This is a genomic window from Hyphomonas sp. UBA4494 (assembly GCF_002388935.1).
Lineage (GTDB): Bacteria > Pseudomonadota > Alphaproteobacteria > Caulobacterales > Hyphomonadaceae > Hyphomonas.
The window spans coordinates 1-56,785 of the sequence record NZ_DGNK01000022.1 but is presented as its reverse complement, the minus strand read 5'-3'; the positions used below and the strand labels follow the sequence as shown (position 1 = coordinate 56,785).

Genomic DNA, 56,785 nt, shown 5'->3' with positions numbered 1-56,785 from the left:
GCTTTTGAGGATCGATGGCCCAAGCGCGGTACGTCGTTGGAGGACATTGCGTGCATCCTCGATCGAAGCAAGCGGATGATAGACTCCGTCCGTACGACCTTCGAGGCCATGCACTACCTGGCCCGACTTCAACCAACGCGGCCCTACGAGGTCACCCGTAAGCGTCATCTCACCACTCTCATATGACATGAGATCATTGGAATAGGGGTCAAAATTCGTAGTAATGCCATAAGCAAGCGCTGCGAGCCGAGTAGGGTGCTGTTGCGGCATGGTGCCAGAGCGGAAACAGCATTCAATATGGCCGTGGGCATCAAACAGGCCCGGCATCAGCGTCTTGCCCTTGATGTCTATCCGGGTCGCGTTCCGGGGTATCTTGACCTTGCTACGCGGGCCAACGGCCGTAATGCGATTGCCTTCAACAATGACGGTGCCATTCTCGATGACTTCGCCCTCAATCGGAATGATCTTGCCGCCTACAAAGGCAATAATGCCTTCAGGCATGTCGGTCTGCATCTCCATTTGTATGGGTGTAGACTGGATCGCAGCTGACTGGGTGGCAGGCGCAACCGACAGGATTTCCGCTCCCATGGTCCAATAGAGTCTGGATGCGTCCGCAGACCAACTCATCTCGTATCCACCGGTCTCGCTGAGGAGGCGGGCTGAGGAGTTGTCTTCCATCGACAGAACAATGGGCTCGTCGCGGATGTCGAACGGCATGACGTAGGGACGATTATGATACTTGAAGCCCAGCCAGGCCTGATCGGGGCTGAGGCTGAGATTGCGTATGTCCGCGGTCTCAGCGATGGCGTGCTCTTGGGGATCGCCGCCGTCCAGGTTGACGCTCATCAGAACGGAGGCTCGTTGGTCGTAGAAGGCAGGTTCGGCAAACAGGAACAAACGGCTGTCATCGGCAGAGAAGCCGACCAAGCCGGAAGATGGTGAAAGGAACCTGGAAGTTCCTCCGGACGCATCTACGATGTAGATGCCTGTTTCCGGACCGGCCGCATTGAATGACGGATCCGGCTCCATAAGGCGATACGCGATCAAGTCTCCAGAGTTGGAAAACCGTGGTTCTCGGATCACGCCTCGGCTTTCAATGATAGTCCTTTCCTCTCCCGTAGCCGCATCGCGGATGACCAACCGACTGCCGGTCTGATCCGTCCAATTCGTATAGACAATCTTCTGTCCGTCCGGAGACCAGGCAGGGTCGGATTCGGCTGCATCGGAAGTGGTGAGGCGCGCCGGTCTTGCTGGCGCGTCCATCTTGATTTTCCATAGCTTGCCGACCGCGCGGAACAGCATGGTTTGTCCGTTCGGCTGAGGTGCCAGCTGCCGCAGCGTGCGGATGGTGACTTGTTCAGGCGCAAGGTCCTGTTTCACGCGAATGGCTGGCTGAAGCTCGTGCCGCGAGGTCAGGTTGAAAGGAATTTCTTCTGCAGAGGCAGAGTGCGTATCAATGCGAACAATCTTTCCCTTTGCCCAGATCGCAATTGTTCGGTTGTCCGGAAACCAGTCGAAAGATGGATAGTAGTGTTCCTGTGGCAGGTAATCTCCGTGCAGGTCTCGCCCGAGTTCGTCGTAGATTGGCTGTTCGTACCCGGTTTCCAGGTCTTTGACGAACAGCACGGTCTTTGCGCCCAGACGGCGAATGAAAGCCACTGAATTGCCATCGGGAGAGACTTGCGGAGTCGATGCACCACCGAAGCCGGAAATGGCACGACGCTTTTTCCCCGTCTCCAGATCCAGCTTGTTGATGGCGAAGTTCTTCAGGCCGGTATTCATGTAGACATAGTGATCACCGCCAATACGTTCCGTATAATAAAGATACCGGCCATCGGGCGAAAAACGTGGCTCCTGAACATCCTTGCCACTCTGCGGGGGAGAAACGATGATCTCATCGGACGTGCCATCGAGGTTGTAGAGGTGTATTTCAGAGTTTCGGACACGAAAGATGTCCGAATAGGTTTTCACTGCTGCAATGGATTTCCCGTCAGCGGCCCAAGCCGGACCAGCTATCATGGCGTGCGATTCCTGCGTGATCTGGCGGGCTTCACTGCCATCGACACGCGATACCCAGACATTGTCGGCACCACTTTCGTCGCTCAGATAAGTCAGAAACTGTCCATCTGCACTGAACTGCGGACTACGTTGCGCCACGGAACCTTGATGGATCGCGACGGCCTTACCTCCCGATGCTGGCATAACGTAAATATCGTTCAGGAGGTCGAACGAAATGAACTTCCCGTCTGGACTGACGTCCAGGCTCATCCATGTTCCTTCCGACAGGTCCAGATTGACGGTTTTAACGCCAGTATGACTGCTGAGGCTGTCTCCGGAGGCGGGGGCCGGGTGCGCCGCAGCGTAAGCAAGAACGAATAAAATCAGTAAGCGGATGTGCATTTTTGTCTCTCCTACTGACGTCAGGTTAGCATCTCCGTCAGTTCAGGGGTGATGCAATCTGTCGGTGACCTGGTGCTCATGATGCACCGATCCTAGCGCAATACGCAGTGCCTGTGCGCTTTGGTTGCAGATACATTCCGTGCTTCACCTCAGGAGATTTTCATGAACCAAACAGTCAATACGGTGTGCGGCGTTGCCATGTTCGGCCTTGCCATCGGCACAACAGGGTGCACCAGCCTGCCGACGTCGGACGTGCACGCAACAGCCCCGCAAATCGAGGCAGAATTGATGGCAGTTGATCGCGCTTATGAAGCCTACAATCTCGCGCATGGCTATGAAGCAGCGTCTCTGAAGTTTGTGGATTTTGAAAAAGGTTTCATGATCGAAGCAGGTGAGGGGTTTCTGACAGGCCAGGCGGCTATCATGGCCGAGCGGCAGTTGGACATGGTTCCGTCGCCCGTTCATTGGCAGCCTGAAGGCGCTATGGGTGCGGCGAGTGGTGATTTGGGAATCACTTGGGGAAGTTTCGTCGTCGATGGCGATCCCGATACGACGGGTGATTATGTAACCGTCTGGCGGAAAGTGAACGGCGAGTGGAAAATCGTAACTGATACGGCAGTCGATGATCCTGACCCAGCTGATTAACCGGGAACGTCGGGCGCAACGCCAATTCATCCTGCTTTTCGTGAATGAACTTCATGACATGAGGCGTGGGATGAGTTGATGTTGTGCCAATAAGCTTACAACTCATCATGTTGGGGCTAGCCTTGGTTTGCTGGCCAGTCTTGCAGCATCGCTTCCATGGTTGGTTCGCGAATTTGGCGATTGTAAACGCCTGAATATATACGCGTTATCCAAGTCCGCATCATGTCCTTGCTGATTGATGTGTCCATTCCGTTCGGATGGTACATCAGATCAAGTGCGGGCGGTGACTCGGAGTTTAGTTGAGGCATCTTGTAGGAAACCGATTCGAACGTAAGGCACCCGAGTCTCTCATAGTAGCGTTTCCGCCTGCGTTGCAGTCTGCGTTCCGCCTCTGGGCCACATTCGGCCTCGACTTCGATCAACAAGGTGCGACCATGCGATAATTCCAGAGCATGTTCGAACAGCGCTTGTCCGATGCCCTGTCCTCGGCACCCTTTTCGTGTCGCGAGATATTCGAGAAGCGAGAAGGTGTTCTGATCAGGGAGAAAGATTACCGAAAAGCCGACCACCTGCTTGCCTCGCCTAGCCGCGATCACTGCGTAGTCATTTCGCTCCAACAGTGTGGCAAGCTCGGCCCTGGTTTTGCGCTCAGCTGCGGGAAGGGCGCTTTCATAGATCCCGAAGACTGCATCGAAATCGTCCGGGGCTGCCAGGGCCCCAGATATACGTGAAAGCTGCATGTATCGCTCCTGACAGGTGCAAAATGGATGTTTTCGATGATGCGCACACGATAGTCTGGTACCATGGCACGGCAGTAATTTGTAATCGGCGTGCAAGCATGAAATCGCGTTCCCGCCCTGGTTCATTCAAATGGCACGTCATGCGAGCGAAGCACTGAAGCACTCCGGTTCGTTAATCGGGGCCGATCAGTGTCGAGGCGACGCCCGTCGCATGATTTACACTGCGGAGATTGAAAGTGTAAATCAGCTGCTCTCTGTACTCGTGGACGATTGTTGCCATGGTCACCCGGAAGTTTGCTTGGCTTTGGCAAGCAAACAGTCAGCGCGTGACTGTCTTAATGTTCGATAAGGGGTGATAATTAGTGACGCCAATTTTTTGAATGCTGAGGGTGATGGCAGGTGTTGCAGGCCTTTGGCGATGCTGTCGGTTCCCGCCTGTGCAACCAATATGATTGGTATGGGTTGATTGTCTTTGAGGAGACAATTGATGACACGCAAGACTTTAGATCATCTGGGCTATCCGCGATCCACCGCCAAAGAAGCTGGCGAGATCCAGCAAGCTGCCGAGAGACGGCGCGAGCAGATGCTGCCCGGGAACGGCCCGTTCGAGCCAATACAGGAAGCGCCGGTGAGTCACTTCAAGGGTGAGGACGATTCAGTTGAACTGGGCCCCGAACCGGAAATCGGTCCCGTCGTTACTGAAAATGCATTGGTTGATGAAGAGTCACGGGACTCGTGATGACGCATTAACCGCGCAACATTGTCTCCAGGTCCGCAATGGACCTGCTCCTTTTCCTGCGGGAACTTGCATTTTTGTCTAGCCGATTCAGGAAGGTTTCAGTCCACCAATAGACGTCGTGCAGAGAAATTTCATCCCACATGGCCTGATGGCGTTCAATTCGTTCGGTCAGGGGCATGGCGACGGCTTTGCGTATCGCGCTAGCAATAGAGGACGGATCGAAGGGATTGATCGTCAGGGCGCCAATGCCCAGCTGCTCTGCCGCCCCCGCAGATTCCGAGAGTATCAGTACACCGGGATCACTGGAATCCTGCGCAGTCACGTATTCTTTCGCCACCAGATTCATTCCATCGATCAGTGGTGTGACGAGACCAATCGCAGCCCGTCGATAGAGGCCTGCCAGATAGTCGCGGGGCACAGCGCGATGGATGTACTGGATAGGCATGTATCCAAGCTCGGCAAACTCTCCATTGACCTCACCGGATAACTGCTCAAGCTGGCGCCGGATATCCTGGTACGCTTCCACATTTTCGCGCGTCGGCGATGCGATTTGCAACAGTGTAAGGCGCTCACTTTCGGAATCCTGATCTTCCAGAAAGCGCTGAAATCCACGGAACTTGTGAGGCAGTCCTTTTGAATAATCCAATCGGTCCACGCCGATCAGAAGTTTCTGGCCAGGGTCAATCCGGGGTGACGTCATTTCCTGCGTCTCGGCTGTCTGCCGGAACGTCTTTGCATCTATCCCAATTGGAAAGCTGGCCGCCCAGATATCCTGACCTTTGCAGCGGATTCTCCCGTCTGACAACAACTGTCCGCCGAAAGTGGCGCGGCAAACCTCGATCAGTGCAGAGACATCGCGTTGGGTTTGCAATCCCACGAGATCGTACGCAGCCAACCAATCCAGCAAGAATTCTTTGTGAGACATCGCGCGTACATTGTTCGAGGATGGGAATGGCGTGTGCAGAAAGAAACCGATCGGATTGTTGACGCCCAATTTGCGCAGTTCCGCAGCGAGAGGAATGAAGTGATAATCATGGATCCAGATCACATCGCCCTCCTGGATCAGGTTGACAGATGCTTCCGCCATCTTCCTGTTGACGCTGCTATAAGCTGCGAGTTGTCCTTCCTCGACATCCAGAAGGTCTGTGCGACCATGGAAAAGCGGCCACAGGACGGAGTTCGAATATCCCAGGTAATAGTCGTTGTATTCGCCTTCCGGCAGATGAAGCGCGTGCCGGTCAAAGCTGGCTCCTTCATATGACTGGAGCGTATGCTGGCCTGTTCCGCTTTTCCCGGGCGTGGCGCCAATCCACACTCCCCCTCGCTGCTCCATCGTTCTTCCCAAGGCAACGACCAGTCCCCCAGACGGCGATGATCCCAATGGCAATCGGTTCGAAAAAACTACGAGTCTGGACACAGCATCCTCATCTTCTGGTTGATCAACGGCATTCCGGCCACAATGATCAACCAACTCGCTAGAGCTGAAAAAGTTGCGCCAAAATGAAGCAAACTGGCAGCTGGTTATTGGCGCGAGGAATTGGAGGAAATCTGTGTAGTGAGCGTTTTGGCGAGCGCTGTACTTGCTGAACTATGAGTGCGCAAACTCTAGTGTTCTGCGTCACCTCCCAACAGGATCGCGCCGATCAGACCGGCATCATCTCCCAAGGCCGGAGTGCAAATGAGGTCTTCGGCAATCGGGTAATCCATTCCGAGATAGCCGTTCATCTGACGAACGAATTCGACGTGTATGCGGCTCAGCAGGTGCGGAGCCAACATAAGCCCCCCGCCCAGAATGATTCGGTTCAGGCGGGCTGTCAGGAACAAGCTGCGGCATGCCTGAGCCAGGTAATCAGCCGTGACGTCCCAAACAGGATGGTCTTGTGGAAGTTCACTAGGGTCCCCGGCCCGGGCGTGCACGGCCGTCGCGGAGGCAAGACCTTCCAGACAATCATCATGATATGGGCAAACGCTATTGAAGCTTGAGTCCAAGGGATGGCGGTTCACAGGTATGTGGCCAAACTCTGGATGGTGGGGGTGTGCCAAGAGCTGATTATTGGCAAAAACTCCTGCGCCAATACCGGTGCCAATAGTGACATAGGCAGCGGAGTCCACATGCTTTGCTGCTCCGTACGCCATCTCTGCCCTCAGAGCGCCGTTCACATCCGTGTCCAGGCCAACAGGTACGCCCATTGCAGAACCGAACGCGGTCTTGAGGTCGGTTAGGGACCAACCGCGCTTTGGTGTTTGTAAAATGGCGCCATAAGTTGAGGACCGCGGATCGATATCGATCGGCCCGAAGCTGGCGATTCCGAACGAAGACAGGCGTTCGGTTTCGAAAACGGGCCGAAAAAAATTGATGCAGCTGGAAATAGTTTCGTCTGGTGTCGAGACTTTGACGCGAAACTTCTGAACGATGTTACCATTATCGTCCATGATGCCACATTTGAACGTGGTGCCGCCGGCATCGATTCCGCCGCGAAAGTTTCTGGTCGACATAACCCGTTCCCCGATCATTTCAGAACTTCGAATATTCATTTGCAATCGATTGTATTTTTGTTATCACAACCGCGGAGGAGACAACAAGATGACAAGAACACAAGTAGGGTCTGGCAGAAAGGGCGTCTCAGTAGCGCTCGTTTCCGCACTCACTTACGCGATGTTCTTTATGTTCGCCATGACAACCGATGCGGTCGGCGAGATCATCAAGATCGCGCGTGTGGACATGAATCTTTCCAATACTGAGGCGAGCGCGTTTCATTGGGCAACAATGATTGCGATTGCCATGAGCGGGATCGGTCTGGGCTTCCTCGCGGATCGCTTCGGACGCAAGAAGACGATCATAGGTGGTTTGGCAATGTATGGCGTCGCCAGCGCACTTTTCATGACAGGCCAGTCTTTTCAGCTCTACTTTACCCTGCTCTTCATTTCTGGCCTCGCCATCGGTGTATTCAAGACCTCCGCATTGGCGTTGGTTGGAGACCTCGCGAATTCCACGGATGATCACACGTCACGCATGAACGCCGTCGAGGGCTTCTTCGGCGTCGGGGCCATCATCGGCCCATTGCTGGTAGTGTGGCTGACGGGCCAGGGCTTGTCCTGGACCTGGCTGTACATGATAGCCGCGTGTTTGTGCGCGCTGATGATCATCGCTGCGCTGGTGACAGAATATCCGCCCATTACTGGTGAGAAGGAGACACCAGCATCGGTACGACACACGCTGTCGCTTTTGGGCAATTCGCACGCGCTTGGTTTTTCGTTGGCTATTGCCCTCTATGTCGCCTGCGAAGTCGCTATCTTTGTTTGGCTGCCAACCTTTCTCGAAGGGTTCACCGGAACTGACACCGCCATGATGTTTGCGGCATATGCGGTAATGATTTTCTTTGTATTGCGTGCTGTCGGACGGTTTCTTGGGGCTTGGATTCTCCGCATCGTTGACTGGAAGTTGGTAATGATGGCGTTCACCGCGATCATTTTTGGCTGTTTCCTCGCAAGTGCGCTGATCGGTAAATCTGCGGCGGTTTTCCTGCTGCCGCTATCGGGCCTGTTCATGTCGATGATCTATCCGACTCTGAACTCCAAGGGCATCAGCTGTTTTCCAAAGAGTGATCATGGCGCAGTCGCAGGACTGATCCTGTTTTTTACGGCCGCGTCGGCGGCTTTTGCGCCTCTGTTGATGGCGGTGGCCAGTGATAGGTTTGGCGGAGGCGACATGCGGATTGGCTTCGTCCTCGCGACAGGCTTTGCAGGCTTATTGTTCGTGATGGGGCTTGTGAACTGGATTGCAAACCCTGCAGCGGCCGCTCTCAAGGCTGCAGACCAGTCGGAATATTCCTGAGGATAGTTTATGAGTCGCCGTACAGCGCCGATCCCTGATCCATGCGATCTATCCTTTTCGGGAGACATTCGTCATCCAGATCTTTGGTTGTGGGACTCTTGGACGATTCAGTCGGGGGAAGGGCACTTGCATCTATACTGTCTGGCGCTCAGTCGGACGGACTTCGATGGATCACCAATCCTGCCGCCGCAGCGCAACGACCATTCCTTTCATATTCGGCATTTCCGTTCAGCCGACAATGGTCTCTCGTGGCGCGATCAAGGTGTGGCGATCCAGCCCGGCGGCGCGGGCGATGGCGCAGATGCGTTCAACGTGTGGAGTGGTTCTGCCATCATGGGAAAAACGGGCCAAACCCTCTTCGGATATACCGGGGTCCGTGACATCTCCCCGGCGCGAACTTTCCTCCAGACTATTTGTGTAGGGGCAGGCCCAACACCGGATGCCATGACCACTGTGCCTGCTGCCGCGATCAGTTGTCCCCTGCGCGACTATGACCAGATCACCCGCCTGGGGTTTTATCTGGGGCCACTGGATAGACTGGGTGACCGGGCTGGAGAAGAGGGCGGTCCCATAATGGCTTGGCGCGATCCGTTCCTGGTGCGGGATCACAATGACGAACTCAATGCCTTCTGGTCTGCCAAGATCGGACCAACGAGGCCTGCCATAGCGCGCGCGCGACTCACGGAAGGGCCGGCTGGTGTCTCGATGACGGAGTTGCTGCCTCCGATCGAACTGCCCGACGCAGCCGAATATACTCAGTCTGAAGTCCCGAAACTCTATCACGACAAAGCATCGAATCTCTGGCTACTCCTCGTGTCAGCTTGCAATCGCCAATTTGAAGGCCAGCCTGATAGCGAAGTTGAGTTTCAGCAAAGACTGTACACATCAGCATCATTGGATGGGCAATGGGAGTCAGCGCTGGTGTCTGGCAGCGTGCTGACGGGCCTTGATGGCATGTTCGGATGTAGTCTTGTGGACCATGATCTTGTGGGGGGTACGTTGAGCGTACTCGGTCCGTTTACTGAGCAAGCCGGCCCGGAGAAGCAGCTGAGTTTTCCGCCAGTGCGAAATATTTCTCTGACTTCGGTGTCTGGTCCAGCAGCATAGCCTAGCGCGATCCACCGCTAGATTCACGAATGATCAGCTGCGTGGGCGTCAACTCCGACTTGGCAGTCTCACCGGCCAGTTGAGCGAGTAGTTTTTCCACCATCAGTTCGCCGCCACGGGCTATGTTCTGGTCAATTGTCGTGAGTGACGGGGTTGCCATACCAGCTTGTGCAATATTGTCGTAACCGACCACAGCTACATCATCTGGCACAGAAATGCCGCGTGCGTTGAGCGCCAGCAAAGCGGACATTGCCAAAACATCCGAGGCGGCAAAGATGGCATCAAATTTCTTGCCCGAATCCAAAAATTGAAGAACTTCCTCGAACGCATTTTTCGCGCCGAATTCAATATCCAGAGTCAACGTATCGTCCCAGCGTACGCCACGTTCGTCATGTGCCTTGAGAAATCCATTGTATCGCAGCTGGACCTCAGGAAGGCGACCCGGCCCCAGGAACAATATACGTTTTCGAGCAATCGAAAGAAGATGGTCACCCGCAAGTCGACCGCCTTCGACATTGTCACTTCCGACAAGTGTGTAATTTAGGTGACCAGCGTTGCCACCCCAGACAACGACTTTGCGACCCAAGGGTCCGAGCTCTTCAAGCCGTTGCGACATGCCTGCCTGGCCGATTACGATCAGGCCGTCGGCTTTACCCGTCTGCAGAAGGCGGCGTTCCGCGATCGTTTCGTCTTCACGTGGAATACTCACGATCAGGTCATAGCCATTTCTTGAAGCGGCCTGACTGACCGCTCCAACCATTTCCAGATAGAAGGGGTCTGAGATAGTCTGGCCAGATTCCGGTCGTAGCGGGATGACTATTCCGATGGCCTCGGACGATTGGCGCCTAAGATTTCGCGCGGAGGCATTGACTGCATAGCCGGTCTCGGCCGCGATATCGAGGATCAGACGCTTGGTCTTTTCCTTCACCAACGGACTATCGTTCAGAGCGCGCGAAACCGTCGAGACATCAACCTCGGCCAACTTGGCAAGCTCTGCCATAGTCATCTTTCGGTGCGACTTGCTTGCGTGCTCGCTCATGTCGCCTGAATTCCTCTCGTCATGACGTCTTGTTGTCTGCGGCCTGAATTGCCGATTAAACGGGCATATAAGGACCGATGTGTCCCGCACACAGGGCGAATTATCCATTATAAATCAAGCTGAGTCACAAAGGGAATAGCGAGACCTCAAAATTGTGTGATCTTGCAGATGTAACTGTGGGCGTGGCTAGCACTTCGTCCTGAAAAGATGGGAGCCTGCCAGTGTGAATGGCAGGCTCCGAAAAGGACTGGCTTTCTCAGCTACAATGCAGGAGGCAATCAGAAGCGGTATCTGAGAGTTGCGGTCGCGGAGGTGCCGTTGATCGAGCGGGCAACGATGACATCTGCAGCACCATCGCCATCGGTGTCGAACACTCGGCCGTTCTCGGCTTCTGTGAACAGGACTTCGTCGAACACGTTGTTCACGCCAACTGACAAGGTAGCCTGTTCGGTGATGTCCCAATCAGCGAAGAAATTTGTAATCGTTGCGCCGGGCATCACATAGACGTTGTCATCATCGACATATGTGTCCGTGGTGCCGGTAAAGTTCACTCCGATGCGCCCCAGGCCGTCGATCGTGTAAGTTGGTGTAAGGGACCAGATCCAATCTGCCTGACGGCGCGGCGTGTTTCCGATATTGGCAGGCGCGGTATCGCTATCGTCTATTTCGGCATCAGTGAAGGTCACCGATCCTGACAGGTCCAGGCCGCCATAACCATATTTGAATTCAGTTTCGATACCCTGCGAGACATAGGTATTGCCCAGCGCCGTCATGGTCGTGATTTCGTAATTATCCTCTTTTGTCTCTGCATTGAAATAGGTGACATAGAGGTCAAGCTGTCCCGGAATGGCGTCACTGGATTCTTGCCATTTCACACCTGCTTCGAATTGTTCCGTCTCATCGACATATGTCTCTTCACCACCAGGGACGAGTCCGCCACCTGCATTTAGCGAATTGAACAATTGCCGCTCGCCATTGAAGGCCGCACCGTCGCTGTAGCGTCCGAATACGGCGAGTGTATCCGAAACCAGATAGTTCGCGCCGAGAGTGAAGGAGGTGTGGTCTACCTCGAAGTTGGCGATGCCACCTTGGCCAGTATTGAGCGATACCATCATTTCCGGGGCGTCAATAATGTCGTCGCCATCTACATCAAATGCGCCGCCAGCGCCTTCGGTGCGTGTCCCGGTTTGCTCTATCGTGTCGAAGCGTACTGAACCGTCAATCGTCAGACCGTTATCAAGTGCCCAACTTCCTGCCACAAAAGGTGCGCGGGCCTGATATTCGAGGTCATAATTGCGGTTGGTGCCCGTCCAACCGAAAGCTTGATTGTAGCCAAGAATTCCATTGTCGGTGAAGCCATTCACGTCGATCAAAGCCGCATTGGTGTCAGTTGATGTCAGGAACCGATTCCAGTGCCAATCCTGAACGAATTTCTGATTCATGAAGAAGTACCCGGCCGTCAGGTCCAATGAAGAGCTTTCAAAGGCCAGCGATTTGGAGGCGCGCAACTCGCTCGCAAAATTGCTCATATCGTCGAGGTCGGTGTTGAAGTAGGCAACTTCCGAAACGTAGGGGTTGCCCGTTGCGGCCGCCAGCGATGCGGAGGTCACCGGATTGCCCGCGCCGGGACCGTTGAAGAAGCTCCCTGACGCGCCGCCATAAGTGGATGCCAGAACAGTATCGGCATCGCCCACTAAGTGCGTGAAAGGAGCGTTGAAATAGCCTGAGATGTCTTGGTAACGGGCCTTGGTGTCCAGATTTATTCCTGCACCAATATCGAAGTTTGCCTCAACACCTAGAGACTTGATTTGTGTGCGGATGCCATCTGCAAGGTCGTAATTGTTGACGGTATTGTTGCCATCAACATCGCGTCCATTCCGAATGTAGGGGCTGTGCAGGCTGTCATTCGTCGCTGAGAAGCCAGCGATGCTGTCGGTGACTTCATCACCAGACAGACCAGCAGCTTGTGGCATGTATGTCGCGTCGGCTTTGTCCAGCCACTTCGAGTTCACGCGTATGAAGCCGTTCTCGAATTCCTTGGTGAGGCTGGCGCGAATTTGACCGCCACTGACCGCATCAAAGCCAAGATCACGATAGTCTCCACCTTGTTGCCAATGGCCTCCAACATGGAAGTAGACAGTGTCAGTCAGCGCGCCCCCATACTCGAATTCTGCCCGGTAATCATCATGATCAAGTCCGGTGCTGAGTGCGATCGAGCCACCTTCTGTGCTTCCAGTTTTGGAAATGAAGTTGATGATGCCGCCAGGGCCGTTTGTGGTCAGCGTGGAGGCCGTACCGCCCCGAACCGACTCAACGCGGTCAAGTGTACCGTCCACTTTGTAGAAGCCATCGGCAGGCGCGAAGTCGAAATCTCCGAACAACAGTATCGGCAACCCGTCTTCCTGAAGGCTCACATACTTTGCCCCACCTGTGGATAGCGGCATTCCTCGGACCGCTATATTGGAGTTACCGCCGCCGGCGGAACTTTCGGCACGAATGCCGGGCAGGGCGCGAAAGATTTCTGCGGTGCTGCGCGGGGCAGCCTTCATCAGCTCGTCTTGATTTAGACTGCTGACAGATATGGAACTGTCGAGTCGGTTTTGACCGCCTGCCTTTACGATGCCGGTCACGATGATGGTTTGTTGTCGAGCCTCTGCCTCAGTTGCACTCAAAGTTTCTTGAGTGAACGCGGTGCCATTCGCTAGGGCAAATGCGCCAGCACTAAGCAAAAGTGTATTGCGAACAATCGACATGACTTTTTCCTCCCTATCACTGCTGGTGTGTGCACCAGTCGATTTCTAGACCGGCACGTCCCGGTTGGCTCTTCATAATATCAAAATACAATCGATTGCAATATATAAATACAATCGATTGTAATGGGTTCACCAAGGGAAGAGTGCGAATTAGACGATAGTTGAAGAGAAACGGCGCACTTCTTGCTCTTTTCAGTTTACAGCAGAATTTCGCATCGGTGCAATTGCCCATCCTTGGAAGTTAGTCATGACAACACGCAAATTCCTGGAGTCCAAACCAAAGATCATGGCACGACTTCCATGGTCCGCGAAACATCGCGAACGCCTTCAAGAGATCTTTGCGCCTGCTGAACTGGTTTTCGTCGAGCGAGAGGATCGGGTCGCCATCGACACAGCTCTCCAGACTTGCGAAGTCGCCCTGATTGATGGCGTGATGGATGATCGCTATCTTGCTGCGCCCCAGCTGAAATGGGTTCATTGCGACCAGTCTGGCCTCGATGGTTATGCACCACAGAGGCTGAGTGACAGCGATCTTGTTGTGACTTCTTCGAAGGGCCGGTCTGGTCCGGTGCTCGCCGAACACGCTGTCTTCTTCATTCTCTCGCTCGTGTACAGGGCATCTACCCTTGCGCGCGCCCAGCGGCGCCGCGTCTGGGGCATCCGGGATCAGGATAGCTTACGCGGGCTAAATGGCCGAAGCATATCCATCATAGGTTACGGGGCGACAGGAGAGTGCCTTGCCCGTCAATGCCAGAGCTTAGATATGAATATCAGGGCATATCGGCGGAAAGATATTCCGGCCAAAGTCCCCGGCGTGCAAATGTATAGCGCTATGCGCGGGGATAGCTTGCTGGATGCCGTGCGGGATTCGGATTTCGTGGTGATGTGTGCGTCGCTCAATGACCACAGTTATCGAATGCTGGGGGCGCGTGAAATTGCTGCGATGACGCCGGGGAGCTATTTGATCAATGTTGCGCGTGCACAGCTTGTCGATGAGGGGGCAATGATCTCGGCATTGGAGTCCGGACACCTGGCAGGCGCGGGACTGGACGTAACAGACCCCTATGAGCCGCTTCCTCCATGGCATCGGCTTTGGTCAGCGCCAAACATAATGATCACGCCGCATTTCACACCGCAAATGCCTGACAGAACTTCCCGCACGCTGGATATGGTCGAGGAAAACTACGCCCGGTACTTGAAGGGAGAAGACCTGCTTCACCGCTTCTCGAAAGAAGACGTGTTCTCGCTAACCCCTGAGTTTAAGCGGTTTCGCGGTCGCCACCGTCTGTTGTCAGCCTGGAACAGAATCGGGCGTTGGATTGGCTAATTGGGGTAGAGGCACAGATGGTGACTGATCCGGTTTGATAAGGCGCCGAGACGCCCAGGCAGAAACAGCCTCACAGACCAAAGCGGTTGCCGTTACGGTTATTCGCCATCCGGCCAGTCTTTGAAGTTTTTTGAACGGGAAAGCGTGACGCTTGTGATCGCGCAAAAAATTCTCTTGCCGCTCGAAGTCATGCGACAGCCCCCATTTATCGTAGAAATATCTCTCGGCGCGCATAACGCGCGCACGACTCCAGCGAACGCAAAAATAGGGTCGATCTCGCCAAGTCAGCTTTTTGCCGACTGCGTAGGCCACGACCGACTCCGGTTCGTAAAAGATCTTCCAGCCTTTTTTGCGCGCCATCAGCGCCATGTCTATTTCATCGGTGAACCCAACAAGGTTCGGATCAAAAGGCCCTATTTCCCGGATCATTTCCGTGCGGGCCAGGACAACATGAAATTCGGTGCAACCTGTTTCCTGCCGAACGAGGTCGTTCTTGGTGGACAGGTAAGACTGGTGTTCGAAACCATGACGACGGTGGATGGTTTTGCCATTCTCACCCTCGTCAATATCGAGAATGCCGCCCGCATGATGAATGCTGAGGTCCGGCATTCTGGCCGCTGGTCCAACCAGAATAGTGGGGGTTACCAGTCCTGCGCCGGTTTCATCTGCACATTGGATCAGAGCGTCCAGCCACCCGGGCTGAAAAACAACATCATTGTCGATGAATGCTATGTACTCGGTGTTAATTAGTGGCAGCGCGGTGTTGCGAGCGTCATTGGGCGTCAGGAACCCGTCCCGCCGGATGTAAGTGTGTCCCCGCGTTTCCACTTCAGTCTTCAGAACATGTGCGATGTCTCGCGGCGAACCACCGTCAATATAGACCATTTGGAATGGCGTATCGGTCATGTCAAAGCAGGAACTCAATGACATCTCAGCCTGTTCGAAACGCTCTCTCGGTGAAACGACAATCGTTACACGGGCAATTTGTGGGGGCGTGATTTCGTTGTTCATTTGTACGAATTTGCTTTCTTTTCGAGAAAAACGAAGTTCAAATACGTTGAGTCATGGGGAAGTGACTGGAAAAACAATAGCATCCCATGCGATTTTCATACCGAAATCTGGAAGAACATCAATTTCTTTGGCTCGAATATTGCGCTGTCCCTATTATCTTCCTCTTGCATGCCATTGAGTTCCAAGCATCCACATGACGTCTGTTGCCCCGCCATCCGTAACCGTAATCCTTCCGACCTTTAATCGGGCTCATCTGATTGCGGAAAGTATCGATAGTTTGTTGGCGCAGACTTGGTCCATTGAAGAAATCATTGTCGTTGACGACGGTTCTACCGACCACACGGATCGTGTGGTGGCAGCGTATGAGCGGCAAGTCAGGTATTTGAAGAAGGCGAATGGCGGGAAACTTTCAGCTCTGAACGTCGGACTCACCTGCGCAAGCGGCGACCTCATCTGGATCATGGATGATGACGATATCGCACCAGCGGATGCGCTAGAGAACCTGATCACACCATTTCTGGAGTGTTCGGACACAAACATCTCGTATGGTGCGTTGCAGAAATTCTCCGTGGACGCGAGCACCGGTCGGACCGAGTATGTAAAGACGTTCCCCTATCCGCCAGAAGATGGACGATCATTCTTTCTACATGTGCTCGAGGATTGTTTCATCACCGGCCAACCATGCTTGCTCGTAAGGAAATCTTGCTACGACGCTATCGGTCCGTTGCCTGAGCATATAACGGTGTCGGAGGATTATGCGGTGCTGATAGAACTCGCGCGCCGTTATGAAGCCCGTCGTGTCGACGCGGTGACTCTGTTCCAGCGGCAACATGAGGGCCCACGCGGCCCGAGCGATATCCGCTATGCCGCCGATACACGATATGCCCGTTGGTGTGCCGCGGACACTGGCTTAATGGAGCGAATATTGCCCACACTTTCGCTAGATGAACTGAGTGGTGGCCAGGGTGATCCATTCAGTGCCCGCCGGGCGCTGTTTCAGAAGGCGGTAATCGCGGCGCGCAAGAAGCTGTGGCCCAGTGCGATAGAGGCACTCCACGGAGCCGTGAAGGCCGACCGAATTACTCCGCTCAATCCATTGGAAGGCCATATCCTGAGCGGCATGCTTGGATGCCGTTATGGTCTTGATGAACTGGTAGAGCATCCGGAATGGATGGACCGGGTCAGGGATGTCCTGGCTCCATTGGAAGACCGAAATGAAGCCTTGTCACGGATTGCGGGGTTGCTCACCTATCGAATTCGCATCCAACTTTCGGAACGTGATTTCAAGCGCGCCCGAGCGTATTGGGGGCTTTTTTGGCGCCTGACAGGTGTGCGATTGGGGGTCCGAACCGGAGTCTCTCGACTAGCCAGCGCAATCTGAAAAACGGCAGATCCTCGTACCGGTTATTTATGCGTGGAAACAACGCTGATCCGGCTTGTCTGTCCTAACGACACCCCGTCTAATTGCCTTGGAAGCATCTGCGGCTCGCCAATCGCAGCAAGACTAAATTTGGAGGATGCGCAACATGCCAGGCACCAACCTTCTGTCGGACATCAAGATTGCGGACATGACCACAGTCATTTTCGGTCCTTATTGCACGCAGACCTTGGCCGACATGGGCGCGGATGTCGTAAAGGTAGAGCCAAAGGGAGGGGATGATTTTCGCAATGTTGGCAAGCCTGCGAACAATCGTAGCATGGGACCATGCCATTTGACGATTAATCGAGGTAAGCGCTCCGTCGTCTGGGACTTGAAATCTGAACCCGGTAAGGCGGCCATAAGGAAGCTGATCCAGCAGAGCGATGTCTTCATCCACAATATTCGCCCAGATGCGGTTACGCGCCTCGGCCTGACTTTCGAAGAGGTCCGTGCAATCAAGCCCGACATTGTCTATGTCCATTGCCTGGGCTTCGGATCGGATGGTCCCTATGCAGGTCGCCCTGCCTATGATGACCTGATTCAGGGCCTGTCCGGCGCAACCATGCTCTTGCCAAAGGTCGACGGAAACGAGCGACCGCGCTTTATTCCCACCGCCTTCGCCGACAAGGTTTCCGGAATGCATGCAATGTATGCAACGCTTGCGGCACTTCACCATCGCGACCGCACGGGCGAGGCAGTTCATGTCGAAGTTCCCATGTTCGAATGCGTGACGCACTTCCTCTTGGAGGAGCATTTCTACGAGGCTGAGTTCGATCCACCGGTCGGACCATTCCTGTATCAGCGTCAGGTCGACCCTTCACGCCAGCCGCTCAAGACGTCGAATGGCTGGATCGTGATTGCACCTTATGTTGACGCGCGCTGGATCAAACTGTTCGACGTCATGGGTGCCCCGGAAGAATTGCAGGACGAACGCATCGCCGATGGCAAGGGGCGGTTTTTCAATCAGGACTACATGATGTCGCGCGTGCAGGAATATTTTGACAAGCAGACGACGGAGTATTGGATTGACGCGTTGGCGAAAGCAGATATTCCGGCGGCCCGTGTGAACGATTTCCCGGATCTGCAATCAGACCCGCATCTTGTGGCGACAGGCTTCTTTCAACGACGCGAGCACCCGACGGAAGGTCATTATTGGGAAACGCAGCCACCCGTCACTTTTCGAGGCACGCAGCAGCGAGAAATCGCTCCGGCGCCAAGAATTGGCGAACATACGGAGCTCGTATTGTCCGAGTTGGGATTGGGGATCGACTAGGTCCCGCCATCTACCGAGATCACGGATCCGGTGGAGAAACTGGCCGCGTCGCTCAATAGATAAAGGGCAGCCGATACGATTTCTTCGGGGCGTCCGGGGCGACGGAGGGCGTTATCCGCTGTTTGGCGGGCTTCGTCGGTCCATGCGTCCGCAATATCGGTCAGGAAAGGGCCTGCGCAGTTACAGTTTACACGAACGTGCGGCGCATACTCCTTGGCCATGCCAATCGTCATCGCGTTGAGACCAGCCTTGGCCGCGCTGTAAGGAACGACTTGGGCCAGTGGCTGGAGGGAGGCAATCGAAGAGATGTTGAGAATGCTGCCAGAGCCCTGCGCTTTCATCTTTTGGCCGATTATGCTCGCCAGACGATAGGGGCCTTTCAGGTTCAAGTTCAGCACACTGTCATACAGACTTTCGGGCACCTCATGGCTCGGCATACGCGGCCCCATGCCGGCATTGTTTATCAAAATGTCGACGTGCCCGAATTCGGCGTATGCCGCTTCGATCAGCTTATCGATCTCGTCCCATTTCCCGCAATGCGCACCTACGGCGAGAGCACGCTGTCCCATTGCCCGAACCTCTTCAGCCACCGCTTCACAGGCATCCACTTTGCGGCTGGCTATGATGATATCTGCGCCGCGTGCAGCAAGCGCTTTTGCCATCTGGTATCCCAGGCCGCGACTGCCGCCGGTAATCAGGGCCACCTTGCCTTCGAAATTCAGTAGTGGATCGTTCATGGCTATCCCTCCAGTATTTTTGGAGAGCTTAGTGCAGTTGCGCCTGCGCGCCAGCACTGTCCTCGGGGCAGTCGATCAGAGAAACGCCTTCAAGTCGCCCATGAATTGTTCGAACTTGTCATGGTGCAACCAATGACCGGCATCCTTGTAGAGTTTGACGGTCGCCGTGTTGAACTTCTCGATCCGGCCATCCTCTGCGGGGTTCGAAGCCCAGCTTTTTTCTCCATAGAGCAGCAAGGTCGGACAAGTGATCTCTCCCCACAACTGCTCCACATCTTCCTGCGCCATGTCGTAGGGCGGGAACGTGCGAAAATAGTTGTCGAATTTCCACGACCATGTGCCATCTTCATTCTGGCTGATCCCGTGCAGGGTCAGGTGTCGCGCCTGCTCGTCATTGAGATAGCTGTTTTCATCCTTCATGCGCGTGTATGCTTCTTCGAGGCTGCCATACTTTTTCGGCGTCCGCCCGGCCATGCCGCGCTTGGAATCGATCCACTCGCGCATGCGCTCGCCGATCGGGCGTCCAAACCGCTCTTTCAGCATTTTGGGGGAGGGGCCCAGACCCTCAATGGCCACCAATTTGCGTACATTGTCTGGATAGATCCCGGAATACCGCAACGCGATGTTGCCGCCGTAGGAGTGGGCAACAATCGTAACCGGTGCGAGTTTTTTTTGATGGATGAGTTGAGCAAAATCGTACAGGCAGGCCCGCGCAGAATATTCGCCATCGGCCGACCAAGCGCTATCACCATGCCCTCGCAAGTCGGGGGCGATAACATGCCAATCCTTGCGAAGTTCCTGGGCAACCCAGTCCCAGCTACGGCAGTGGTCTCGTCCGCCATGCAAGAGAATCAAAGGCGGAGCGGTTTCATTGCCCCAATCCACATAGTGAAGACGAAGGCGTTGCGAAATATAGGTTTGGGAGGTTGGTCCATGTATCATCTGGCTATAGTTTCGGGCCTCGCCAAGCTTGTCCAGTCTCTCCGTAGCGGCATGCGCCTCTGGCGACGGCTAAACGAGTGAAACAGCTTTTTCGCCAAGCAAGGACAGATGTGGTGACAGCAATGCATGGGTGATACACAGGCAAGGCTCGAGAATATTTTTCGCCTAAAGGGAGAATGGTAAGAGCATATTAAAGCTTCCACCATATATTTTTTGGCGTGATTATGGTCAGAATGGATGATCGGAATCTGGGGAGCGCACTGGGAGGGGCAGCGTGAAAGCGGTCGCTAAGCATCTAAGTGAACATGATGTCGCACGCATCAAGCGTGCCGCCAAACTTGGAGCGGCATTGCGCGAAGCCTATGCGGAAGTTCTCGCGGAGCCGTGCCCACAATCCATGTTGGATCTTTTGGATGAGCTGCGTGCTCAGGAATCAAAACAGACTAAGCGCAAGGACTGAAGACGCTTGGCCTCAGCCAAATTGTTGAGGGATATCTTCCTCGAAAATCAGCCTGTCTGCACGATCCAAACGCTGCTTGGCCAAGCACTTGACCGCTTCATAGCGCTTTTGGATATCGTCCGTCGCCAACATTTGTGTTGATGACTGTTCACTCGATTTTTGCAGCGACTTCAAGGTCCTGTTTAAGAGAGGTAGTCTCCAGACCATCACCATCCTCCTGCTTCAAGGTTGTTCGTTCGGAACCGAAATTCCACACAACTACACACCTTTTCCGTCTGAGGCTGGAACGTCTATCGCGTCGCCTTTCGCCAAATCGTGACGGAATAAGCCAAGACTACCCCGAAATCCGCCAAGAGGCGAGTTACTTTTCTATAATTCACTCCACGCGAGATAGAGCGGTCCCTATATGGGCTGCATCTTTTGCTATGGAGCCAAGAGGCCAGTACCCTAACGACGACCGGTCGGATTGTCCGGTGTGGCTTCATTGGTGCGTGGCAGCTGAACCGCCCCGATCGTACCGAAGATCTGCTCCCAGAAGCCAAGCTCTCGGCCGCGAGTTGGCGTTTCACGCGACGCATAATTCACGATCTGGCCAGCATCCTGATCATATTCGACGACTTCTTCTACTTTGTCGTCTTCACCAAAGCGTATGGCGACAACGCTGCGAGTTTTCACCTTCGGGTTCAGATACGCAATGCGCTCCTGAAGTTCGGACATGTAGATCCAGGTGTTCTCGTCAAAGATGCTGGTGGTGGAGGGCGACCCAAGTTGGGCCAACACGCTGGAGCGAGTATCTTCGCCTGGCTTCATTTCGCGCGGCTGAGCTTCGTCCGCCACATAGCCGTGATAATCGCGCGATGGCGTCAAGCAAGCTGTAAGGGGCAGAGCCAGTAGTGACAGTGCCAGTATCGCACATCGCGACATAGGACTACTCCTGTTAATTCGTTCTGAAAGACCTAGCTGTTGGTGGCCGGTCTTGGCAAGCGAAGGAGTGCAGGTGTGGTCGGGTTTCGCAATCTTTGGAGTGGGCGGGGGGGCACGGTCCAGGCCTCAGCCCACATGCTGTACACAGACCTCGCCGCCGCCGCGCTGCAGCCGGTCTTGTACGAGCAAGGGGCGGCGCGGGACACATTCGAGGGCCGTGCTGCGATGATTACGGCAAACGCCACATTGGTCATACGGCGTTTGAAGCACATCGACTCGGCCCGCGCACGAAAGATCGCCGAACATGTGAATCGTCTGGCGCTGGATGGATTTGACGCAGCGTTCCGCGAATTGGGCGTCGGTGATTCGTCTATTGCCCGCAAAGTGCGAAAACTGGCGGAGCTGCACTATGGTCTCGGCAAGGCCTTGATGGAGGCCTTGAGCGTTCCTCATTCAGAGATCCATCAAACCGTGTCTGAATGTGCCAAACGAAACGGGATAAGCGAACCGGGCCGGGAACCCCTGCTTGCGGCCTTTTTGTTACACAACGCGATGTGCTTTGCCGCTGCAGCGGACGACGATGTGCTCGCCGGCAAATTGTCCTGGCAGGTGCCGGGTCAAGATTAGCCATCGTTCACATCCCCGGCGTTGCCAATGACAGAGGCGCGCCGTAAACACCGAAAAGTATCCCGAACGAACTGGTGGAGCACGGAAGCCCAATGGCCCAAGGCCTAATACTGGCAATTGACGCAATGGGGGGCGACCAGGCCCCCGATGTGACGGTCGCGGGCGCAGAGCTCTTTCTTGCAGCGCGGCCGGATGCCTCCGTGCGTCTGCATGGTGACGAAGCTCAGCTGAAGCCGCTCCTGTCCAAACCGTCGGAGCGTATCGCAATCGTTCACACCGATCTTCATGTGACCAGCGACATGAAGCCCAGCCAGGCCCTTCGGCGCGGCAAGGGATCCTCGATGTGGAATGCTATTCATGACGTTAAAGATGGCCGCGCGAGCGCTGCAGTTTCGGCGGGCAATACGGGTGCCTTGATGGCGATCTCCATGCTGGTCCTGCGCAAGATGGATGGCGTGCACCGTCCGGCAATGACAGCGGCGTGGCCGACTCTTCGGGGGCGGAGCGTCGTGTTGGATGTCGGCGCGAACCTTGAAGCGGACGCGGCACAACTCGTTACCTTCGCGATTATGGGCGAAGCTTATGCACGCGCCATTCTTGGCATCGAGAAGCCGACCATAGGTATCCTCAATATCGGCTCCGAGGAGATGAAGGGGCATGACGAGATCCGTGAGGCGCACGAATGGTTGCGCAATTCCGGGCTCGATCTTGCCTATCATGGCTTTATCGAAGGCGATGACATTTCATCGGGTACCGTCGACGTCATCGTGACTGATGGTTTTACCGGAAATGTCGCGCTCAAGGCTGGCGAAGGCGTTGCCCGTATGTTGGGAACACGCGTGCGTGAAGCGCTGACAAGCAGCGTCCTGTCCAAGATCGGCGCATTGCTCGCCATGGGTGGTTTGAAAGGTCTGCGAGAGCAGATGAATCCGAGCAATGTAAATGGCGGTGTGCTATTGGGCTTGGGCGGCGTATCAGTCAAAAGTCATGGCGGCACAGACAGTAGAGGCTTTGCCAGGGCTTGCGAGTTGGCAGCCGATCTCGCGGCAAGTCACTTCAGGGATGAGGTTGCGGCCAATCTCGAGAAAATCAGAACGAAAGGTATGGCGGCCGAATAGGCCGTCCTATTGATAGGCAAGACATGGCGCGGCGCAGTTTTATCCGTGGAACCGGCAGCTATCTGCCAGAGAAGGTCCTGACAAATGAGGACCTTTCGAAAATGGTCGAGACGACCGACGACTGGATCGTGGAGCGCACCGGAATTCGACGTCGACATATTGCNNCGGCGAAGTCACGTCCGACATTGCGGCCGCAGCGGCGAAACGTGCGCTAGAGGCTGCAGGCCTTCAAGCGAGCGATATAGACCTGATCGTGTTGGCCACCACCACGCCCGATCAGACATTCCCCGCGACTGCCACCGCTGTTCAGGCCAAGCTCGGCATGGATCATGGCGCAGCTTTTGACGTTCAGGCGGTATGCTCAGGTTTCCTGTTCGCGCTCGCGACCGCCGATTCCATGCTTAAACAGGGCCTGTTCAATTCCGCGCTCGTGATTGGAGCTGAAACCTTCACGCGCATTCTGGATTGGTCGGATCGGGGAACTTGCGTTCTTTTCGGCGACGGCGGCGGCGCGGTCGTGCTGCAAGCTGAGGAGTGGACTGGCGCTGATGATGCCGGGATAATCACACATCATATACGGACCGATGGTACGAAATCCGATCTGCTCTATGTAGATGGTGGTGTAAGCTCGACGGGAACGATCGGTCACGTGCGTATGGAAGGAAACAGGGTATTCCGCCATGCTGTCGCCAACATCTCCTCGGCGATCCAGGCCGTGCTGGATGAAACTGGTCTGAGCTCTGAGCAGATTGACTGGTTTGTACCTCATCAAGCCAATAAGCGCATTCTCGACGCCGTGGCGAAACGGATGAAAATTGATGATGAAAAAGTCATCATCACGGTCGACCAGCACGCCAACACCTCTGCAGCGTCCATTCCGCTCGCGCTGGATCATGCCGTTCGAACGGGCCGCGCTAAACCGGGCGACTTGATTCTTTCGGAAGCAATGGGCGGTGGATTTTCTTGGGGTGCGAGCCTTTTCCGCCTCTAGCCTGATCCTCAAAAATCAGCATTATCAAAGAACTGACGCAACGGTTTCGCTAGGGATACGTTAACGAAGCGCGTTTAACCATTAACCAGAGCGGGAGAATCCCATGAGCAATCAGACCGTCACCAGGGCAGAAGTCACGGATGCCATCGTCCGCGAAGTCGGTGTGACTCGCCAAGAGTCTTCGGACTTGTTGGACAGAACGCTGGAATTGATCGGGTCGGCTCTGGAAACTCAGGATGAGGTCAAGCTCTCTCGCTTCGGTAATTTTGTGGTGCGATCAAAAGCGCCACGGGAAGGCCGCAACCCGAAAACCGGGCAGGAAGCTGTCATCGCCGCGCGCCGCGTCGTCACCTTCCGCCCTTCACCAATGTTGAAATCATTGGTGGACCACAAATAGTCAGGAAGGATCCCTCATGTCGGCAAACCGAGCCCGCGTCACCAAATCAGCTCAGGCATTCCGTTCGATTGGCGAGGCTGCAGGCGAACTCGGGCTCGAGACACATGTGATCCGATATTGGGAAACCAAATTCACCAAGGATGTCCGTCCGATCAAGCGCGCCGATGGTCGCCGCATGTTCCGTCCGCAGGATCTTGATGCGCTCCGGGCCATCCAGACTCTCGTGCACGAAAAAGGAATGACGCTCAAAGGTGCCAAGGCATTGCTTGCAGAGCAGGGTGTCCCAGCGGTCCTCTCCGGAGCAGCAACGCTCGGCACGAGCCCGGCGCGCGAACTTCAGAAAAGCGTGGCAGACGCGTTCCAGGCTGATGTGGCGGGAGACGTATCAGGCGATCCCAGAGAACGCCTTCAGGATACATTGGTCGAACTGAAAGATCTGAAAGCCCGGCTCGACGCGGTTCGCCAGACTCGCGCAGCCTGAACCCACATAAGACATTGCGGAATATTGGCGGCTTGGGTACAAGCCGCCGGTGTCGGAGCGTGGCGCAGCCCGGTAGCGCACTCGCCTGGGGGGCGAGGGGTCGTAGGTTCGAATCCTATCGCTCCGACCATTCACCGCCTTGTCCAATCCGGAGATTGAATTGGGCGTGAAGTGGCGGCATCCGAGCCGGACTATTATTCTTTAAAATCCGCACCTTCAACTTTGCCCATGGCCGCAAGAGCGAAGGCATAATCGAGTGCAATATCCTTCAGGCCTTCGAAACGACCGGATGCGCCGCCATGGCCGCCTTCCATCTCGATGCGCAGAAAGTAGGGGCCAGCATCAGGCGCATCGTGGCGCAGGCGCGCTGCCCATTTTGTGGGCTCCCAATAGGTGACACGCGGGTCCGACAGGCCGCCAGTGATGAGCATGGGCGGATATGGCTTGTCGGCTACATTGTCATATGGGCTATAGGCCATGATCGTGTCGTAATCTTCGGCGGACGTAAGTGGGTTGCCCCATTCCGGCCATTCCGGCGGCGTCAGCGGCAGGCTTTCGTCAGACATGGTATTCACAACATCGACAAATGGTACGGCTGCGATAATGCCGCCAAACAGTTCCGGGTCCATGTTTGCGACCGCGCCCATGAGAAGTCCTCCGGCAGATCCGCCATAGGCAACGATGTTGCCTTCAGACGTGTAGTTTTGATCGACGAGATAATGTCCGGCCGCGATGAAATCCTTGAACGTGTTTGATTTCTTTTCGAGCTTGCCGTCGAGATACCATTGATACCCCTTGGACATGCTACCGCGAGGATGCACAATCGCATAGATCACGCCGCGGTCGACAAGGCTGAGCCGGCTAGTGCGGAAATCAGCTGGGTAGGTGATTCCGTATGATCCATATCCATACAGCAACATGGGCGCCGAGCCATCAACGGGAGTTGATTTGTGGCGCAGTAGCGTGATCGGCACCTCGACCCCGTCCCATGATGGCGCCATCAATCGCTCGGCAACATAGTCTTCCGGTTTGTGGCCCGATGGCACTTCCTGCGTCTTGCGAAGCGTGCGCTCGTGTGTGTTCAGGTCATAGTCGAATACCTGGTCCGGAGTCGTTGGAGACGAATATTCAAATCGCAGGATTGGTGTCGCAAAATCATATCCGCTATCGAGACCCAACGAATATGCCGCTTCATCGAAATTGATCCTGTGGCTGGAGCCGTCCTCACGCGCCCGAATGACAATCTGTGGCAGGCTGTTCTCGCGCTCCATGATGGCGAGAAAGTCCTTTTGGGGTTGTATTCCCAAGATCAAAGTGCCCGGACGGTGCGGAACCACTTCTTCCCAGGCCTCGCGACTGGTCGACTCCATCGGTGCACGCATCAATTTGAAGTCTACGGCGCCGTCGAGATTGGTATAGATGTAGAACTGACCGTCCCAGTGGACGACATTGTATTCGTTATCGGTCTGGCGCGGTGCGATAATTCGGGGTGTCGGATCTGCCTCGTCGGCGGGGAACCAGTAAACCTCCGATGTCGTGTGACTGGACGCTCCAATGAAAATTACTTCTTCGCTCGCACTCTTGTTGATGCTGAGAAAGAATCCCGGATCACTTTCCTTGTAGACCAGAGTGTCTTCGCCAGTTTCGAGATCTCTCTGCCAAACTGAATCCGGTCTCGCGTTTTCGTCGCGATGGATCCAGTAAATCCGCTTGCCATCGGCGCTCCATTCAAACGGTCCATAGGCGTTTTCAATGCCAACGCCTTGATCTTCGCCTGTGTCGATATTCTTTAGACGAATTGTATAAAACTCACTGCCTTGCGTATCCGTCGCATAAGCGATCAGACTGTGGTCCGGTGAGGTATCAATACCGCCGAATGAGAAATAGTCCTCTTTCTTTCCAAGCGCGTCCCCGTCCAAAAGGATGGTTTCTTCAGCATCAGGGTCAAAGGCCTCGTCGGCTGGCTTTCTGGCTATAATCGGATATTCGCCGCCCTCACGGTAGCGGGTGTAGTATGCGTAAGGGCCGTCAATCTCGGGAACCGAGCTGTCATCTTCCTTGATGCGTCCTCGCATTTCCTTGAAAAGTTCATCGCGCAGGGCGCTGGTGGGAGTCTCAAGTGCTGACTTTGTGAAGGCGTTTTCCGCTTCGAGATAGTCGCGGATATCCTGGCGCAAGACGCTTGGGTCGCGCATGACGTCTTGCCAGTTCTCATCCTTCATCCAGTGATAGGGATCGTTGCGGGTCCGCCCAACCTGCGTGATTTCATGATCAATGCGCGGGGCAACTGGCGATGTGAGGCGCGCCGCCGCTTGCGCATTCGGCGATGAGGTGTCGGCCTGGGTCAGGTCTGGGGAAGGTGTTTCAGTCATGGTGCATCCGGTCGTAAGCGCCATCGCGGCAGCGCTGATCATGAAAAGGGGAAGGAGGCGCATATCAAAGACTCCGAAGCTGTGAGCAAGCCTCGATAGGACCAGCTGCTGCTGATCGTGTCTAGGCCTGTTTGGTCGGATTGAACTCAAGAACGACGCCGTTGATGCACCAACGTTCTCCGGTGGGCGGCGGCCCATCCTTGAAAACGTGTCCCTGATGCATGCCGCAGATTGCACAATGGCATTCAGTGCGCGGCAAGATCATCTTGAAGTCGGTCTTGGTCGCAACCACGCCTTCGCTTGCTGGCTGCCAGAAACTCGGCCATCCCGTTCCAGACTCGAATTTGTGCTCAGACGACCAGAGCGGCGTATCGCACCCCTTGCAGTGAAAGAGTCCCTCGCGGTGTTCGTCATTGTGATTGCCGGGCGTGAAGGCACGCTCGGTACCCTCTTTGATACCGACGCGATATTCCTCTTCAGTCAGTATCTCGCGCCATTCGCGGTCGGACCGCTGAATCCTGGTTTTTGTCATCATGAGCTCCATGAGAGTGTTCGCGTATCATATAGGCGGTTCGGAGCATCACACCATGATAGGTGATGCAATCTGGAGGGAAAGCGGCAAAGAAAAAGGGATCGCCGGAGAGCGATCCCTTGAATGGTTTGGGAATGGGCGTTGAAACTAGCCGTACAGAACCGTAATGAATTCTGCGACCAGCGCGGGGCGCTCCTGGCCTTCGATTTCCACCGTGGCTTCCATCTTCATCTGCTTGCCGCCAGCCTTCGGCTCAACCGACAGGCATTTCTGGCGCAGCCGCACCTTGGAGCCGACCGGCACCATATTCGTGAACCGGACCTTGTCAGAGCCGTAATTGATGCCGCGTGTCGTGCCGGAGACGCGCAGGACTTCAGAGCCCAGCATCGGCAGCAGCGACAGGGTCAGGAAGCCGTGCGCAATGGGGCTGCCGAGTTCCTTCGTGGCGCGTTCGACATCCACATGGATCCACTGATGATCGCCCGTGGCTTCGGCAAACATATTGACGCGATCCTGATCAATTGTGTGCCAATCGGACACGCCGACTTCCTGGCCAGCCAGGGATTCGAGATCGTCATATGCAACTGTGCGTGGGTCCGCCATGTTTTCCTCCAATTAGAAATTTTCCCTGTTTTGGCGTGCGATTGACGTCTCGGCAAGCTTGACCGAGCGGCAAGTGCAGATTGTAGCAGAGCAGGTTCTGGCCGAGCTGCTCAGGATCGGAGGAAATAGGCGAGGCGTTCCACGAGCCGGTTGGTGTCTTTGTCATTCGTGAAGAGGTGCTGAGTGATGCGCAACCGGTCGCCTCGGCGAGACACAAAAATTCCTTCTGCCTTCAGGCGTGCCGTCAGGTCTTCGGGCGCAGAGTCCGGCAGTAAGGGGCAGAGATAATGAGGGCCGCGCTCGGCTTCTGGAGGGCACAAGACGTCAACTGAACTGAGCCTTTGCGACAGGTCGGCATTGCGGGTGCGAAGCGTGCGTTCCACGTTTTCGACGCCCCAGTCCAGAAGTGTGCGAACGGCACTTTCGAAGGCTGGAAGCAGTGCAAAATTCGAACGCTCCCCCATGTCAAACCGCTCGGCCCCGGCTCCGAATTCGTCAGAATAGTCAATCAACCTCGCGAAATCGGAGGCGCCTTTCCGGGTGATCCAATTCTGCTCCAATGGACGGCCCGATCTATGTTTCGGGGCTGCATATAGGAAGCCGGTCGCATAGGGACCGAGCAGCCATTTGTAACCGGCGACTGCCACGAAATCGGGTTGAACATCTTGCGTGTTGAAATCCAGTGCACCGCAGCTCTGGGTCAGGTCCAGCACGAAAGCGGCCCCGAACTCCCGGCATTTTTTGCCAACCGCCGCGACATCGACCAATGCACCGTCGGTCCAGCGAATATGAGCGCAAGCCACAAGTCCGGTATTGGGCCCGATTTCGTTGAGAAGACAGTCGGACAGAGTCGAACTGCCCGTGCGGGTGATGGTTTTCAGCTGGGCGCCGGTAGACTCCGCCAAGGCCCGCCAGACATAAACGTTCGAGGGAAACTGGTCCTCCAGGACAAGAATTTCCTGACCTTTCGTCAAGCTTATATTGGCGGCAGCCGTGGCCAGCGCGTAACTCACAGATGGGACAAAGGCGATGCCGTCGGTGTCAGCATGGATCAATTGGGCCAGTAGGGGACGGAGGCGCGCAGTGTCCGCAAAGAAGTCTGTGTCCTGAATAGACCAGGGCTGCAGCTTCCGGGCCAGTCCGGCTTTACCGGCTTCGACCGAGGCTGTCGTCATCGGTCCCATCGTTGCGGTGTTGAAATAGGCAACATCGTCCGGGATATCGAACAAATGGCGCTGGTTTGGAATGACGCTCATTTTTCTTCCCTAGCGTGAAAGAAAAATGAGGGGAAGCGCCTCCATATTCTGCTCAGCCTAAACGATGCGGCTTTCTTTCTTGCCCCAATAACGGTCTCGGATCAGTCGCTTATACAGTTTTCCGGTCGGATGCCGGGGCAGCTCGAGGTCGAAATCCAGACTTTTCGGGCATTTGATCTTTGATAGCTCGCCTCGGCAGAATTCAAGCAGTTCCGCGGCAAGCTCATCAGATGGGGCTATCCCCGGCATTGGCTGGACGATGGCCTTTACAGATTCTCCGAATTCTTCGTCGGGCACCCCTATGACTGCCACGTCGGCGACCTTGGGGTGAGTGATCAGGACATTCTCCGCTTCTTGCGGATAGATGTTCACGCCGCCCGATATGATCATGAAGGCCTTGCGGTCGGTCAGGTATAGAAAGCCATCTTCGTCGACTTTGCCAACATCCCCGAGAGACGACCAGTCAGGGTGTTTGGGATTAAGTGCCGAGGCATTTTTCTCAGGATCATTATGATAATTTGGTGGGGTGGTGCCGCCGAAGTAGATCTGGCCTTCACTGCCAACCGGCACTTCATCTCCGTTTTCATCGCACACATGAAGTTCGCCGAAAATCGCGCGCCCGACCGTACCTTTGTGCTCGAGCCATTCGGCGCTTTTGGCCCATGTCATGCCGTTGCCTTCCGAACCTGCATAGTACTCGTCGATGATCGGCCCCCACCACTCAATCATCTGCTCTTTTACAGGGATTGGGCACGGCGCGGCTGCGTGAATCACGAATTGCAGGCTTGCGACGTCGTAGGATTTTCGGACGTCCTCCGGAAGTTTCAGAAGCTTTACGAACATGGTTGGGACCATCTGAACATGGGTCGTCTTGTGAGCCTGCACGCAATCGAGAAAGGCTTCTGGATCGAACTTTTCCATAACCACCAGCGTGGCGCCAAGGCGTGTGAACGTCATGCACCAGCGGAGCGGGGCAGCATGATAGAGTGGAGCTGGTGAAAGATAGACGCTGTCTGGTCCTGCAGCTGCCATTCCTCGTGTAATCTGAAGCAGGACATTGTCAGCATCGATAGGCATATCCCGCTCGAGTGGCGGACGAATGCCTTTCGGTCTTCCCGTTGTCCCGGAGGAATACAGCATGTCCGTACCGGCCATCTCGTCCGCGATGGGCGTCACTGGAAAGGCCGATTGATGCGTCTCCAACCGCTGGAAGCCTTCGATGTCACCATCAATGGACCAGAACTGATCAATGGCGACCAGTTGTTTCGCTTGTTTTGCAACGTCGCCTTTTCCGGCGCTGGCGATCAGGAGGGAGCTGCCGGAATCCTCGATAATGTATTTAACTTCGGGCGCCGTCAGGCGTGAAGACACGCACACAAAATACAGGCCTGAGCGTTGAGCGGCCCAGCAAATCTCGAAATAGCGTGCCGAATTCTCTGCGAAAAGCGCAATCGTATCACCGGGTTTCAGGCCGGCGTCGCGAAATGCGTGCGCTATCTGGTTCGACCGCTCATCCAGTTGTTTGAAGGTTACGGTTTCTCCGGAGGCAGCCATGATATAGGCGGCCTTGTCAGGATGGGTCTTCGCGTGGTGGCAGGGATGCATGTTTTCCTCCTGATATCGGCGGCGCTTCTGGTGAGCGCGCTCGACGGTCTGGAGGCGTTTCTAGCGGGACATTCGCATTCGTCCACGGGCAACGTCGCGTCAGCCGGGTTTATTCGGGAAAGCCTGGTGTTCCGCGTTTCTCGGGATTTTCCTGCAGATAGGCCTGTTTGAGTTCAGTCGAGCGATTGTGATTGCCTTCCGGGCACCAGCCGGGTTCGCTTACCAGGCGTCCGATCCAGCGATGAGGGCGAAGCCCGTCGGAGGCGCAATCCTTCAGGATCGCGAAGAATTCGTGAAACGCGATGACGAAAGGATTGTAGTTGTTCAGGGGCTTCACAACGCCATAGATTGGCTTTTCGTTCTCCAATTCCGGCACGAAAGTCCCGAACATCTTGTCCCAGATGATGAACACCCCGGCAAAATTTGTGTCGAGATACCTGGCATTGGTCGCGTGGTGAACCCGGTGGTGACTGGGCGTATTGAACACTGCTTCAAACCAGCGTGGCATCCGGTCGATCGCTTCAGTATGAATCCAGAACTGGTAGAGCAGGTTCAGGCCACCCACGAAGAATATGACATAAGGATGAAAGCCGATGACGACCATGGGGAGGCCGATCCAGATAAGTCCGGTCAGTGGGCCAAACCAGGGCTGACGTAGTGCGGTGGTCAAATTGTAGTGCGTAGAGGAATGGTGCGTTACATGCTCCATCCACCACCATCGGGCACGATGTGCGAAGCGGTGCTTCCAGTAATAGATGAAGTCATAAAGGACCAAGCCGATAACGGCTGACACGACCGTGAACGGGAGCGTGAAAATACGGAATGGCCAGGCGATCAGCATCATCCAGACGGCGAGTGTCCCAGTGAGTGTATTGATGACGACATTGCCCAGCCCCATTGTGAGGGAAGCGAGTGCATCCTTGGTGTCATATCTCCCTGCAGCACGCCCGGACTTTACCGCCCACCATTCCAGCGCGACCGATAAAATGAATATTGGCGCGGCGAAGGTCGTTACGGCGGGCAGGGGATTGAATTCCATCTTGTGGGGGTACCGTCCTACAAAGTATCAGTTGGGCTGCGCCTTGGATGGCGCTCTCGTCACCCGTCTGTGACCTAGCTTGTTTGTAGACGAGTCAGTTGGTTTCATAAACGGGGTTGGGTCAGTAGACGCCAGCCTGAGGTTTGCCGTCGCGCTTGTAGACCGTGCCGTCCTTCATGACGAAATCCACGTCCTCCAATGCGGAAATATCGGCAAGCGGATCGGAGTCCACGGCGACAAAGTCAGCACGACAACCGACGTTGCTGCATCCGAGTTCTCCTGTTTTGCCGAGTGCTTCGGCCGACAGGCTGGTCGCAGCCTGGATGGCCTGCATCGGCGTCATGCCGAGATTGACCATGCGGGAGAACTGATTGCCATTGTCCCCGTGCGGATAGACGCCCGAATCCGAGCCGAACACGACCTTGACCCCGGCTTTCACCGCCGCGGTGAAGCTGTCTCTCTGAATTTTCGAGATCGCCCGTTCTTTCGCGAGAGATTCTTCCAGCACGCCGTTCTTCTCGCCTTCAGCGAGTGTGTATTCGGTGTTGTAGATGTCCATGGACAGATAGGTGCCATTTTCCTTGGCGAGACGGATCGTGTCTTCGTCGAGGATGCTGGCATGCTCGATTGTGTCGATGCCCGCGAGGATCGCGTTCTTGATACCGATCGTGCCATGCGCATGGGAGGCGACCTTGATCCCGCGTGCATGGGCTTCTTCGGCGATGGCCGTCAGTTCTTCCAGCGTGCCCTGAGCGGCGCCAAGGCTGGTGCCTTTCGAAAACACGCCGCCCGTGGAGCAGGTCTTGATCAGGTCAACGCCGTATTTGATATTCCGGCGAACTTTTTCCCGCATTTCCCAAGGGCCTGTGGCAACATTCTCGCCTGTGAGATCATACTCGGATGGCAAGAGATTGGTGTCCGAGCAATGTCCGCCCAAAATGCCAACCGGAGGCCCGGAGACGTACATGCGTGGGCCGGGGACATCGCCTTCATTGATTGCGTCCCGAAGCGCAACGTCGCTATAGCTGGAAGCGCCGACATTCCGCACGGTGGTGAACCCTGCGAGCAAGGTCTTGCGAGCATTCTTGACGCCCGTAATGGCTTGGCGCTCATCTGAAAAGCTCAGCGAGAAATAGGCCGGATCTTCGGGATCCGAGGTTAGGTGGGTGTGCATGTCGATGAAGCCGGGCACCAATGTCGCCTTCTTCAGATCAATAGATGTGGAACCTGACGGTTTGCGTAGTTTGTTCGCCGTCCCGCGCGCCGTGATGACGCCATCTTCAATCACGAAGACTGGCCGGTTCACAGTTTCCGCGGTCACTGGATCTACAAACTTGCCAGCCGTGAGATAAAGGGTCTCAGCTTCGGCAGGCAGCGAAAGCAGCGCGATGGATGCACCGGTTAGCAGGGCTGTCAGTTTCATCGTGAAGATCCTTTGAATGTGAGGACTGGCTTTATCGAGCCGCGCCTGCGGCAAGGTCAAGCGTTGGGCTGAATGCCGCTGGGTAAGACTTGACGAATGCTGAGGCACAGGCAGCTTGGGCCCGGAAAATCATCACAAGGGAGGCCAGCCGTGGCGCAGCCAAAAGAATTTGAACAGATCACCCTCGATATCGAAGAAGGTATCGCGACCCTGACGCTGAATCGCCCAGCCAAGATGAATGCCTTCACCGGCAAGATGATGTACGAAATGATTGAGGCGTTTGATATTACGGATGCCGACGACAATGTGCGTGTCGTCATCGTGACCGGCTCAGGTGATCGGGCGTTCTGCGCCGGGGCAGATCTGTCCGAAGGTGCCAAAACGTTCGACTATGACAAGCGTGCCGAAGGTGGCGAAGTTGGCCGGACCGACGATGTGGACATCCAGCGCGATGGCGGTGGCCGTGTGACACTGCGTATCTTCGACAGCTTGAAGCCTGTGATCGGCGCGATCAATGGCGCAGCCGTGGGTATTGGCGTGACGATGCAGCTGCCAATGGATATTCGCATCGCATCAGACAATGCGCGATTTGGATTTGTGTTTAATCGGCGGGGTATCAATCCGGAAGCGGCCTCCAGCTGGTTCCTGCCGCGTCTGGTCGGCATCTCGCAGGCATTGGAATGGTGCTATTCCGGCCGCGTTTTCCCGGCACAAGAAGCAAAGGATGGCGGGCTCGTGCGGTCAGTCCATCCGCAATCTGAACTGATGGATGTGGCGCGCGCCATGGCGAGAGAGATCGCTGACAATACGGCCGCAGTATCAACCAGCCTGACTCGCCAGATGATGTGGCGCATGCTGGGCGCAAGCCATCCGATGGAGGCGCACATCGTGGATTCTGCGGCGATCTACTCCCGCGGCAAAACGCAAGACGCCAAGGAAGGCGTGATGAGCTTCCTGGAGAAGCGCAAGCCGGTCTATCCGGTTAAGGTCTCGGATGGCATGCCAAACTTTTATCCGTGGTGGGACGAGCCCGAGTTCAAATGGATTGGCGGCAAGGACTGATCCGGCAATGACCCCTGAATTGAGGATGATCGAAACGAACGGACTCCGCTTGCGCGTGGCGCTGGCGGGGGAAGGGCCGTTGGTCGTCCTCGTGCATGGGTTTCCTGAGAGCTGGTATTCTTGGCGACACCAGATCAAGGCATTGTCCGAGGCAGGTTACAGCGTGGCCGCGCCGGATGTGCGCGGTTATGGTGGGTCCGATCGGCCTCACGCGGTCGAAGCTTACGATATGGAAAGCCTGACCGCAGATATTGCCGGGCTTGCCGAGGCCTTGTCTCCGGCTGCGCCGGCGGTTGTGGTCGGGCACGATTGGGGCGCACCGATCGCTTGGAATACGGCGCGGCTCCATGCCGACCGGTTCCGGGCAGTCGCCGGGCTGTCGGTGCCCTATGTGCCGCCGGGCGATGTGGTTTTCATCGATGCGGCCCGCACCTTCTTCACAGAGCGTGGCCTGTTTTTCTATCAGGTCTATTTTCAGGATGAAGGTCCACCTGAGGCAGAGCTAGAAGCCGACCCCGCAGAAACGATCCGAAAGTTCTATTACGCGATTTCAGGTGACGCGCCCGAGGGGACCTGGCCGGTCGACAAGAAGCATGGTGACACGCTGCTTCACCGACTGCCGGAGCCGGACATGCCGCTGCCCTGGCTCAGTGATGAAGACGTTGCCTATTATGATGCCCAGTTCCGTCAATCCGGGTTTCGTGGCCCGCTGAACCGGTACCGCAACTGGCATCGCGATCATGCTTACCTGAAGAGGCACCGTTCTTCCGCTGTGATCGCTCAACCTTCTCTCTACATCGGGGGCACCAAGGACCTGGTTCTGAAGATGTACCCCGGTGACATGGTCGCAGCGATGAAAAAGAGCCTTGGCGATCTGCGCGGCGCTGAACTGCTTGAGGGGTGCGGGCACTGGACTCAGCAGGAACGGCCTGAAGAGGTGAATCGCCTGCTGCTGGACTGGCTGGGCCAGCTTTAGTCGCTATTCGTCGAAATCGCTTCCATAGCCTTGCTGGTCGCGGGAGAGATCTCCGAAGCGGGTGATGTTCGAGTCAAACGCCAGTTCTACGCGGCCAATCGGACCGTGACGTTGCTTGCCGATGATGACCTCGGCCTTGCCATAGACCTGGTCCATGCGCTCGCGCCATTGGCTCCATTTTTCGTTCGAGGAGGGATCGCTCGGATCGGCGCCGGGCTCGGTTCGCGACAGGTAGTATTCTTCGCGATAGACGAACATGACGACGTCAGCATCCTGCTCAATCGATCCGGATTCCCGCAAGTCAGACAATTGGGGGCGCTTGTCGTCGCGTTGTTCTACGGCACGTGAAAGCTGCGACAGCGCGATGATCGGTACGTTGAGGTCTTTCGCAAGCGCCTTCAGGGAAGTCGTGATTTGCGTAATCTCCTGGACCCGGTTTGCATTTGCGTTGCCACTGGTGACTGTAATCAGCTGCAGATAGTCGATTACGATCATGTCGAGCCCTACAGAGCGCTGCAGACGTCGGGCGCGGGCGGCCAGTTGGCTGATCGAGATACCGCCTGTATCGTCGATATAGAGCGGCAGGTTTTGAAGCTCTTCGGTCGCTTCACGCAGTCGTTCAAAGTCGCTCTTGTCGAGATCGCCCTGACGAATCCGATGGGTAGTGATGCCAGTCCGCTCGGCGATGATCCTTGTTGCGAGCTGTTCGTTCGACATTTCCAGCGAGAAGAAGCCGACAATTGCGCCGTCTACAGTCTTCTTCGAGCCGTCATCTTGCACTTCTGCGCGATAGGCCGCTGCGGCATTGTAGGCAATGTTGGTTGCAAGAGAGGTTTTCCCCATTGAGGGGCGCCCGGCAAGGATGATCAAATCAGATCGGTGCAGTCCGCCCAGCTTCTCATCGAGATCGCGCAGCACGGTCGGGATGCCGGCAATCTTGCCTTCGCGCTTGAACGCAGCTTCAGCGTTCTTGAGAGATTCTGTCAGGGCTTCGGAGAAGGTCGTGAAACCGCGGCCCGACGAGCCGCGCTCTGCGAGGTCGAAGAGCTGCCGTTCAGCCAGTTCGATCTGGCGTTCGCCATTTTCTTCCGGAGTCGGGTTCAAGGCGCGACCCGTCAGTTCGCTGCCGATGCCGACCAGCGACCGTCGCATGGCAAGGTCGCGGATCATCCGTGCATAGTCGCCGACTTCCGGGCCAAAGGCAGCTGAGTCGAGCAATTGCTCCAAATACCGGGCGCCACCAATTTCAGTGAGTTTTTCAGCCTTTTCGAAATGCTCGCGCAGCGTGACGCCGTCTGCAATGCGGCCCTGCTGAATCATCGTTGCCGACACGTCGAACAACTCCTGATGCGCTGGCGCATAGAAATCTGAGGGCCGCAGGATATCTGCCACGCGCTGGTAGGCGTTGTTGTCGAACAGGATGGCACCCAGCACTGCGGCTTCCGCCGACAGATTGTGGGGCGGCGCGATTGTGGCGGCGGGGGCATCATCTAGAGGCATGCGATTCTTTTACCTTACCTGCGACGCGAATTCATCGCCTTGATGCGGATTGAGCTGCGCAATTCACCGTCACTTCACAAAAAAATGGCCGCGGCTGTGGATAGCCGCGGCCCTCAATTCGAATTTGCAGAAGACTATTCTTCGTCTTCGCCGCCGGCTTCGGCGCGCTCAGCAGCAGCTTCGGCGAGTTCGCCAGCCTGCTCTTCAGCGAGTTCCTGGTTTGCAGCCTGGAGCGAAGCAACGATGTCCTCGCCTTTCTCCTGGCGTTCAGCCTCTTCAGCGGAGCGGGCGATGTTCGCCTGAACCGTGACGGTGACTTCTGCGTGCAGGCGAATTGCAACGTCGTACAGGCCGATGGCCTTGATCGGACGGTTCAGGCGTACACCCGAGCGTGGTACGGCGTGACCTGCCGCTTCAGCCGCATCAGCAACGTCGCGAGCAGTAACCGACCCATAAAGTTGCCCCGTATCGCCAGCCTGGCGAATGAGCGTGAAGACGGTGCCGTTCAGCTTTTCAGCTTCGGACTCGGCATTTGCGCGAGCTTCTGCGTTACGAGCTTCAATGGCTTCGCGCTCAGACTCGAAGCGAGCCCGGTTACGATCATTGGCGAGCAGGGCTTTGCCCTGAGGGATCAGGAAGTTCCGGGCGAACCCGTTCTTCACATTCACTTCTTCGCCGATTTTGCCGAGGCGTTCGATGCGTTCAAGAAGGATGACTTGCATGTTCGTGTCTCCTTACTTCACTTCGAACGGAAGCAGGGCCAGCATGCGGGCGCGTTTGATCGCCTGAGCAAGCTTGCGCTGGTTCTTGAGGTTTACGGCCGTGATGCGGCTGGGCACGATTTTCCCTTTTTCAGAGATATAGCGCTGCAGCAGTTTCACGTCCTTGTAATCGATTTCCTGTGCGTTCTGACCGGTGAACGGGTCGACCTTGCGGCGACGTCCGAACGGACGGCGAGCAGGAATGTTCGTGATGTTCAGTTTCTGAGCCATTTCGAGTGTCCTTCCCTAGTCGCGACGACGGTCTTTGCGAGAGAGAACCGGCGACGGCTCATCACTCAGGGCTTCAACGCGGATCGTCATGTAGCGCATGACGTCGTCGGAGATGCGAAGGCGGCGTTCAAGTTCCTGAACTGCGTCGGCGGGGCCGTCGATGTTCAGAAGCGAGTAGTGCCCCTTGCGTTGTTTCTTGATTGGATAGGCCAGGTTGCGAAGACCCCAGTATTCGGTCTTGCCAACAGATGCGCCTTTTTCCTTGAGAAAGCCGCTCAATTCTTCGACAAAAGTCTCGACTTGAGCAGGCGAAATGTCAGGTCGTGTGATCACGACATGCTCATATAGTGCCATGTTTTCAGTCCCATAGTAGAGCCATGCGGCGCCAGACAGCGGGAAACTGCCGGGCGATGGCCCCTCTTCATCTGGCTCATTCCAAACTAACGAGGGCCGCATGCCTGCGAGTGAATGCGGGTGTAAAGCGCATTTGGGCCTGTTTTTCAAGCGCTTGCTTACATTCGCGGTCACCTTTAACCACGGGCGCAATTTGGAGAAACCAGACATGAAAAAATTCGCGCTGATCTTTCCTGGTCAAGGGAGCCAGGAAATCGGAATGGGCAAGTCGCTTGCGGAGGCCTTTCAGTCCGCACGCGATGTCTTTGCCGAGATTGATGAAGCCCTTGGACAGAATCTGTCTGGCCTCATGTGGGCCGGCGATATTGCCGAGTTGACCCTGACGGCAAATACTCAGCCTGCGCTCATGGCGCATAGTGTTGCCGCCGCCCGCGCTCTGGAAGCTGAGTTTGGCTTGTCGGCCAAAGACGCGGCCTATGTGGCGGGTCACTCCCTGGGCGAGTATTCTGCGCTTGCTGCTGCAGGCGCGCTTGGTGTGGCGGATACGGCGCGCCTCCTGCGCATTCGCGGCAATGCCATGCAGGCCGCCGTGCAGCCGGGAGAGGGTGCAATGGCAGCCTTGTTGGGAGCCGACATAAATCAGGCGGAAGCCGCCTGTGCAGCTGGACGCGAAACCGGCGGCGCCTGTGATATCGCGAACGACAATGCGCCGGGTCAGCTTGTCATATCTGGCCGCAAGGATGCGGTTGAAGCCGCCTGCGCGCAGGCGAAGGATAGCGGCGTCAAGAAAGCCATGCTTCTGAATGTTTCCGCACCGTTCCATTGCTCCCTGATGCAGTCAGCCGCTGATGCGATGGCCGAGGCGCTGGCCGAGGTGTCGATTGCGCAGCCGGTGAGTGAACTGGTCGCGAACGTGTCTGCAAGTGCTGTCACCGACCCGGACACGATCCGGAAGAACCTCGTCGCACAGGTCACAGGCCGTGTGCGCTGGACCGAGAGTGTGCAATTCATGGTCGCTCAGGGAGTTGAAGCGACGGGCGAAGCAGGCAATGGCAAGGTGCTGACGGTGATGCAACGCCGAATCGACAAGTCACTCAACGGTTTTACGCTCGGGACTCCCGAGGATCTCGAAGCCTTTGCAGAAGCAATGAAGGGATAGACAAGATGTTTGATCTTACGGGCCGTACGGCCCTCGTGACGGGTGCTTCCGGCGGAATTGGCCGCGCCATCGCACAAGCCTTGTCCGAAGCGGGCGCCAAAGTGGCTCTCTCCGGGACACGTGAGAACGTGCTGGAAGAAGTTGCCGGCACACTGAAAGGCGAGAGCGCCATCGTGCCCTGCAACCTGTCTGACGCGGAATCAGTCGATGGCCTTGTGGGCCGGGCTGAGGAAGCAATCGGCCCGCTCGACATTCTCGTCGCCAATGCCGGTATCACGCGCGACAAGCTGCTGATGCAGATGAAGGATGAAGACTGGAACGATGTTCTGTCGGTCAATCTGGGCAGTTATTTCCGCCTCACCAAGAGCTGTGTGCGAGGCATGATGAAGCGCCGCCACGGCCGGATTATCGGAATTACATCCATTGTCGGTGTTACCGGAAATCCGGGCCAAGCCAATTATAGCGCCTCCAAGGCTGGCATGATCGGATTTACCAAATCATTGGCCCAGGAAGTCGCCAGCCGCGGTATTACCGCCAATACGATTGCGCCCGGATTCATCGAATCACCCATGACGGAAGTGTTGCCGGAAATGCAGAAAGACGCCCTTTTGGGACAGATTCCTGCAGGTCGTCTCGGCCAGGGTGCAGACATTGCCGCTGCAGCCATTTATCTTGCTTCAGACCAGGCTGCATATGTCACGGGACAGACAATCCACGTGAATGGCGGCATGGCAATGATCTGATTTCACAACAGCAAGCCCCACTCATAGGACTTGGCGCTCGTCCCCAGTGTATGCTAGGCGCAACACAATGGTTCGAATCTGGGCCAGTCCTCAGGCATTTTCAGAGAGGTACTCATGTCTGACGTTCTAGAACGCGTTAAAAAAATTGTTGTCGATAATCTCGACGTGGATGGTGACAAAGTTGTTGAGAGCGCAAGCTTCATCGACGACCTCGGCGCTGACTCTCTTGACCTCGTCGAGCTGGTCATGGCTTTCGAGGAAGAGTTCAACATTGAGATCCCGGATGATGTGCAGGAATCTATCCGCACAGTTGGTGATGCGGTAACGCACATCAAAGCCCACATCTAAGATTTCCAGGATTTCTATGTCAGATCGCCGCGTTGTTATTACCGGAATCGGGATTGTTTCACCCTTGGCCGCTGGCCGTGAGGCAACCTGGGAGCGCCTGCTTGAAGGCAAATCTGGGGCTGGACGTATTGATACGTTCGATCCCGAAGATATGCCGTGCAAGATTGCGTTTCAGGTTCCGTGGGTAACAGGCCGCGGCGGCGGCGAAGGAGATCCCCATGCGTTTGATCCGGCCAAATTCGTCTCCCCAAAGGAGATGCGTCGGATCGACGAATTCATTCTTTATGCGATCGCTGCAGCAGACGAAGCTGTAGAGGATGCCGGATGGAAGCCCGAGGATGACGAAGGTCAGGAGCGCACTGGCGTTCTCATCGGGTCCGGTATCGGTGGTCTTGAGTCGATCTACAAGACTGCGATCACGCTTCATGAGAGCGGGCCGCGCAAGGTGAGCCCGTTCTTCATCCCTGCTGCTTTGATCAATCTGGCCTCTGGCCAGGTATCGATCCGGCACAAGTTCAAAGGCCCGAACCATTCCGTGGTTACGGCCTGCGCAACCGGCGCGCATGCAATCGGCGATTCAGCGCGTCTCATCAAATATGGTGATGCGGACGTAATGGTTGCCGGCGGTGCCGAGGCAGTCATCGGTCGTATAGGCATTGCGGGATTTTGCGCCGCCAAGGCCATGTCGACGAATTTCAATGATACGCCCGAGAAAGCCTCGCGCCCTTATGACAAGGATCGCGACGGATTCGTCATGGGTGAAGGCGCCGCCATCGTCGTGCTCGAAGAGTACGAGCATGCAAAGGCACGCGGTGCGAAGATCTACGCGGAAGTCGCAGGCTACGGCCTGACGGGTGACGCCTATCACATCACGGCCCCTGCTGAAGGCGCGGAGGGTGGATACCGTGCCATGAAGATGGCGCTCAAGCATTCCGGCATGGACCTGTCAGAGATCGACTACGTCAACGCCCACGGCACATCGACCCCGAAGGGGGATGAAGGTGAAGCCGGTGCCGTAGAGCGGGCCTTCGGCGAGCATGCCAAGAACATGTCCATGTCGTCGACCAAGTCGGCCGTAGGACACTTGCTCGGCGCTGCCGGAGCCATCGAGAGTGCGTTCTGCGCACTCGCGATCCGCGACCAGGTGATGCCGCCGACCTTGAACCTCGACAATCCGAGCTTCGAGACTGTTCTGGACCTGATCCCGCACAAGGCCAAGAAGGGCCGGGTGCGTGCGGCCATGTCCAACAGCTTCGGCTTTGGCGGCACGAACGCATCGCTGGTTCTCAAGGAAGTTCAGTAAGCCTGTTTCTCCGGGCTGGGGTTGGCATGTAGGCTGGCACAGTCAGGATTCGCGAGGCGTTCATGAAGTTCATCAAAGGCTTGCTCTCACTGCTGGTGCTCGTTCTCTTCTTGGGAGGCGTAGTGCTTGGCGGCAGTTGGCTCTGGTTCCAGAACGAAGTCTCAAAACCCGGCCCCTCCACAGAGCAGCATGTCTTCACGGTTGAGCCGGGGGAAACTCTGACACGGGTAGCCTTGCGGTTGGAGCAGGACGGTATTGTGCAGGACGACCGCCTGGTTCGCCTGAAGGCACGGCTCGATCGCACTGAACTTGCCATCAAGACCGGAGAATTCATTCTCGAGCCACGAGCGAGTGTGACAGACGTGATGGATGTCCTGATTGAGGGCAAATCGGTCCTCCACAAGATAACGCTGCCGGAAGGCCGGACCACGTCACAATTACTGAAAATCGTTGAAGCTGACCCGATCCTTACTGGCGAGATGCCGGAGACGGAAATCGGTGAAGGCACACTGCTCCCGGACACATACCTCTTTCAGCGCGGCACCACCCGCGCAGCACTGGTCGAGCGAATGCGTAAGGCCCAAGCTGATGTGTTGGCAGATCTATGGCCGAAACGCGCTGAAGGTCTGCCCATTTCAACGCCGGAAGAGGCGGTAATCCTTGCCTCCCTAGTCGAGAAGGAAACCGGTATCGCCGGAGAACGTCCGCAGATTGCCGGCCTGTTCGTTACACGCCTCAAGCGCGGCATGCGCCTTGAGAGCGACCCGACGATCATCTACGGAATTTCCAAGGGGAAGCCCCTGTATAATCGCCGGGGAGAGCGTCGAACGCTCTATCGATCCGAGATCGACCGGAAGACGGACTGGAATACGTATCAGATTGATGGTCTGCCAAAGACGCCGATCTGCAATCCGGGCCGGGAGGCAATTGCGGCCGTCCTGAACCCCGACGAGACAGGCCACATCTTTTTCGTGGCAGACGGCAAGGGCGGCCATTTGTTCGCGAAGACGCTGGCCGAGCACAATCGAAATGTCGCGGCCTATCGCAAATATGAACGCGAAGAAATCCAGAGGGAGCGGGCAGGGAAATGAATAACCTATCCGGCATGACCGGCTTTGCCCGCGTCACAGGGGAAGCGGAATGGGGCGCTTGGGCCTGGGAGGCCAAGAGCGTGAATGGGCGAGGACTGGATGTAAGGGTGAACACCCCTCCCGGGTTCGATGCGTTGGAACGTGTGGTCAAAGCCGCGGCTTCGAAACGGTTCAATCGCGGATCCCTTCAGGTCTCGCTCAGGATCGAGCTGAGCGAACAGGCGGGAGGCGCCACGATCGATCAGGCCTTGCTGGACACATTGCTGGCGGCGGCGGAACAAGCGCACGGCGTTGGCATTTCCAGCGAAGCCATCGCCACCCTGATGACCGTAAAAGGCGTTGTGGAAATCGGATCCACAAACATACGGGACGTTGCGGCGAATTCGGACGCGATGGCTGAACTTGAATCTGCTGCGGGCGCGGCGCTTGCGGAGTTGGACGAGGCACGTCAGGCTGAGGGGCGCGCGCTGAAAGCGATGCTGTCAGACTTGGTCGACGAACTGGTATCGGCGACGGACACCGCTATCTCGCTCGCAGGGGACCAGCCTGCATTGCTCAAGGCACGGCTTACGAAGCAATTGGAAGAATTGGGGGCAGACCAGCAGGTGGACCCGGAACGGCTGGCAGCCGAACTCGCGCTGACCGCTGCGAAGGCCGATGTCCGCGAGGAGCTGGACCGTTTGCTCGCACACTTCGACTCTGCGCGAAAACTGCTTTCCGGTGGCTCACCAGTGGGCCGGAAGCTTGATTTTCTCGCCCAGGAACTCAACCGTGAAGCCAATACGCTCTGCTCGAAATCTGTTAGCCTGGATTTGACGAATGCCGGACTCAGCCTCAAAGGAACCATAGACCAGTTCAAGGAGCAGGCAGCCAATGTCGAATAGTGGACATCCAAAGGATCATGGGCACCGCAGGGGACTCATGCTGGTTCTGTCGAGCCCCTCAGGTGCTGGCAAGACAACGCTCGCGAAAAAATTGATCGAAGAGTTCGACGATGTGAATCTGTCCGTGTCGGCGACCACGCGTCCACCACGTCCCGGCGAAAAGGACGGAAAAGACTATCACTTCCGGTCTGTCGACGAGTTTCATCACATGATCGAACGGCGGGAATTCCTGGAATGGGCGCACGTTTTCGACAAGTATTATGGGACGCCAAAGGCCGACACGGTCGCCAAGCTGGATGCGGGCGAGGATGTCTTGTTCGATGTGGACTGGCAGGGCGCAGATGCGCTGCACGACCAGATGCCAAACGATGTGGTTTCGGTATTCATTCTCCCACCCAGCATCAACGCGCTGGAACAACGTCTCGCGGCCCGACCCGGCTCGACCCCGGAGATTGTTGCCCGCCGCATGGACGATGCCAAACGGGAGATCATGCATTGGCGCCGCTATGACTATGTGATTGTGAACGATGATCTGGAAGTGGCCTATCAAAGGCTACGACGCATATTGCTGACCGAACGATTGAAACGGTTGCGTCAAATTGATCTTGAAGACCATGTGCGCACGCTTCTGGGAGAGGCGTGATGGAGCCGGAGGAGAAGCTTGGGAACGTAAAGGCTCGCCCAATTTGGTTGGTGGCGCTGATCCCGTTGCTCGGGATCGTCTGGGGCGCATGGTTTGTCGCCAAATACATCGCCTGAACAAATAAGCCCCGCAGCCAGGCTGCGGGGCTTTGTTCTGTAAGGCCTGAGATTATCAGGATTTCGACATGGCTTCCTGGAAGTTCTTGTCGACCGCTTCGATAAAGCCTTCAGTCGTCAGCCATTCCTGATCCGGACCGACGAGCAAGGCGAGGTCTTTCGTCATCTGGCCATTCTCGACCGTCTTGATGATGGTCTCTTCCAGCTTCTGGGCGAAGGCGCGTACGTCAGGCGTGTCATCCATACGACCGCGATGGTCGAGGCCGCGAGTCCAGGCAAAGATCGACGCAATGGAGTTCGTCGACGTTGCTTCGCCCTTCTGGTGGTTGCGGTAGTGACGTGTCACCGTGCCGTGTGCGGCTTCAGCTTCGACCGTGTTGCCATCTGGCGTCATCAGAACGGATGTCATCAGACCGAGCGAGCCGTAACCCTGGGCGACCGTGTCGGACTGGACATCGCCGTCATAGTTCTTACAAGCCCAGACATAGCCGCCGGACCATTTCATGGCCGCTGCGACCATGTCGTCGATCAGGCGATGTTCGTAAGTGCCGCCAAACTCGGCGAACTTGTCTGCGAATTCAGCATCGAACACTTCCTGGAAGATGTCTTTGAAGCGGCCATCATAGGCTTTCAGGATCGTGTTCTTGGTCGACAGGTAGACCGGCCATTTGCGCTGCAGGCCGTAGTTCAGGCTGGCGCGCGCGAAGTCACGGATGGACTCGTCGAGATTGTACATGCCCATGGCGATACCGGAGGAAGGGAAGTCGAAGACTTCGAATTCCTTAGAATCGGATCCGTCGGATGCTTCCCATTTCATGGTCAGCTTGCCCTTGCCGGGAACGAGGAAGTCCGTGGCTTTGTATTGGTCACCAAAGGCGTGACGACCAACCACAACCGGCTTCGTCCAGCCTGGCACCAAACGTGGGACGTTGGAGATCACGATTGGCTCGCGGAAGACTACGCCGCCGAGAATGTTACGGATCGTGCCATTTGGCGAACGCCACATCTTCTTCAGGCCAAACTCTTCAACGCGGGCTTCATCCGGTGTGATCGTGGCGCATTTGACAGCGACACCGTATTGTTTGGTTGCATTGGCTGCGTCGATGGTGATCTGGTCGTCCGTCTCATCACGCTTCTGGACCGACAGGTCGTAATATTTGAGGTCGATGTCGAGATAAGGATGGATCAGCCGGTCCTTGATCATCTGCCAGATGATGCGGGTCATTTCGTCCCCGTCCATCTCGACGATTGGATTTTTGACCTTGATTTTCGCCATGTTTGTATTCCCTGCGGTTGCACTATTCTCGCAGGGCTATAGCAGAGCCCACAGCCGCGTCAAAACAGGGAAAACCATGTCAGATCAGCGCAACCCCGCAATTATCCTTCATAGCCCCCAATTGGGCGAGAATATCGGCGCTGCGGCCCGTGTGATGCGCAATTTCGGACTGACCGACCTTCGTCTGGTTGCGCCGCGGGATGGCTGGCCGAATCCTGCAGCAGATACAATGTCTGCCGGGGCGTTCGAGTCGGGTGTAGTAGCGCGCGTCTTCGAGACTTTGCCAGAGGCGCTGGAGGGCATCACCTGGCTCGCAGCAGCTACGGCGCGCCTACGCGGCATCGAAAAGCGCGTCGGGGATGCGGGCGCAGCTGCGGATACGGCGTTCGAGCGATTGGGGGGCGGTCAGTCGGCCATCATGTTCGGCGCTGAGAAATCAGGCCTGCCGAACGATGCCGTGGCTGTTGCAGACTTCCTGATGACCTATCCGGTCGATCCGGAGTTCAAGAGCCTCAACCTTGCTCAAGCTGTCTGTGTGTTCTGCGCAGAGTGGGGAAAGCGCCGTGAGCAATCGGATCTGGTGATCTCTCAGGACAAGGCGAAACTGGGCGAGCCAGCCCCGCGAGATGAGCTCTTCCGCATGTTCGAGCATTTCGAAGAGGAGTTGGAACGCGCCGGCTATTTCTTCCCGCCGGAAAAGACACCGCTCATGAAAGACAATTTGCGTGCAGCTCTGGTCCGGGCTGACTGGACGCGGCAGGAAGTGCAGACTTTCCGAGGCGCGATCAAGGCGCTCGCGCTTGGCCGGGGCAAGGCGCGCGTCAATCGCGATGACTGAGCACTCGCCGAATGTTGCCATTATCGGCGCAGGACCCGCTGGCCTGATGGCAGCAGAAATCCTGTCAGACGCCGGGTATGCCGTTTCACTCTATGAAGCCATGCCCAGCCCGGCACGGAAATTCCTGATGGCTGGCAAGAGCGGCCTTAACATTACCAATATGCGCGAGGGGGAAGCATTTACCTCGCGGTTTCCAAGTGTGGCACCCATGCTGAAAACTGCCCTTGGCGAATTTGGGCCAGCAGCCATTGCGGAATGGATGCGGGCTCTCGGTGTCGAGGCGACAATTGGGCCAACGGGCCGGGTGTTCCCGGTACAAATGAAAGCATCGCCGCTCCTGAGGGCGTGGCTCGCACGGCTGCAGTCGCACGGCGTCCAGCTACATACACGGCATCGATGGGCGGGATGGAGCGACGATTTTAACATGATCTTTGACACTCCAGAGGGGCCAATATCTGTACAATCAGACGCACAGATATTTGCTCTGGGTGGAGGAAGCTGGAAGCGGCTCGGCTCGGATGGGAGTTGGCCATCTGTGTTCGCCGAGAGGGGCATACACACAGAGCCTTTCCGACAGTCCAATTGCGGCTTCATCGTCGACTGGTCAGACCGTGTCAGGACGGAATTTGTCGGAACGCCCGTGAAGAATGTTGCTGTTCGTTTCGGGGACCAGACCAGCCGGGAAGAATTCGTTGTGACCGACCGGGGCGTGGAAAGTGGTGCGATCTTCACGCTGTCACTCGCCGTACGCGACGGGCTGGAGAATAACGGGAAGGCGACTTTGGAGATTGATCTTGCGCCCGACCTCTCGGAGGAAGCTCTGGTCAGCCGTCTGAAACAAGACCGGGGAAAACAGTCACTTTCAAACCATCTCCGCAAAGCAGCAAACCTGAAAGGCGTGAAGCGCGCATTGTTGCTCGAGTTTGGTGGGTCGGATGTCTCCAATGAGCCGGAACGTCTGGCCCGACTGATCAAATGTCTGCCGATCCCGCTTGCAAAGCCTTTCCCGCTGGATGAAGCGATCTCCACGGCGGGCGGCGTCTCTTTCGATGTGCTGGACGATCAATTCATGGTGAAGGAACAGCCTGGCATGTTCTGCGCGGGCGAGATGCTGGACTGGGACGCGCCCACAGGCGGTTATCTGCTGACGGCCTGCATGGCCACCGGACGCGCGGCCGGAATGGGCGCGGTCCGGTGGCTCAGATCACAGGTATAGTCGTTAGCGGCCCTTCCAGACGGGCGCACGTTTTTCGATGAACGCTTTCGGGCCTTCCTTGAAGTCTTCCGTCCCGACGATGCCGGCAAATGCCTTGCCGCTGTCTTTCCAGAGCTCGTCATCCGTCTTGCTGGTCGCATCCATCGCCACGGCGCGGCTGGCGGCGACAGCGAGCGGTGCGTTGGCGGTGATCCTTGCGGCAAGCGCTTCGGCTTCGCCCATCACTTCGGATTCTGGCACAACCTTGTTGACCATACCGAGTTCATAGGCCCGCTGTGACGGAAGTGGGTCACCTGTCAGGATGGCTTCAAGCGCGACTGCGCGCCCGACAGCGCGGGGCAAGCGGAACAGGCCGCCAGCTCCGGCGACGAGGGAGCGTTTTACTTCCGGAAGACCGAAATTCGTGTTGTCCGCGCAAATGATCATGTCACACGAAAGGGCGATCTCGGTGCCGCCTGCGAGGGCAGATCCTGTAATGGCCGCGATCAGTGGCTTGGTCCGTTCGCGACGTGCGATTCCTGCAAACCCGCCTTTCTTCGTGGACAGGCCAGCACCATTCCCTGCGGAGATCTCCTTGAGGTCTGCGCCGGCACAAAATGCCTTGCCGACGGCAGTGAGAATGCCGACCCAGACTTCCGGATCAGATTCCATTTGGTCGATCGCGGCTTCCATAGTGCTTGCCATTTCGGCGTTGATGGCGTTGCGTGCCTCGGGTCGGTTCATGGTGATGATCGCGACATTGCCTTGTTTCTTGTACTCGACGGGCATGAGTGTCCTCCTTTGACGAAAGCCAGCGCTAACAGGCTTTCCCCAACGTTCTGCAAGACAGACTTCGATTTCATATTGCCAGCCCTTGGGGAAGCCGTTCGAGAGTTGGCTTATGGATTTGACATTGAGCCCCGAATACGCCGCGTTTCGTGACCAGGTCGCAGAAACGCTGAAAGCCAACGCCCATCTTGCGCCGGGCCCTGACGACAAGGGCCTGAAGCATCCGAAACGTCTCGCCTGGCAGGAGTTCCTGATCCGGGAAGGCCTGACGGCGCGTACCATTCCCACCGAATACGGCGGGTATGGCGCCGAGCCCGATATCCTGAAATCCCGGATCATTGCCGAAGAGTTCGCGCGTTCCGGGGTGCCACGGCCGCTCGCCGGTCAGGGCATTTCGATGCTGGTGCCGACATTGCTTGAACTCGGAACACCGGAACAGAAAGAGGCGTACATTGAGCGGACGCTCAAGGGAGAGCTGATCTGGTGCCAAGGGTATTCGGAGCCGGGCGCGGGATCTGATCTTGCGGCGCTGCGCACGCGCGCAGTCGAGGATGGCGATGACTTCGTCATCAATGGTCAGAAGATCTGGACCTCCACGGCGCGCCAGGCCGACATGATGTTCTGTCTCGTCCGAACTGATCCGGATGCCAAGAAGCATCATGGCATCACCTATATCCTGTTCCCGATGGATACGCCCGGCATCGAAGTCCGCCCACTTGTCGATATGACCGGTTCGGCAAACTTCAACGAGGTCTTCTTCACCGATGTACGAGTGCCGAAAAGCGGCGTCGTGTTCGAGGTGAACAAGGGCTGGCAAGTCGCTAACGCAACGCTCACTCACGAGCGGGGCATGCTGGGGGACCCTAGTGCCACCAAGTCCCGGTTCATCGAGCTGGTCGAGCTGATGAAGGTTGAAACCGTAAACGGGCAACGCCTGATCGAAAATCCGGTGCTCCGTGATCGGCTCATGACGCTGCAGGCCGAAGTCTACGCCATGCAGGCCAATGGGCTGCGGATCACGACAAACAGGCTCAAGGGTGAGGCGGCTGGCTTGGCGGGATTGGTCGTAAAGCTGCAGGGCTGCGAACTCAATCACCAGATCGCGGCCTTGGCCATCGATGCGCTGGGCGAACTTGGCATCCTCTATGAGGAGGGCGAGCATTTGAGGTCCGGCGGGACCTGGCAGTGGCGCTACATGTATGATCTCGGACTGATCATCGGTGGCGGTACGGCTCAGATTCAGAAGAACATTATTGCGGAACGCGGGCTTGGCATGCCGCGCGAACCGCGGCTGGCAAGGAGTTAAGACAATGGAATTCGGACTCTCAGAAGACCAGGTGATGTTGCAGGAAACTGTTCGCCGTTTCGTCGCGGAAGAGGTGTCGCTCGATCTTGTTCGCCAGATTGCAGAGGGCGAAATCCAAGTCGCTGAAACGCTTGCTGAGAAACTTACCGCGCTCGGTCTTGATGGGCTACTTGTGCCCGAGAAAGATGGAGGGTCGGGGCTCGGTGTGCTCGACGCGGCCCTTGTCCAGGAGTGCTTCGGATACGGTATTGTTCCCGCACGTTTTTTATCGAACTCTGTCGCAGCCTATGCGTTGCGTTACTCTGGTTCCAGCATTCTGAACGACATCGCGAACAACGATGCGCGCTTCGGCATAGCCCTTAACGATTTTCTTTCGAGACGAGATGGTTCTGACCTGTCGATTCGTGCTGAGGCCGTCTCCGGGGCATCACTCATGGCCATGGACGTCGCGAGTTCGACTCACTTGCTTTTTCTGGCGAATGAAAAGGTCCGGATTGGTCAGGCCGGTTCCATGGAAAAGGTCAAGACCATCGACCGTACGCGTGAATTTTCAAAGGTCACAATTACCTCGTTCGAGAAGCAAATTGCGGGAGCCGAAATTGAAAAGACGTTCGCCGTAGCTTGCATTCTTCTTGCCGCCGATACGCTCGGTGCCGCCCAATGCATGTTGGACAAGGCCGTTGCCTATGCGGGGGATCGCCAGCAGTTCGGTCGCGTGATTGGCTCTTTTCAGGCGGTGAAGCATCTTTGCGCTGAAATGGCGGCGAAACTTGAACCCGCACGCGCGTTGATATGGCACGCCGCTCATGCGTTGGACGTTGAGGATGACGAAGCGCTAGCGATGGCGTTTCTCGCCAAGGCGCATATGGCAGAAGTCGGAACCTTCATCGCCAAAACGTCTACGGAAGTACATGGCGGAATGGGCTTCACGGATCTCGTCGGCCTGCATTACTGGTACAAACGAATTGGTGTGAACCGCCAGATCATGGGGTCGCCAATGGCGCTCAGGGAACTGGCCGCCCATCAGCAGGGGCTGGTCGCATAGGTCAACACATACGCGTGACATCAACTTGACGGAACCATTCGCCTTGCTCGGCTGAGAAAATGTGGTGGAGCCACTCCAGAAAGCAACCTCCATTTTTTAGCTTTCTGACGCGTGGCGTATGGTAGAGCCAGATGTCGATCGCGGGAGATCGAGGCGCCGGACATACAACGAGATCGGGAAAACGATCAGCTATGTGGGTAGGTAACAAGGCTGGCGCTATCGCGAACTTGCAGAATGAAATCATTGTTTCCAATGTGTTCATGCGGCGCATCATGTCGAGACCGGGGAAGCTGTTTCCAGAGCTCTGAAGAAGTTCAGAGTAGGGACTATGGACAAGAGCTTTTCTCCTTGCCAGGTCGGATAGTGACGATGGCATTGCGTGATCCATTTCCCATTCGGCCGATACGAAGCCGGCATAGTGCGATCTGCCAATACGACTGACCATCAGGTCAGACTCGGTTGGTCGCAGCCCTTGAATGGCGATGTCTCCCGCCAGGTCGTGAAAATCAGATGGTGAATCGCTGATTGTGAGGTCGACGATCGTGTCGGGATTGCTCAGTTGGAACTGCGCAAGACGAGGTGCGATCCAGTAAAGAGCTATCGCCTCACTGCAGACAAGCTGGATGTGCGTTCCTGAATCATTTGCTGCACTACAGACTTCGTTCTGAGCGGCTTCGATCGTGTCCGCGACAAGGTCGGCGTGTCGCAGTAGCGCGACTCCCGCCTTCGTCAGGATTACCCCCGTGTGGTTCCGCCTGAATAGCTCTGTATGCAGCGTGGATTCGAGCTCGGTTATCCTGCGGCTGATCGTTGGCAATGAGACTCCTAGCAGGGATGCGGCAGCGCTCATACTACAAGTCCGTGCCACCGCGCGGAAGATTCTCAACCGGTCCCAGTCAAACTGATCGAATGAGCCTTGACTGCCTTGCGCGTGTGAAAGCCCCCGTTTCATTTTGTGCTGAAGTCACCCGCCCAGATTCATGTCAAGAAAATTAACCATATAATGGAGAATTTTCATGAATGCAACTCAGGCTAGAATTATGGTTAAGGCGGATATTGAACCTGAGGTACTTGCTGCGCGGGCAAGAGATTTCGGGTTTCGGCTCGCGAACCGCGACGAGCTCCAAGCCGCCGTTTCCATGGCGGAATCGCTGATTGACGGAAAGCTAGCGTCAGTCGATGCGATTTCGGCGATGAACGTTCAAACCGGTATGACGGCATGGGTGACAGGAGATCCGGTTGACGGCATCTTCCTGACCATACCGCTATCCGCAGATGGCGAAGCTGCTGTCAGGAATGGTTCTTATTTGCCTGCGGCGCCGTCGTCTGAGCATTTGGCAACGCAGGGCAAGGATATCGCGGCATTCTATGTCGGTGTCTATGCGGGCAGTTCGCGGGAAGCGCGCAAAAAAATCATGACGGCGTCCGCTGTTCTTCGTGTGGAAATGTTCGGTGTGTTTCCCGCCTATGCGCGAGGCGCCACGGAGGACGGACGGCGCTCCATGTTGAGCTTGGGGTTTCAAGAATTTGAAGGGGGGCTCCCAGATTTGTTTATCCAGCCGCCATTCCAGACGGTTTTGGATCAGGCATCATGAGCCATATCCAAAACAAGATCGGAGAGTCTGTGCTTCTCCGCCGCGTGCCGCCTGAAGCTTATCTCGAATACTCAACAGAAATTGTAAGAACTCTCGATGGTTTCCATCAGATCAGCGCCATTCGATCTGCCGTCTTTCTCAGCGAACAGGATTGTCCATATGAGGAAGAATTTGACGGCAACGACTTCTGCGCAACACATCTCCTTCTGAAGGCGAAAGGGCGTCCGGTCGGGACATTACGCATTCGCTGGTTCGCGGAGTTTGCGAAGCTGGAACGGATCGCCTTGCTGCCGTGTGAGCGCGGGCGCATTGGATTGCGTGTACTCTTGGCAACCGGTTTCGAGATGGTTTCGCGTAAAGGGTATGAGAGGATGATTGGCCAAATTCAGTCGCGCCTCTGGCCGGTCTGGTCCCGAACCTTCAAATGTCGTTTGATTGAGGGTCGACCGGCTTTCTGGTTCTCGGATTACGAATATCGCGAGATCGAAATCCCAATTCCCCGCCATCCGTTAGCGCTGCGAATGCAAGAAGACCCTTACCGCATCATCCGCCCTGAGGGTGCATGGGACGAACCCGGCATTCTGGAAACCTCGGTCGCCAGATCGCAATCCGATGAACAAGCGGCATGAATGTGCGGAAAGTCTGGAATGGTGCCCGGGGGCGGAATCGAACCACCGACACGCGGATTTTCAATCCGCTGCTCTACCCCTGAGCTACCCGGGCGGGCCACTGGGGAAGCGCGGTATCTAACGAAGGGTTTTGAACTTGTCCATGCTGTTTTCAGTCATCCTCTGACATCTCTTGACCAGGCACCTCATTTGCCACATCCGCCGGTGCGCCTGGAATGGCATATCCTTCAGACAACCATTTGTTCAGGTCGACATCGGCGCAGCGTTTTGAACAGAAGGGCCGGTACTGCGCAGAGACAGGATTCTTGCGGCATTGGGAACATTTCGGTTGGACGGATTTGGGGGACACAGGTTTACTCATGCGGTCTGATATACTGAGGGCATCGGCTTCGTCGAGGCAAGATATGTGAAACGTTGACCATACTTGTCTGACAGCTTGTCCAGAAGGGGCGCACCCGTCTTGTCCAGCCAGACCTTGGCCTGGCCTGGCAATTCAAGGGTCAGCCTGTGCATCGGATTTTGCCTGGCTGTGCGCTCCAATAGTCTCAACCCCGTCAGCGCAAGTGTCTCGTCGGTAGGGTTACCGAAAGCATCGAGCATGCGTTCATGAAGCGGCGTTTCGCGCCAAGGCAGCGCGACTTCCATCAAGCCAAGTTGGGACGGTGCCAGGACGGTGGCGGTATGAAGACCAAACTCTGCCAGGCAGGACTTCATCGTATCCTGAACCTTCTTGCGAGATCCGGTATTGAGGGGCGCGACACAATCAAGGATGACAAGACCGCCGAGGCTACGGAGGCCTACCTGTCGGGCCAGCTCTCGGGCAGCATCAAGATTGAGCTGAAGCGCGCGGCTCGCCGCGCTACCCTTGCTTTGCCGCCCGGCGCTATCAATATCGACCACTGTCAGAGCCCTGGCACGCTCGATGCACAGACGCCCACCCTTCGGGATGGTCACAACTGCCGACGAGGCTTCGTCAAATGCCGCTTGAATGCGGTCATCGCCGATCTCCACATCGTGAATTGGTGCATCGCGCCATGAGTTGTTGTCTGCTGCTGGAGTGCGCGTGTCGGTCATCGACACGCGAGGCAGCTTATCTTTTCGTGCCTCTGCCATGACCGTCACGTCTACAGACTGACCTTCTGTAAGTCCGTGGTCTGCTGGCAGGCGCAGGAACGCCTCAGCCTTGCCGGCCGTCTCGACAAATGCGCCGCCTTGTTCGGGTTGTAGCGATCGGATCCGGGCAGGGGCCTGCGCGCCCAGGGTCAGCCGTGTCTCGCTGTCGGACCAACGTGTGATCTTGAGTGCGACAGGACGGCCCGTATCGTCCAGCAAGACTTGGCGCGTTTCGCCAATACAGACTTCGCGCAGGATTCGGATCGGTTAATCCCCCGCAATCATGGCGATTAGGGCTGACGTAACCGCGTCGTCCGCCGCTGCGGTACCTTCGACTGCTGGCTTGAGACGTGATGCCATCGTCTTGCCTCGTTCCACACCCCATTGGTCAAACGGGTTGAGCTGCCACAAATGCCCGGCGAGATAGGTCCGATGCTCATACAGGGCCACCAGTGCGCCGAATGCCGCTGGCCCGAACGTATTGTGCACGAGGAAGGTGGATGCGCGACCACCCGCATGGACCTTCTGGCCTGCGACTTCGTCTGACAAACCAGGCTCTTCCTGTTTTACTTCATCGAAGCTCCGTCCATTCGCGAGCACTTCGGCCTGCGCCAAGGCATGAGCTGTCAGAGCGTTAATGCCTTCCGGATCCCGGTTGCGATCTGGAGCGAGGATGAATTCGCAAGGCACGTGTTGTGAGCCCTGATGTAGCCATTGATGGTAGGAGTGCTGGCCAACCGATCCTTCGCCGCCCCAGAGCGCCGGAGCGGTTGCACCAGATACCATTGTGCCCGTCGGGCCAACCGTCTTGCCATTCGATTCCATTTCAAGCTGTTGCAGATAGGTCGGCAACATTCGCAACCGGTTCGCATATGCGAGCAGGACGCGCATCTTTTCGTTCCGAATTGTCGCGTTCCAATAGTCGAGCAGGGCCAGGCGCATGGCGGCATTCTCTTCGAGTGGAGCCGACCGGACATGCGCATCCATCTCGGCGGCGCCTTTCAATATGCCCTCGAACGTGTCTGCGCCGAGATAGATCATGCAAGCCAGTGATGCTGCCGACCAGAGCGAGAAACGCCCACCCACTGACAGGGGCATATCAAACACATGTGCTTCTCGGCCGTTCAGCCAAGCCTTGGCGCGATCCGGATTTGCTGTAACCAACGCGAGATGCTGTTGCGATTGATCGCCAACAGATTCTTCAAGCCATGTCCGGGCTCGGGCGAGATTGTAGAGGGTCTCCTCGGTACCAAAGGATTTGGAGACGCCGATGACCAGCGTGCGCGTTGGGTCGAGCCCATGCATGGCGCGGTCCAGGTCAAAGGGGTCGACATTCGCGCAGAAGCGGAGATCGATATTGCCAGAGGCTTTGTCCTCAAACGCGTCGGCGATCAGGCGAGGTCCGAAATCAGACCCGCCGATGCCGATGTGGAGAACGGCATTGAAAGGTAGGCCAGTCGAACTCGTCACGCTGCCTGACACAACATCCCGCGCAAAGGAGAGGGCGGGCAGAACGCTTTGCCTGACTGTCTCGGCCTCGCCTGACAATTCGGACTGCGCGCGCAACGCCCAATGCAGGGCGGGACGACTCTCCGAAGGGTTCACGATATCACCAGCGAACAAGCTGTCTGCAGCCGATTGAAGGTCGGAGACACGCCCAAACTGAAGCAATCCTGCTTCTGCTTCGGCGTCCAGATAGTGTCGGGAAAGGTCAATGGACCAACCTGCGGCGCGCAGCGGAGTAGAAGATGCACGCGCATCTGCGAGCGCCTTCAGAGAAGTCTGGCTTACCCGGTCGGCATGAGGCTTGAGGTCGGTGGTCATGTCATTGTCCTAGCGTAAGTTCTGGCTGTTTCCGCTTATCCGGGGTTTCCGACCGGGGCAAGACTGGAAACTAGACCGCAGTGAACTGGCATTTGCGTGCTTGAAACCCACGCCGCACATGGCTATGAGGCGCGTTTAACAGGCTATTCGGCCTGGTGTTCATGCGTCCGGCGGGCCGGACACCTAATTTGAATAAAGGAGAGGCCCG

Annotated in this window: 55 protein-coding genes, 2 tRNA genes and 1 pseudogene (1 of these 58 cut by a window edge); 29 read left to right on the top strand and 29 right to left on the bottom strand. The window is 56.3% G+C overall.

From position 1 onward, the window contains the following. A protein-coding gene (locus tag B2P82_RS08435; RefSeq protein ID WP_290496425.1) for an amidohydrolase family protein crosses the window boundary here: on the bottom strand, positions 1-2,400 show its 5' portion. It extends 840 nt beyond the left edge of the window; 2,400 of the gene's 3,240 nt are visible here — the first part of the coding sequence; its start codon is at positions 2,398-2,400; its stop codon lies beyond the left edge, outside the window. A 162-nt stretch (positions 2,401-2,562) separates the two neighbouring features. Between B2P82_RS08435 and B2P82_RS08430 the strand changes: the two genes are divergently transcribed. Further along, positions 2,563-3,045: a Cif family virulence factor gene (locus B2P82_RS08430; protein ID WP_290479496.1), complete on the top strand. Its 483-nt coding sequence runs from the start codon at positions 2,563-2,565 to the stop codon at positions 3,043-3,045. Positions 3,046-3,161: 116 nt separating this feature from the next. Here the strand turns inward: B2P82_RS08430 and B2P82_RS08425 are convergent, their stop codons facing one another. Further along, entirely contained in the window at positions 3,162-3,785 is a 624-nt protein-coding gene (locus B2P82_RS08425) for a GNAT family N-acetyltransferase (protein ID WP_290496423.1), read from the bottom strand. A gap of 487 nt (positions 3,786-4,272) precedes the next feature. On the opposite strand from B2P82_RS08425, the gene B2P82_RS08420 reads away from it, so the two are divergent. Further along, positions 4,273-4,524, top strand: a complete 252-nt coding sequence (locus B2P82_RS08420) for a hypothetical protein (RefSeq protein ID WP_290496421.1) — start codon at positions 4,273-4,275, stop codon at positions 4,522-4,524. A gap of 7 nt (positions 4,525-4,531) precedes the next feature. Here the strand turns inward: B2P82_RS08420 and B2P82_RS08415 are convergent, their stop codons facing one another. Continuing rightward, on the bottom strand, positions 4,532-5,941 hold the full coding sequence (locus tag B2P82_RS08415; RefSeq protein WP_290496419.1) for an alpha,alpha-trehalose-phosphate synthase (UDP-forming): 1,410 nt from the start codon (positions 5,939-5,941) through the stop codon (positions 4,532-4,534). Between the two features lie 188 nt (positions 5,942-6,129). Next, entirely contained in the window at positions 6,130-7,020 is an 891-nt protein-coding gene (locus B2P82_RS08410; RefSeq protein ID WP_290496417.1) for an ROK family protein, read from the bottom strand. A gap of 88 nt (positions 7,021-7,108) precedes the next feature. Here B2P82_RS08410 and B2P82_RS08405 point away from each other — a divergent pair, with 88 nt between their 5' ends. Together B2P82_RS08405 and B2P82_RS08400 are read left to right on the top strand one after the other, a co-directional pair. Further along, complete coding sequence (locus tag B2P82_RS08405) at positions 7,109-8,359, top strand: MFS transporter (RefSeq protein WP_290496415.1); 1,251 nt, start codon at positions 7,109-7,111, stop codon at positions 8,357-8,359. 126 nt (positions 8,360-8,485) lie between these two features. Beyond that, on the top strand, positions 8,486-9,466 hold the full coding sequence (locus B2P82_RS08400; RefSeq protein ID WP_290496413.1) for a glycoside hydrolase family protein: 981 nt from the start codon (positions 8,486-8,488) through the stop codon (positions 9,464-9,466). Position 9,467: 1 nt separating this feature from the next. Here B2P82_RS08400 and B2P82_RS08395 read toward each other — a convergent pair whose 3' ends face one another. After that, positions 9,468-10,505, bottom strand: coding sequence for a LacI family DNA-binding transcriptional regulator (locus B2P82_RS08395; RefSeq protein ID WP_206990547.1), 1,038 nt, complete (start codon positions 10,503-10,505; stop codon positions 9,468-9,470). Between the two features lie 278 nt (positions 10,506-10,783). Beyond that, positions 10,784-13,258, bottom strand: a complete 2,475-nt coding sequence (locus B2P82_RS08390) for a TonB-dependent siderophore receptor (protein WP_290496410.1) — start codon at positions 13,256-13,258, stop codon at positions 10,784-10,786. Positions 13,259-13,505: 247 nt separating this feature from the next. Here B2P82_RS08390 and B2P82_RS08385 point away from each other — a divergent pair, with 247 nt between their 5' ends. Continuing rightward, positions 13,506-14,585, top strand: a complete 1,080-nt coding sequence (locus B2P82_RS08385) for a D-2-hydroxyacid dehydrogenase (RefSeq protein ID WP_290496408.1) — start codon at positions 13,506-13,508, stop codon at positions 14,583-14,585. Here the strand turns inward: B2P82_RS08385 and B2P82_RS17055 are convergent. Next, complete coding sequence (locus B2P82_RS17055) at positions 14,550-15,470, bottom strand: glycosyltransferase family 2 protein (RefSeq protein ID WP_414652025.1); 921 nt, start codon at positions 15,468-15,470, stop codon at positions 14,550-14,552. The genes B2P82_RS08385 and B2P82_RS17055 overlap by 36 nt on opposite strands. Positions 15,471-15,789: 319 nt before the next feature. Between B2P82_RS17055 and B2P82_RS08375 the strand changes: the two genes are divergently transcribed. Beyond that, positions 15,790-16,977, top strand: coding sequence for a glycosyltransferase family 2 protein (locus B2P82_RS08375; protein WP_290496404.1), 1,188 nt, complete (start codon positions 15,790-15,792; stop codon positions 16,975-16,977). Between the two features lie 145 nt (positions 16,978-17,122). Next, the gene (locus B2P82_RS08370) at positions 17,123-18,289 is read left to right on the top strand and encodes a CaiB/BaiF CoA transferase family protein (RefSeq protein WP_290496402.1); all 1,167 of its coding nucleotides are present in this window, start codon (positions 17,123-17,125) and stop codon (positions 18,287-18,289) included. Here B2P82_RS08370 and B2P82_RS08365 read toward each other — a convergent pair. Together B2P82_RS08365 and B2P82_RS08360 are read right to left on the bottom strand one after the other, a co-directional pair. After that, complete coding sequence (locus B2P82_RS08365; RefSeq protein ID WP_290496400.1) at positions 18,286-19,026, bottom strand: SDR family NAD(P)-dependent oxidoreductase; 741 nt, start codon at positions 19,024-19,026, stop codon at positions 18,286-18,288. The genes B2P82_RS08370 and B2P82_RS08365 overlap by 4 nt on opposite strands. Before the next feature lie 75 nt (positions 19,027-19,101). Continuing rightward, a complete protein-coding gene (locus tag B2P82_RS08360) occupies positions 19,102-19,968 on the bottom strand; it encodes an alpha/beta fold hydrolase (protein WP_206990541.1) in 867 nt (288 codons plus the stop codon). Between the two features lie 274 nt (positions 19,969-20,242). Between B2P82_RS08360 and B2P82_RS08355 the strand changes: the two genes are divergently transcribed. Then, complete coding sequence (locus tag B2P82_RS08355; RefSeq protein ID WP_290479485.1) at positions 20,243-20,428, top strand: NepR family anti-sigma factor; 186 nt, start codon at positions 20,243-20,245, stop codon at positions 20,426-20,428. Between the two features lie 12 nt (positions 20,429-20,440). Here B2P82_RS08355 and B2P82_RS08350 read toward each other — a convergent pair whose 3' ends face one another. After that, positions 20,441-20,635, bottom strand: a complete 195-nt coding sequence (locus B2P82_RS08350) for a hypothetical protein (RefSeq protein ID WP_206990540.1) — start codon at positions 20,633-20,635, stop codon at positions 20,441-20,443. A 240-nt stretch (positions 20,636-20,875) separates the two neighbouring features. Then, entirely contained in the window at positions 20,876-21,352 is a 477-nt protein-coding gene (locus tag B2P82_RS08345; protein ID WP_034815402.1) for an outer membrane protein assembly factor BamE, read from the bottom strand. A 135-nt stretch (positions 21,353-21,487) separates the two neighbouring features. Here B2P82_RS08345 and B2P82_RS08340 point away from each other — a divergent pair, with 135 nt between their 5' ends. From B2P82_RS08340 to B2P82_RS08315, 6 genes and pseudogenes are all read left to right on the top strand, one after another. Continuing rightward, positions 21,488-21,979: a ubiquinol-cytochrome C chaperone family protein gene (locus B2P82_RS08340; RefSeq protein ID WP_290496399.1), complete on the top strand. Its 492-nt coding sequence runs from the start codon at positions 21,488-21,490 to the stop codon at positions 21,977-21,979. A 92-nt stretch (positions 21,980-22,071) separates the two neighbouring features. Further along, positions 22,072-23,097 carry a phosphate acyltransferase PlsX gene (gene plsX / locus B2P82_RS08335; protein ID WP_290496397.1) on the top strand — a complete coding sequence of 342 codons (1,026 nt, stop codon included), beginning with the start codon at positions 22,072-22,074 and terminating at the stop codon, positions 23,095-23,097. A 23-nt stretch (positions 23,098-23,120) separates the two neighbouring features. Beyond that, positions 23,121-24,088: pseudogene (locus B2P82_RS08330) on the top strand (3-oxoacyl-ACP synthase III family protein). A gap of 103 nt (positions 24,089-24,191) precedes the next feature. Continuing rightward, complete coding sequence (locus tag B2P82_RS08325) at positions 24,192-24,485, top strand: integration host factor subunit alpha (RefSeq protein WP_034815398.1); 294 nt, start codon at positions 24,192-24,194, stop codon at positions 24,483-24,485. Positions 24,486-24,501: 16 nt separating this feature from the next. Then, complete coding sequence (locus B2P82_RS08320) at positions 24,502-24,966, top strand: MerR family transcriptional regulator (protein WP_290496396.1); 465 nt, start codon at positions 24,502-24,504, stop codon at positions 24,964-24,966. A gap of 53 nt (positions 24,967-25,019) precedes the next feature. Next, positions 25,020-25,096: transfer RNA gene (locus tag B2P82_RS08315), tRNA-Pro, on the top strand. A gap of 64 nt (positions 25,097-25,160) precedes the next feature. On the opposite strand, the gene B2P82_RS08310 is transcribed toward B2P82_RS08315, so the two are convergent. The 7 genes from B2P82_RS08310 to B2P82_RS08280 form a co-directional block, all read right to left on the bottom strand. Then, positions 25,161-27,401 (bottom strand): S9 family peptidase, encoded by a 2,241-nt coding sequence (locus tag B2P82_RS08310; protein ID WP_290496395.1) that lies wholly within the window; start codon positions 27,399-27,401, stop codon positions 25,161-25,163. Positions 27,402-27,459: 58 nt separating this feature from the next. Further along, complete coding sequence (gene msrB, locus B2P82_RS08305; RefSeq protein ID WP_349679741.1) at positions 27,460-27,870, bottom strand: peptide-methionine (R)-S-oxide reductase MsrB; 411 nt, start codon at positions 27,868-27,870, stop codon at positions 27,460-27,462. A 147-nt stretch (positions 27,871-28,017) separates the two neighbouring features. Continuing rightward, positions 28,018-28,473, bottom strand: a complete 456-nt coding sequence (locus tag B2P82_RS08300) for a MaoC family dehydratase (RefSeq protein WP_290496392.1) — start codon at positions 28,471-28,473, stop codon at positions 28,018-28,020. 110 nt (positions 28,474-28,583) lie between these two features. Then, positions 28,584-29,729, bottom strand: a complete 1,146-nt coding sequence (locus B2P82_RS08295; RefSeq protein WP_290496390.1) for an aminotransferase class V-fold PLP-dependent enzyme — start codon at positions 29,727-29,729, stop codon at positions 28,584-28,586. Positions 29,730-29,786: 57 nt separating this feature from the next. After that, positions 29,787-31,334 (bottom strand): acyl-CoA synthetase, encoded by a 1,548-nt coding sequence (locus B2P82_RS08290; protein ID WP_290496389.1) that lies wholly within the window; start codon positions 31,332-31,334, stop codon positions 29,787-29,789. Positions 31,335-31,443: 109 nt separating this feature from the next. Beyond that, positions 31,444-32,373, bottom strand: coding sequence for a sterol desaturase family protein (locus B2P82_RS08285; RefSeq protein ID WP_290496388.1), 930 nt, complete (start codon positions 32,371-32,373; stop codon positions 31,444-31,446). Between the two features lie 121 nt (positions 32,374-32,494). Continuing rightward, entirely contained in the window at positions 32,495-33,796 is a 1,302-nt protein-coding gene (locus tag B2P82_RS08280; RefSeq protein ID WP_290496387.1) for a Xaa-Pro dipeptidase, read from the bottom strand. A gap of 150 nt (positions 33,797-33,946) precedes the next feature. Between B2P82_RS08280 and B2P82_RS08275 the strand changes: the two genes are divergently transcribed. Together B2P82_RS08275 and B2P82_RS08270 are read left to right on the top strand one after the other, a co-directional pair. Next, positions 33,947-34,858 (top strand): crotonase/enoyl-CoA hydratase family protein, encoded by a 912-nt coding sequence (locus B2P82_RS08275; protein WP_290496385.1) that lies wholly within the window; start codon positions 33,947-33,949, stop codon positions 34,856-34,858. Positions 34,859-34,865: 7 nt separating this feature from the next. Continuing rightward, complete coding sequence (locus B2P82_RS08270) at positions 34,866-35,834, top strand: alpha/beta fold hydrolase (RefSeq protein WP_290496383.1); 969 nt, start codon at positions 34,866-34,868, stop codon at positions 35,832-35,834. Positions 35,835-35,837: 3 nt separating this feature from the next. Here B2P82_RS08270 and B2P82_RS08265 read toward each other — a convergent pair whose 3' ends face one another. From B2P82_RS08265 to rpsF, 4 genes are all read right to left on the bottom strand, one after another. Beyond that, positions 35,838-37,334 carry a replicative DNA helicase gene (locus tag B2P82_RS08265; RefSeq protein ID WP_034815385.1) on the bottom strand — a complete coding sequence of 499 codons (1,497 nt, stop codon included), beginning with the start codon at positions 37,332-37,334 and terminating at the stop codon, positions 35,838-35,840. A gap of 134 nt (positions 37,335-37,468) precedes the next feature. Next, positions 37,469-38,056 carry a 50S ribosomal protein L9 gene (rplI, locus tag B2P82_RS08260; protein ID WP_034815383.1) on the bottom strand — a complete coding sequence of 196 codons (588 nt, stop codon included), beginning with the start codon at positions 38,054-38,056 and terminating at the stop codon, positions 37,469-37,471. A gap of 12 nt (positions 38,057-38,068) precedes the next feature. Then, positions 38,069-38,326, bottom strand: a complete 258-nt coding sequence (gene rpsR / locus B2P82_RS08255; protein WP_034815380.1) for a 30S ribosomal protein S18 — start codon at positions 38,324-38,326, stop codon at positions 38,069-38,071. A gap of 15 nt (positions 38,327-38,341) precedes the next feature. Beyond that, a complete protein-coding gene (rpsF, locus tag B2P82_RS08250) occupies positions 38,342-38,680 on the bottom strand; it encodes a 30S ribosomal protein S6 (protein ID WP_034815377.1) in 339 nt (112 codons plus the stop codon). 208 nt (positions 38,681-38,888) lie between these two features. Between rpsF and fabD the strand changes: the two genes are divergently transcribed. From fabD to gmk, 7 genes are all read left to right on the top strand, one after another. Then, on the top strand, positions 38,889-39,839 hold the full coding sequence (fabD, locus tag B2P82_RS08245; RefSeq protein WP_290496381.1) for an ACP S-malonyltransferase: 951 nt from the start codon (positions 38,889-38,891) through the stop codon (positions 39,837-39,839). A gap of 5 nt (positions 39,840-39,844) precedes the next feature. Beyond that, positions 39,845-40,582, top strand: a complete 738-nt coding sequence (gene fabG, locus B2P82_RS08240; RefSeq protein WP_290496379.1) for a 3-oxoacyl-[acyl-carrier-protein] reductase — start codon at positions 39,845-39,847, stop codon at positions 40,580-40,582. A 114-nt stretch (positions 40,583-40,696) separates the two neighbouring features. After that, positions 40,697-40,930 carry an acyl carrier protein gene (locus B2P82_RS08235; RefSeq protein WP_027839729.1) on the top strand — a complete coding sequence of 78 codons (234 nt, stop codon included), beginning with the start codon at positions 40,697-40,699 and terminating at the stop codon, positions 40,928-40,930. 16 nt (positions 40,931-40,946) lie between these two features. Beyond that, positions 40,947-42,233: a beta-ketoacyl-ACP synthase II gene (fabF, locus tag B2P82_RS08230; RefSeq protein ID WP_290485007.1), complete on the top strand. Its 1,287-nt coding sequence runs from the start codon at positions 40,947-40,949 to the stop codon at positions 42,231-42,233. A gap of 62 nt (positions 42,234-42,295) precedes the next feature. Beyond that, positions 42,296-43,324, top strand: a complete 1,029-nt coding sequence (mltG, locus tag B2P82_RS08225; RefSeq protein ID WP_290496377.1) for an endolytic transglycosylase MltG — start codon at positions 42,296-42,298, stop codon at positions 43,322-43,324. Continuing rightward, the gene (locus B2P82_RS08220) at positions 43,321-44,208 is read left to right on the top strand and encodes a YicC/YloC family endoribonuclease (protein ID WP_290496375.1); all 888 of its coding nucleotides are present in this window, start codon (positions 43,321-43,323) and stop codon (positions 44,206-44,208) included. The genes mltG and B2P82_RS08220 overlap by 4 nt, the downstream gene beginning before the upstream one ends. Beyond that, complete coding sequence (gene gmk / locus B2P82_RS08215) at positions 44,198-44,851, top strand: guanylate kinase (protein ID WP_290496373.1); 654 nt, start codon at positions 44,198-44,200, stop codon at positions 44,849-44,851. Before B2P82_RS08220 ends, gmk begins: the two co-directional genes overlap by 11 nt. A 171-nt stretch (positions 44,852-45,022) precedes the next feature. Here gmk and B2P82_RS08210 read toward each other — a convergent pair whose 3' ends face one another. Next, entirely contained in the window at positions 45,023-46,243 is a 1,221-nt protein-coding gene (locus B2P82_RS08210; protein ID WP_034815359.1) for an NADP-dependent isocitrate dehydrogenase, read from the bottom strand. Between the two features lie 76 nt (positions 46,244-46,319). On the opposite strand from B2P82_RS08210, the gene B2P82_RS08205 reads away from it, so the two are divergent. Next, positions 46,320-47,081, top strand: coding sequence for an RNA methyltransferase (locus tag B2P82_RS08205; RefSeq protein ID WP_290496371.1), 762 nt, complete (start codon positions 46,320-46,322; stop codon positions 47,079-47,081). Beyond that, a complete protein-coding gene (locus B2P82_RS08200) occupies positions 47,074-48,297 on the top strand; it encodes a TIGR03862 family flavoprotein (RefSeq protein ID WP_290496369.1) in 1,224 nt (407 codons plus the stop codon). The genes B2P82_RS08205 and B2P82_RS08200 overlap by 8 nt, the downstream gene beginning before the upstream one ends. A gap of 3 nt (positions 48,298-48,300) precedes the next feature. On the opposite strand, the gene B2P82_RS08195 is transcribed toward B2P82_RS08200, so the two are convergent. Beyond that, positions 48,301-49,065 (bottom strand): crotonase/enoyl-CoA hydratase family protein, encoded by a 765-nt coding sequence (locus B2P82_RS08195; protein ID WP_206990523.1) that lies wholly within the window; start codon positions 49,063-49,065, stop codon positions 48,301-48,303. Positions 49,066-49,177: 112 nt separating this feature from the next. Here B2P82_RS08195 and B2P82_RS08190 point away from each other — a divergent pair, with 112 nt between their 5' ends. Continuing rightward, a complete protein-coding gene (locus B2P82_RS08190; protein ID WP_290496367.1) occupies positions 49,178-50,371 on the top strand; it encodes an acyl-CoA dehydrogenase family protein in 1,194 nt (397 codons plus the stop codon). A 4-nt stretch (positions 50,372-50,375) separates the two neighbouring features. Continuing rightward, positions 50,376-51,416, top strand: coding sequence for an acyl-CoA dehydrogenase family protein (locus B2P82_RS08185; protein WP_290496365.1), 1,041 nt, complete (start codon positions 50,376-50,378; stop codon positions 51,414-51,416). A gap of 1 nt (position 51,417) precedes the next feature. Here B2P82_RS08185 and B2P82_RS08180 read toward each other — a convergent pair whose 3' ends face one another. Then, entirely contained in the window at positions 51,418-52,368 is a 951-nt protein-coding gene (locus tag B2P82_RS08180) for a LysR family transcriptional regulator (RefSeq protein WP_290496363.1), read from the bottom strand. An 88-nt stretch (positions 52,369-52,456) separates the two neighbouring features. Between B2P82_RS08180 and B2P82_RS08175 the strand changes: the two genes are divergently transcribed. Next, positions 52,457-53,011, top strand: a complete 555-nt coding sequence (locus tag B2P82_RS08175; RefSeq protein ID WP_290496362.1) for a hypothetical protein — start codon at positions 52,457-52,459, stop codon at positions 53,009-53,011. Beyond that, positions 53,008-53,640 (top strand): GNAT family N-acetyltransferase, encoded by a 633-nt coding sequence (locus B2P82_RS08170; protein ID WP_290496360.1) that lies wholly within the window; start codon positions 53,008-53,010, stop codon positions 53,638-53,640. The genes B2P82_RS08175 and B2P82_RS08170 overlap by 4 nt, the downstream gene beginning before the upstream one ends. Positions 53,641-53,659: 19 nt before the next feature. Here the strand turns inward: B2P82_RS08170 and B2P82_RS08165 are convergent. The 4 genes from B2P82_RS08165 to pgi form a co-directional block, all read right to left on the bottom strand. Beyond that, a tRNA-Phe gene (locus tag B2P82_RS08165) sits at positions 53,660-53,734 on the bottom strand. 57 nt (positions 53,735-53,791) lie between these two features. Continuing rightward, positions 53,792-54,001: a DNA gyrase inhibitor YacG gene (locus B2P82_RS08160; protein WP_290496358.1), complete on the bottom strand. Its 210-nt coding sequence runs from the start codon at positions 53,999-54,001 to the stop codon at positions 53,792-53,794. Next, positions 53,998-54,972, bottom strand: coding sequence for a ribonuclease E/G (locus B2P82_RS08155; RefSeq protein WP_290496356.1), 975 nt, complete (start codon positions 54,970-54,972; stop codon positions 53,998-54,000). The genes B2P82_RS08160 and B2P82_RS08155 overlap by 4 nt, the downstream gene beginning before the upstream one ends. A gap of 48 nt (positions 54,973-55,020) precedes the next feature. Then, positions 55,021-56,577: a glucose-6-phosphate isomerase gene (gene pgi / locus B2P82_RS08150; RefSeq protein WP_290496354.1), complete on the bottom strand. Its 1,557-nt coding sequence runs from the start codon at positions 56,575-56,577 to the stop codon at positions 55,021-55,023. Positions 56,578-56,785: the final 208 nt, after the last annotated feature.

Coding starts and splice junctions, on each gene's coding strand:
- B2P82_RS08430 (WP_290479496.1), top strand. CDS start 2,563: ATGAACCAAACAGTCAATACGGTGTGCGGCGTTGCCATGTTCGGCCTT.
- B2P82_RS08425 (WP_290496423.1), bottom strand. CDS start 3,785: ATGCAGCTTTCACGTATATCTGGGGCCCTGGCAGCCCCGGACGATTTC.
- B2P82_RS08420 (WP_290496421.1), top strand. CDS start 4,273: ATGACACGCAAGACTTTAGATCATCTGGGCTATCCGCGATCCACCGCC.
- B2P82_RS08410 (WP_290496417.1), bottom strand. CDS start 7,020: ATGTCGACCAGAAACTTTCGCGGCGGAATCGATGCCGGCGGCACCACG.
- B2P82_RS08405 (WP_290496415.1), top strand. CDS start 7,109: ATGACAAGAACACAAGTAGGGTCTGGCAGAAAGGGCGTCTCAGTAGCG.
- B2P82_RS08395 (WP_206990547.1), bottom strand. CDS start 10,505: ATGAGCGAGCACGCAAGCAAGTCGCACCGAAAGATGACTATGGCAGAG.
- B2P82_RS08390 (WP_290496410.1), bottom strand. CDS start 13,258: ATGTCGATTGTTCGCAATACACTTTTGCTTAGTGCTGGCGCATTTGCC.
- B2P82_RS08385 (WP_290496408.1), top strand. CDS start 13,506: ATGACAACACGCAAATTCCTGGAGTCCAAACCAAAGATCATGGCACGA.
- B2P82_RS17055 (WP_414652025.1), bottom strand. CDS start 15,470: ATGGTCTATATTGACGGTGGTTCGCCGCGAGACATCGCACATGTTCTG.
- B2P82_RS08375 (WP_290496404.1), top strand. CDS start 15,790: ATGACGTCTGTTGCCCCGCCATCCGTAACCGTAATCCTTCCGACCTTT.
- B2P82_RS08370 (WP_290496402.1), top strand. CDS start 17,123: ATGCCAGGCACCAACCTTCTGTCGGACATCAAGATTGCGGACATGACC.
- B2P82_RS08365 (WP_290496400.1), bottom strand. CDS start 19,026: ATGAACGATCCACTACTGAATTTCGAAGGCAAGGTGGCCCTGATTACC.
- B2P82_RS08360 (WP_206990541.1), bottom strand. CDS start 19,968: ATGATACATGGACCAACCTCCCAAACCTATATTTCGCAACGCCTTCGT.
- B2P82_RS08350 (WP_206990540.1), bottom strand. CDS start 20,635: ATGGTCTGGAGACTACCTCTCTTAAACAGGACCTTGAAGTCGCTGCAA.
- B2P82_RS08345 (WP_034815402.1), bottom strand. CDS start 21,352: ATGTCGCGATGTGCGATACTGGCACTGTCACTACTGGCTCTGCCCCTT.
- B2P82_RS08340 (WP_290496399.1), top strand. CDS start 21,488: ATGCTGTACACAGACCTCGCCGCCGCCGCGCTGCAGCCGGTCTTGTAC.
- plsX (WP_290496397.1), top strand. CDS start 22,072: ATGGCCCAAGGCCTAATACTGGCAATTGACGCAATGGGGGGCGACCAG.
- B2P82_RS08325 (WP_034815398.1), top strand. CDS start 24,192: ATGAGCAATCAGACCGTCACCAGGGCAGAAGTCACGGATGCCATCGTC.
- B2P82_RS08320 (WP_290496396.1), top strand. CDS start 24,502: ATGTCGGCAAACCGAGCCCGCGTCACCAAATCAGCTCAGGCATTCCGT.
- B2P82_RS08310 (WP_290496395.1), bottom strand. CDS start 27,401: ATGCGCCTCCTTCCCCTTTTCATGATCAGCGCTGCCGCGATGGCGCTT.
- msrB (WP_349679741.1), bottom strand. CDS start 27,870: ATGACAAAAACCAGGATTCAGCGGTCCGACCGCGAATGGCGCGAGATA.
- B2P82_RS08300 (WP_290496392.1), bottom strand. CDS start 28,473: ATGGCGGACCCACGCACAGTTGCATATGACGATCTCGAATCCCTGGCT.
- B2P82_RS08295 (WP_290496390.1), bottom strand. CDS start 29,729: ATGAGCGTCATTCCAAACCAGCGCCATTTGTTCGATATCCCGGACGAT.
- B2P82_RS08290 (WP_290496389.1), bottom strand. CDS start 31,334: ATGCATCCCTGCCACCACGCGAAGACCCATCCTGACAAGGCCGCCTAT.
- B2P82_RS08285 (WP_290496388.1), bottom strand. CDS start 32,373: ATGGAATTCAATCCCCTGCCCGCCGTAACGACCTTCGCCGCGCCAATA.
- B2P82_RS08280 (WP_290496387.1), bottom strand. CDS start 33,796: ATGAAACTGACAGCCCTGCTAACCGGTGCATCCATCGCGCTGCTTTCG.
- B2P82_RS08270 (WP_290496383.1), top strand. CDS start 34,866: ATGACCCCTGAATTGAGGATGATCGAAACGAACGGACTCCGCTTGCGC.
- B2P82_RS08265 (WP_034815385.1), bottom strand. CDS start 37,334: ATGCCTCTAGATGATGCCCCCGCCGCCACAATCGCGCCGCCCCACAAT.
- rplI (WP_034815383.1), bottom strand. CDS start 38,056: ATGCAAGTCATCCTTCTTGAACGCATCGAACGCCTCGGCAAAATCGGC.
- rpsR (WP_034815380.1), bottom strand. CDS start 38,326: ATGGCTCAGAAACTGAACATCACGAACATTCCTGCTCGCCGTCCGTTC.
- rpsF (WP_034815377.1), bottom strand. CDS start 38,680: ATGGCACTATATGAGCATGTCGTGATCACACGACCTGACATTTCGCCT.
- fabD (WP_290496381.1), top strand. CDS start 38,889: ATGAAAAAATTCGCGCTGATCTTTCCTGGTCAAGGGAGCCAGGAAATC.
- fabG (WP_290496379.1), top strand. CDS start 39,845: ATGTTTGATCTTACGGGCCGTACGGCCCTCGTGACGGGTGCTTCCGGC.
- B2P82_RS08235 (WP_027839729.1), top strand. CDS start 40,697: ATGTCTGACGTTCTAGAACGCGTTAAAAAAATTGTTGTCGATAATCTC.
- fabF (WP_290485007.1), top strand. CDS start 40,947: ATGTCAGATCGCCGCGTTGTTATTACCGGAATCGGGATTGTTTCACCC.
- mltG (WP_290496377.1), top strand. CDS start 42,296: ATGAAGTTCATCAAAGGCTTGCTCTCACTGCTGGTGCTCGTTCTCTTC.
- B2P82_RS08220 (WP_290496375.1), top strand. CDS start 43,321: ATGAATAACCTATCCGGCATGACCGGCTTTGCCCGCGTCACAGGGGAA.
- gmk (WP_290496373.1), top strand. CDS start 44,198: ATGTCGAATAGTGGACATCCAAAGGATCATGGGCACCGCAGGGGACTC.
- B2P82_RS08210 (WP_034815359.1), bottom strand. CDS start 46,243: ATGGCGAAAATCAAGGTCAAAAATCCAATCGTCGAGATGGACGGGGAC.
- B2P82_RS08205 (WP_290496371.1), top strand. CDS start 46,320: ATGTCAGATCAGCGCAACCCCGCAATTATCCTTCATAGCCCCCAATTG.
- B2P82_RS08200 (WP_290496369.1), top strand. CDS start 47,074: ATGACTGAGCACTCGCCGAATGTTGCCATTATCGGCGCAGGACCCGCT.
- B2P82_RS08195 (WP_206990523.1), bottom strand. CDS start 49,065: ATGCCCGTCGAGTACAAGAAACAAGGCAATGTCGCGATCATCACCATG.
- B2P82_RS08190 (WP_290496367.1), top strand. CDS start 49,178: ATGGATTTGACATTGAGCCCCGAATACGCCGCGTTTCGTGACCAGGTC.
- B2P82_RS08185 (WP_290496365.1), top strand. CDS start 50,376: ATGGAATTCGGACTCTCAGAAGACCAGGTGATGTTGCAGGAAACTGTT.
- B2P82_RS08180 (WP_290496363.1), bottom strand. CDS start 52,368: ATGAAACGGGGGCTTTCACACGCGCAAGGCAGTCAAGGCTCATTCGAT.
- B2P82_RS08175 (WP_290496362.1), top strand. CDS start 52,457: ATGGTTAAGGCGGATATTGAACCTGAGGTACTTGCTGCGCGGGCAAGA.
- B2P82_RS08170 (WP_290496360.1), top strand. CDS start 53,008: ATGAGCCATATCCAAAACAAGATCGGAGAGTCTGTGCTTCTCCGCCGC.
- B2P82_RS08160 (WP_290496358.1), bottom strand. CDS start 54,001: ATGAGTAAACCTGTGTCCCCCAAATCCGTCCAACCGAAATGTTCCCAA.
- pgi (WP_290496354.1), bottom strand. CDS start 56,577: ATGACCACCGACCTCAAGCCTCATGCCGACCGGGTAAGCCAGACTTCT.